Annotated in this window: 46 protein-coding genes (1 of these 46 cut by a window edge); 22 read left to right on the top strand and 24 right to left on the bottom strand. The window is 71.1% G+C overall.

Going from position 1 to position 53,730, the window contains the following annotated elements:
- Positions 1-226: 226 nt before the first annotated feature.
- The gene (locus ACYVD5_RS20230; RefSeq protein WP_461002664.1) at positions 227-409 is read left to right on the top strand and encodes a DUF397 domain-containing protein; all 183 of its coding nucleotides are present in this window, start codon (positions 227-229) and stop codon (positions 407-409) included.
- Positions 410-660: 251 nt separating this feature from the next.
- Here the strand turns inward: ACYVD5_RS20230 and ACYVD5_RS20225 are convergent, their stop codons facing one another.
- From ACYVD5_RS20225 to ACYVD5_RS20215, 3 genes are all read right to left on the bottom strand, one after another.
- On the bottom strand, positions 661-2,013 hold the full coding sequence (locus ACYVD5_RS20225) for a fatty acid desaturase family protein (protein ID WP_461002666.1): 1,353 nt from the start codon (positions 2,011-2,013) through the stop codon (positions 661-663).
- 479 nt (positions 2,014-2,492) lie between these two features.
- A complete protein-coding gene (locus ACYVD5_RS20220; RefSeq protein ID WP_461002663.1) occupies positions 2,493-3,623 on the bottom strand; it encodes a methyltransferase domain-containing protein in 1,131 nt (376 codons plus the stop codon).
- Between the two features lie 254 nt (positions 3,624-3,877).
- Positions 3,878-4,795, bottom strand: coding sequence for a CPBP family glutamic-type intramembrane protease (locus ACYVD5_RS20215; protein WP_461002662.1), 918 nt, complete (start codon positions 4,793-4,795; stop codon positions 3,878-3,880).
- Positions 4,796-5,091: 296 nt separating this feature from the next.
- Here ACYVD5_RS20215 and ACYVD5_RS20210 point away from each other — a divergent pair, with 296 nt between their 5' ends.
- Positions 5,092-5,709 (top strand): stage II sporulation protein M, encoded by a 618-nt coding sequence (locus ACYVD5_RS20210; protein WP_461002661.1) that lies wholly within the window; start codon positions 5,092-5,094, stop codon positions 5,707-5,709.
- 28 nt (positions 5,710-5,737) lie between these two features.
- Here the strand turns inward: ACYVD5_RS20210 and ACYVD5_RS20205 are convergent, their stop codons facing one another.
- A complete protein-coding gene (locus tag ACYVD5_RS20205; RefSeq protein ID WP_461002660.1) occupies positions 5,738-6,415 on the bottom strand; it encodes a hypothetical protein in 678 nt (225 codons plus the stop codon).
- Positions 6,416-6,660: 245 nt separating this feature from the next.
- Between ACYVD5_RS20205 and ACYVD5_RS20200 the strand changes: the two genes are divergently transcribed.
- The 4 genes from ACYVD5_RS20200 (at position 6,661) to ACYVD5_RS20185 (ending at position 10,819) form a co-directional block, all read left to right on the top strand.
- Complete coding sequence (locus tag ACYVD5_RS20200; RefSeq protein ID WP_461002659.1) at positions 6,661-7,404, top strand: helix-turn-helix domain-containing protein; 744 nt, start codon at positions 6,661-6,663, stop codon at positions 7,402-7,404.
- A 400-nt stretch (positions 7,405-7,804) separates the two neighbouring features.
- A complete protein-coding gene (locus ACYVD5_RS20195) occupies positions 7,805-8,770 on the top strand; it encodes a DUF368 domain-containing protein (protein WP_461002658.1) in 966 nt (321 codons plus the stop codon).
- A 148-nt stretch (positions 8,771-8,918) separates the two neighbouring features.
- Entirely contained in the window at positions 8,919-10,184 is a 1,266-nt protein-coding gene (locus tag ACYVD5_RS20190) for a sensor histidine kinase (protein WP_461002657.1), read from the top strand.
- Positions 10,175-10,819 carry a response regulator gene (locus ACYVD5_RS20185; protein ID WP_461002656.1) on the top strand — a complete coding sequence of 215 codons (645 nt, stop codon included), beginning with the start codon at positions 10,175-10,177 and terminating at the stop codon, positions 10,817-10,819. The genes ACYVD5_RS20190 and ACYVD5_RS20185 overlap by 10 nt, the downstream gene beginning before the upstream one ends.
- A gap of 9 nt (positions 10,820-10,828) precedes the next feature.
- Here ACYVD5_RS20185 and ACYVD5_RS20180 read toward each other — a convergent pair whose 3' ends face one another.
- Positions 10,829-12,316, bottom strand: a complete 1,488-nt coding sequence (locus tag ACYVD5_RS20180; RefSeq protein WP_461002655.1) for an aldehyde dehydrogenase family protein — start codon at positions 12,314-12,316, stop codon at positions 10,829-10,831.
- Between the two features lie 133 nt (positions 12,317-12,449).
- Between ACYVD5_RS20180 and ACYVD5_RS20175 the strand changes: the two genes are divergently transcribed.
- Both ACYVD5_RS20175 and ACYVD5_RS20170 read left to right on the top strand, forming a co-directional pair.
- Positions 12,450-13,346, top strand: coding sequence for a helix-turn-helix transcriptional regulator (locus ACYVD5_RS20175; RefSeq protein ID WP_461002654.1), 897 nt, complete (start codon positions 12,450-12,452; stop codon positions 13,344-13,346).
- A 518-nt stretch (positions 13,347-13,864) separates the two neighbouring features.
- Positions 13,865-14,395, top strand: a complete 531-nt coding sequence (locus ACYVD5_RS20170; protein WP_461002653.1) for an RICIN domain-containing protein — start codon at positions 13,865-13,867, stop codon at positions 14,393-14,395.
- An 86-nt stretch (positions 14,396-14,481) separates the two neighbouring features.
- On the opposite strand, the gene ACYVD5_RS20165 is transcribed toward ACYVD5_RS20170, so the two are convergent.
- From ACYVD5_RS20165 to ACYVD5_RS20155, 3 genes are all read right to left on the bottom strand, one after another.
- Positions 14,482-15,186, bottom strand: a complete 705-nt coding sequence (locus ACYVD5_RS20165) for a TetR-like C-terminal domain-containing protein (RefSeq protein ID WP_461002652.1) — start codon at positions 15,184-15,186, stop codon at positions 14,482-14,484.
- Positions 15,187-15,286: 100 nt separating this feature from the next.
- Positions 15,287-16,738 carry an MFS transporter gene (locus tag ACYVD5_RS20160; RefSeq protein WP_461002651.1) on the bottom strand — a complete coding sequence of 484 codons (1,452 nt, stop codon included), beginning with the start codon at positions 16,736-16,738 and terminating at the stop codon, positions 15,287-15,289.
- Between the two features lie 62 nt (positions 16,739-16,800).
- Entirely contained in the window at positions 16,801-17,211 is a 411-nt protein-coding gene (locus tag ACYVD5_RS20155) for a Dabb family protein (RefSeq protein WP_461002650.1), read from the bottom strand.
- A gap of 283 nt (positions 17,212-17,494) precedes the next feature.
- On the opposite strand from ACYVD5_RS20155, the gene ACYVD5_RS20150 reads away from it, so the two are divergent.
- Positions 17,495-18,133, top strand: coding sequence for a TetR/AcrR family transcriptional regulator (locus ACYVD5_RS20150; protein ID WP_461002649.1), 639 nt, complete (start codon positions 17,495-17,497; stop codon positions 18,131-18,133).
- A 50-nt stretch (positions 18,134-18,183) separates the two neighbouring features.
- Here the strand turns inward: ACYVD5_RS20150 and ACYVD5_RS20145 are convergent, their stop codons facing one another.
- Together ACYVD5_RS20145 and murQ are read right to left on the bottom strand one after the other, a co-directional pair.
- Positions 18,184-19,749: a PTS transporter subunit EIIC gene (locus tag ACYVD5_RS20145; RefSeq protein WP_461002648.1), complete on the bottom strand. Its 1,566-nt coding sequence runs from the start codon at positions 19,747-19,749 to the stop codon at positions 18,184-18,186.
- Positions 19,750-19,801: 52 nt separating this feature from the next.
- Positions 19,802-20,761 carry an N-acetylmuramic acid 6-phosphate etherase gene (gene murQ / locus ACYVD5_RS20140; protein ID WP_461002647.1) on the bottom strand — a complete coding sequence of 320 codons (960 nt, stop codon included), beginning with the start codon at positions 20,759-20,761 and terminating at the stop codon, positions 19,802-19,804.
- 274 nt (positions 20,762-21,035) lie between these two features.
- On the opposite strand from murQ, the gene ACYVD5_RS20135 reads away from it, so the two are divergent.
- From ACYVD5_RS20135 to ACYVD5_RS20120, 4 genes are all read left to right on the top strand, one after another.
- Complete coding sequence (locus ACYVD5_RS20135; protein ID WP_461002646.1) at positions 21,036-21,956, top strand: SDR family NAD(P)-dependent oxidoreductase; 921 nt, start codon at positions 21,036-21,038, stop codon at positions 21,954-21,956.
- A gap of 43 nt (positions 21,957-21,999) precedes the next feature.
- The gene (locus ACYVD5_RS20130) at positions 22,000-22,908 is read left to right on the top strand and encodes a patatin-like phospholipase family protein (protein ID WP_461002645.1); all 909 of its coding nucleotides are present in this window, start codon (positions 22,000-22,002) and stop codon (positions 22,906-22,908) included.
- Between the two features lie 65 nt (positions 22,909-22,973).
- A complete protein-coding gene (locus ACYVD5_RS20125; RefSeq protein WP_461002644.1) occupies positions 22,974-23,630 on the top strand; it encodes a TetR family transcriptional regulator in 657 nt (218 codons plus the stop codon).
- A 67-nt stretch (positions 23,631-23,697) separates the two neighbouring features.
- A complete protein-coding gene (locus ACYVD5_RS20120; protein ID WP_461002643.1) occupies positions 23,698-24,366 on the top strand; it encodes a response regulator in 669 nt (222 codons plus the stop codon).
- A 176-nt stretch (positions 24,367-24,542) separates the two neighbouring features.
- On the opposite strand, the gene ACYVD5_RS20115 is transcribed toward ACYVD5_RS20120, so the two are convergent.
- Positions 24,543-25,463 carry an AraC family transcriptional regulator gene (locus ACYVD5_RS20115; RefSeq protein ID WP_461002642.1) on the bottom strand — a complete coding sequence of 307 codons (921 nt, stop codon included), beginning with the start codon at positions 25,461-25,463 and terminating at the stop codon, positions 24,543-24,545.
- Between the two features lie 167 nt (positions 25,464-25,630).
- On the opposite strand from ACYVD5_RS20115, the gene ACYVD5_RS20110 reads away from it, so the two are divergent.
- Positions 25,631-26,632 carry an aldo/keto reductase gene (locus ACYVD5_RS20110; protein ID WP_461002641.1) on the top strand — a complete coding sequence of 334 codons (1,002 nt, stop codon included), beginning with the start codon at positions 25,631-25,633 and terminating at the stop codon, positions 26,630-26,632.
- 106 nt (positions 26,633-26,738) lie between these two features.
- Here the strand turns inward: ACYVD5_RS20110 and ACYVD5_RS20105 are convergent, their stop codons facing one another.
- A complete protein-coding gene (locus tag ACYVD5_RS20105; protein WP_461002640.1) occupies positions 26,739-29,291 on the bottom strand; it encodes a sensor histidine kinase in 2,553 nt (850 codons plus the stop codon).
- 433 nt (positions 29,292-29,724) lie between these two features.
- Between ACYVD5_RS20105 and ACYVD5_RS20100 the strand changes: the two genes are divergently transcribed.
- The 7 genes from ACYVD5_RS20100 (at position 29,725) to ACYVD5_RS20070 (ending at position 36,086) form a co-directional block, all read left to right on the top strand.
- The gene (locus ACYVD5_RS20100; RefSeq protein WP_461002639.1) at positions 29,725-29,862 is read left to right on the top strand and encodes a hypothetical protein; all 138 of its coding nucleotides are present in this window, start codon (positions 29,725-29,727) and stop codon (positions 29,860-29,862) included.
- Positions 29,859-29,948 carry a K(+)-transporting ATPase subunit F gene (gene kdpF / locus ACYVD5_RS20095; protein ID WP_461002638.1) on the top strand — a complete coding sequence of 30 codons (90 nt, stop codon included), beginning with the start codon at positions 29,859-29,861 and terminating at the stop codon, positions 29,946-29,948. Before ACYVD5_RS20100 ends, kdpF begins: the two co-directional genes overlap by 4 nt.
- A complete protein-coding gene (gene kdpA, locus ACYVD5_RS20090; protein ID WP_461002637.1) occupies positions 29,948-31,642 on the top strand; it encodes a potassium-transporting ATPase subunit KdpA in 1,695 nt (564 codons plus the stop codon). Before kdpF ends, kdpA begins: the two co-directional genes overlap by 1 nt.
- Positions 31,643-31,652: 10 nt before the next feature.
- Entirely contained in the window at positions 31,653-33,854 is a 2,202-nt protein-coding gene (kdpB, locus tag ACYVD5_RS20085; RefSeq protein ID WP_461002636.1) for a potassium-transporting ATPase subunit KdpB, read from the top strand.
- A 1-nt stretch (position 33,855) separates the two neighbouring features.
- A complete protein-coding gene (gene kdpC / locus ACYVD5_RS20080) occupies positions 33,856-34,434 on the top strand; it encodes a K(+)-transporting ATPase subunit C (protein WP_461002635.1) in 579 nt (192 codons plus the stop codon).
- On the top strand, positions 34,431-35,153 hold the full coding sequence (locus ACYVD5_RS20075; RefSeq protein ID WP_461002634.1) for a response regulator transcription factor: 723 nt from the start codon (positions 34,431-34,433) through the stop codon (positions 35,151-35,153). The genes kdpC and ACYVD5_RS20075 overlap by 4 nt, the downstream gene beginning before the upstream one ends.
- Positions 35,154-35,258: 105 nt before the next feature.
- Complete coding sequence (locus ACYVD5_RS20070) at positions 35,259-36,086, top strand: SAM-dependent methyltransferase (protein WP_461002633.1); 828 nt, start codon at positions 35,259-35,261, stop codon at positions 36,084-36,086.
- Between the two features lie 202 nt (positions 36,087-36,288).
- Here ACYVD5_RS20070 and ACYVD5_RS20065 read toward each other — a convergent pair whose 3' ends face one another.
- The 4 genes from ACYVD5_RS20065 to ACYVD5_RS20050 form a co-directional block, all read right to left on the bottom strand.
- Positions 36,289-36,903 (bottom strand): GTP-binding protein, encoded by a 615-nt coding sequence (locus ACYVD5_RS20065; RefSeq protein ID WP_461002632.1) that lies wholly within the window; start codon positions 36,901-36,903, stop codon positions 36,289-36,291.
- Entirely contained in the window at positions 36,878-37,237 is a 360-nt protein-coding gene (locus ACYVD5_RS20060; protein ID WP_461002631.1) for a DUF742 domain-containing protein, read from the bottom strand. The genes ACYVD5_RS20065 and ACYVD5_RS20060 overlap by 26 nt, the downstream gene beginning before the upstream one ends.
- Positions 37,238-37,301: 64 nt before the next feature.
- Positions 37,302-37,733 (bottom strand): roadblock/LC7 domain-containing protein, encoded by a 432-nt coding sequence (locus ACYVD5_RS20055; protein ID WP_461002630.1) that lies wholly within the window; start codon positions 37,731-37,733, stop codon positions 37,302-37,304.
- 57 nt (positions 37,734-37,790) lie between these two features.
- Positions 37,791-39,230, bottom strand: coding sequence for a sensor histidine kinase (locus ACYVD5_RS20050; RefSeq protein ID WP_461002629.1), 1,440 nt, complete (start codon positions 39,228-39,230; stop codon positions 37,791-37,793).
- Between the two features lie 1,351 nt (positions 39,231-40,581).
- Here ACYVD5_RS20050 and ACYVD5_RS20045 point away from each other — a divergent pair.
- Complete coding sequence (locus tag ACYVD5_RS20045; RefSeq protein ID WP_461002628.1) at positions 40,582-40,878, top strand: DUF397 domain-containing protein; 297 nt, start codon at positions 40,582-40,584, stop codon at positions 40,876-40,878.
- A 46-nt stretch (positions 40,879-40,924) separates the two neighbouring features.
- Here the strand turns inward: ACYVD5_RS20045 and fxsT are convergent, their stop codons facing one another.
- From fxsT to ACYVD5_RS20005, 8 genes are all read right to left on the bottom strand, one after another.
- Entirely contained in the window at positions 40,925-45,433 is a 4,509-nt protein-coding gene (gene fxsT, locus ACYVD5_RS20040; RefSeq protein ID WP_461002627.1) for an FxSxx-COOH system tetratricopeptide repeat protein, read from the bottom strand.
- Positions 45,434-45,452: 19 nt separating this feature from the next.
- Positions 45,453-46,592 carry an AAA family ATPase gene (locus ACYVD5_RS20035; protein WP_461002626.1) on the bottom strand — a complete coding sequence of 380 codons (1,140 nt, stop codon included), beginning with the start codon at positions 46,590-46,592 and terminating at the stop codon, positions 45,453-45,455.
- Between the two features lie 30 nt (positions 46,593-46,622).
- Positions 46,623-48,113: a VMAP-C domain-containing protein gene (locus ACYVD5_RS20030; RefSeq protein WP_461002625.1), complete on the bottom strand. Its 1,491-nt coding sequence runs from the start codon at positions 48,111-48,113 to the stop codon at positions 46,623-46,625.
- Positions 48,110-49,129 carry a S1 family peptidase gene (locus tag ACYVD5_RS20025; RefSeq protein ID WP_461002624.1) on the bottom strand — a complete coding sequence of 340 codons (1,020 nt, stop codon included), beginning with the start codon at positions 49,127-49,129 and terminating at the stop codon, positions 48,110-48,112. Before ACYVD5_RS20025 ends, ACYVD5_RS20030 begins: the two co-directional genes overlap by 4 nt.
- 482 nt (positions 49,130-49,611) lie before the next feature.
- Positions 49,612-50,466 carry an SAM-dependent methyltransferase gene (locus ACYVD5_RS20020; RefSeq protein ID WP_461002623.1) on the bottom strand — a complete coding sequence of 285 codons (855 nt, stop codon included), beginning with the start codon at positions 50,464-50,466 and terminating at the stop codon, positions 49,612-49,614.
- A gap of 149 nt (positions 50,467-50,615) precedes the next feature.
- Entirely contained in the window at positions 50,616-51,872 is a 1,257-nt protein-coding gene (locus ACYVD5_RS20015; protein WP_461002622.1) for an Nramp family divalent metal transporter, read from the bottom strand.
- A 308-nt stretch (positions 51,873-52,180) separates the two neighbouring features.
- On the bottom strand, positions 52,181-53,101 hold the full coding sequence (locus ACYVD5_RS20010; protein WP_461002621.1) for a serine hydrolase: 921 nt from the start codon (positions 53,099-53,101) through the stop codon (positions 52,181-52,183).
- On the bottom strand, positions 53,098-53,730 hold the 3' portion of the coding sequence (locus ACYVD5_RS20005) for a LysR family transcriptional regulator (protein WP_461002620.1). 264 nt of this gene lie beyond the right edge of the window; only the last 633 of its 897 coding nucleotides appear in the window; its start codon lies off the right edge, out of view; it ends in the stop codon at positions 53,098-53,100. Before ACYVD5_RS20005 ends, ACYVD5_RS20010 begins: the two co-directional genes overlap by 4 nt.

The raw sequence follows: 53,730 nt of genomic DNA, 5'->3' as shown, positions 1-53,730 counted from the left end.
TGATCTTCGGCGCCCTTCGCCATGCCCGCAGCCGGTTCGGGAAACTCCCATCAACGATCTAGCAGGGGTGAACTCGGCTCGCGCTCGTGATGCCGTGTCGGATATGCGCGTCCAGCTTCGCACGTTCCGTCATCGCGGGTCATCGGTCGCTCAAGTCTTCGACACGAAGGCAAGGCACTGGCAAGCCGTGAACGCACCGACTGGCAAGAAGGTGTGAGATAGGACTATGAACGCACATAGCGACTGGCGCACCTCTAGCTACTCCCCTAACGGCTCCAACTGCGTAGAGGTCCGGGAGTCTGAGTTCGTCGACGTCCGGGACGCTCAGAACCGCGAGGCCGGTTCCCTCACTATGTCGCCCACTGAGTGGGCGGCGTTCCTAGCGGCGGTGAAGTCGGCGGAGCTGTAACCCTCCCGTTCCCCTCACACATATACCCCTGTGGCCTGCGGCTGCGGGGGTTTTGCTGTGCCCGGGCCGGTGGTCAGAGCCCGCGGGTTGGCTCCACTCCCCCGGGAGGCACAAGAACGCGCCACCGGGACCGGCCCGCAATGGGCGCGGTCCCGATGGCGCGCGGTGCTGCAACGGGGATCAGGTGCGAGCGGCGGGGCCGGGTGGCCGGTTCGGCCGGCTCTGGTACCTCGTCCGCCGCCGCGGCGCGATCAGTACTCCAGTTCGGGGCGCAGCCCGCCGCCGACGGTGTGCAGGTGGCGGAGCACTTGGACGTAGGAGTCGACCAGGCTGGTCTCGTAGTAAGCGATGCCGTGCCGGGCGCAGAAGTCGCGTACAAAGGGCTGGACCCGGCTCAGCAAGTGGCGGGGCATCGACGGGAACAGGTGGTGCTCGACCTGGTAGTTCAGCCCGCCTAGGGCGAGGTCGGTGAACCGACCGCCGCGGATGTTGCGCGAGGTCAGGACCTGGCGGCGCAGGAAGTCGATCTTGTCGCCCTTGGCGAAGATCGGCATGCCCTTGTGGTTCGGCGCGAAGGAGCAGCCCATGTACAGGCCGAACACGCCTTGGTGCACCGCGATGAAGCACAGGGCCTGCAGCGGGGTGAGCACGATGAACAGGGCTCCGAAGTAGACGCCGCCGTGCACGAGCAGCATCGCCGCCTCGCTGAGCTTGGCACTGCGCGGCTTGACGGTGCCGTCGAACAGCGCCCGGACTCCGGAGGCGTGCAGGTTGAGCCCTTCCAGCAGCAGCATGGGAAAGAACAACCAGGCCTGGCTGCGCGCCAGCCATACGCCTGCGCCGGTGCGGGCGCGGGACTGCTCCTCGGTGAACGCGATCGCGCTGCCGCCGATGTCGGGGTCGCGGTCGACCTGGTTGGGGTGGGCGTGGTGGCGGTTGTGCTTGGAGACCCACCAGCCGTAGCTGATCCCCACCAGCAGGTTGCCATGCAGCCGGCCGATGAGGTCATTGATGCGTTTGGAGCCGGAGATCTGCTGGTGGCCGGCGTCGTGCCCGACGAACGCGCTTTGGGTGAAGACCACCCCGAGGAACGCGGCGACGAGTAGCTGCCACCACGAGGGGCCGATCAGTGCGAACGCGGCCCACCCGCCTGCGAGCAGGGCCAGGTTCACCCCGATCCGCACCGCGTAGGAGTACGGCCGCCGTTTCAGCAGCCCGGCGGCCTTGACCTCGCGCGACAGCACTGCGAAGTCGCTGCCTCTGCGCTCGGGCCGCGCCGCACCCGCGGCGCCGCCGCCGGGACCGGTGCCGGCGGCATCCGCGGCCGGGGTTTCGGCGGCCGGGCCCGCTGCGGCTGCGGTCTCGGCGCCTGCTCCCACGAGTACCGGAGCGGCGCCGTCGGCCTGCAGCGCACGGACGTCCTCGGCCCTCCGGGCGCCCGGACCGCCGCTCAGGCGGTAGGCCACCCGTTGGCCGGGTTCGAGCAAAAGATCGGTTTGGTCGTCGCCTCCGGTATAGCCGGAGACGGTGTAGCCGGAGTGGACGGGGATCTCGGCCGTGTGGTCATCGGGGGCGATCCCGCCGGTTCCCCCGGAGCGATCCATCCATTTCACGGTTCCATAGGGCATGCAGTTACTTCTCCTGGTTGAGGGGGAGTGTGTGCGATGGGCCGCGCGGTCGCGCGGTCTCGGCTTGTCCGGAACCTCCGCCGATCCAGGAGCGCCTGGGAAAGTAGAGCACCGCGAAGGTGCCCGCAGGAGTGTCTGCACTCGGAAAATTCAGCCGTATACCTGCTCTTTGCAACATACCTGCAGGCAGAGATGTTCCCCGGTGTCGTCCGCCGCCCGATCAGGCGGGCCGGGCGCAGCTTCGTTGGTTGAGCGTCAACGGATGGGCCCCGTGGGGTGGGGCTGGCGATGATCATGAAGAAACGCCGGTCTCAGCTTTAAAAACTGGGCATTTCTGCGTGATCATCAGTGCGCCGGGCCCCACGCGGATGCGCGGACCAGGCCCGTCGGCGGAGGCACACCAGCGGGCGGCCAGCAGCCGGCACGGACGGGTGCAATCGGGACCGCCGACCGTCTCAGCGGTTCAGGGACCCGAAGCCCACTATGTGGTCCGGCTCTTCCAGCCACACCTGGTGACGCCCACCGGCCGTCGCGGTCAGCCCGAACCGCTCAACACCGGGGCTCCCTTGCGCCACCCACCACCGGTAGGCGGCCTCGACCTCGTCCCACAGCCGGCGCGGCCCGGACTGGTGGACCCGCAGCCGGCCGTGTTCGGCAGTGGCCGCCGCCCACGAGCGGTCGGTCAGCCCGTACAACCAGGCGGTGCCCTCGTGCACCGTGTGCGTGCAGGCGTCCACCACCAGGCCCAGCAGCAGGCCGGTGCCACCGTAGGCGGGATCGAACACCCGCCCCAGGGCGAGGTCGGCGGTGCTGACGGCGCCGGGCCAGGCGGCGGCGGTGACGTAGTCGTCGTGCACAGGCCAGCTCTGCCGGTGGGCACGGGCCTTCATGAACTCGGCCGGTCGGGTGAACCGGCCGGCGGCCACCGCGCCGTCCGAGTCGATGACGAGCCGGGCTATGGCGTCTTGGCGGCTGTAGCCGGTGCCCCACGGGACGACGATCACCCCGCCCGGCCGTGTCTGGGCGATCCAGGCGGGCGGGATCGACCGCACCCCCATGGTGGCGATGATGCGGTCGTAAGGGGCGCTCGGCGGGTGCCCGTGGAGACCGTCGCCGACCACGACCGCGGGTGCGAAGCCTGCAGCCTGCAGCCGGGCCCGGGCTTGACCGGCCAGCACCGGGTCGACCTCGACGGTGGTCACCGCCCGCTCCCCCAGCCGACGGCTGAGCAGCGCGGCGTTCCACCCCGTTCCGGTGCCGACCTCCAGCACCCGCATGCCCGGTTCGGCCCCGAGGTCGCCCAGCATCGCCGCGACGATGTTGGGCATTGATGAGCTGGAGGTGTAGACGCCAGGGCCCGAATCGGCGCCGTCGTCGTGCTGGACGGTGATCGGCACATTCTCCTCGGCCCACCGCGCCCACACCTCGGGATCACTGCGGCGGTCGACGGGAGTGTTCTCCTCCCCGGTGAAGGGCCAGATAACGTCCGGGAGAAAGTCCGCGCGCGGCACGGCGCGGAACGCGCCGCGCCACGCGGGGCTCATCCTGCCCGACTCCAGAAGCAGCTGCTCCAGCTCAGGAGTCACTTCTCATGCCGCCCGGGCGGGGCGTCGCCATCAGGACTCGGCGGCGGCGGGGGCGGCGGCGGTTTCGGCCGGGGCTGGGGAGGACTTTCGTGGCGGGCCAATACGCCTCCTTAAGATCTCGGAATCCCAATAAACGTAACCCGTTGACCACCGGCCATTACAGAGAGTTGACCGGATCCGGACAGCGCGCCCCGGGGACGCCGATGATCGTGTGGAAATCCAGAAACCCCTGGATTAAGCACTGAATTCGGCGATTACTTCAGGAATGCCGCCCCGGAACCCGGCTCGGATCGGGCGGGCCTGCGGGCGACCATGCGCACCAGGGCAAGGATCGCCAGGCCCCATACGGCCCAGGTCACCAGGGCGTAGCCCCAGTAGGGGCCGTCGGCAAGTTCCGCGGTCGGGGTGATCAGGTTGGAGTATGCGAACACGAGCACGGTGTTGAGCATTGCGTGGCCGGCGACGGCGGGCCACACCGAGTGCGACAAGTAGCGGACGGCGGACAGCGCGATCGCGCTCAGCAGCAGGTTCACGCTGGTGACGAGCACCTCGCGGCCGTCCATTGCGCCGTCCAGCCAGTAGGCGGCCGAAACCGGAAGGTGCCACAGCGACCAGTACGCGCCGATCGCCAGCGTCGAGCGCCAGAACCCCAGCGGTGCGAGCGTGGTCTGCAGGTAGCCGCGCCAGGCGGTCTCCTCGCCGAGCGTGGTCACCATCATGACCACGATCATCGGCGCCACCATCAGCGCCGTCACTGCGGCCCCCTCGGACGGCGCGAAGTCCACCAGGCCCAGCAGCGCGGCCGCCGCGATCGTCAGCGCCGGGATCAGCACCATCACCGCCAGCAGCAGCCCGATGACGGCGAACGTGCGGCCGGCGGGCCCGATCCCCAGCGCCGCCCATTGCACGAAGGGCACGGGCCGCCCGAAGCCGAGGTGCACGGCGGCGAGGACGAGCGCGGGCAGCCACATCACCAGCGGAGTGACCGTGTTCAGCACGTCCGAGGACATGGCCCCCATCCAGACGGGCGCACACAGGGCCACCGTGATCGCCGTCTGGACGGCTGCGAACACGCCCAGAAAGCGCGGCGCCCACGGTGCGAGGCGGCCGGCGGGTGCGTAGGGAAGTGCGGGGAGTGGAGGCCGCATGGGGGCGGCGGGCTCGGGGCTCATGGCTCAATACCGTGCGGCCGCCCGTGCGGCCGCGTCCATACCGCCGGCCGGTGTCCAGGGAACAACCGGGGAGACCCCCTGGGGGATCCCCCACCGCCCGAATGGGTCACCGGACAGGCCGCACTGGCCCGGTTGTCCGGGTCGCCGGGGCTTGGGGATCTTATTCGCGCCGGGCGCTTGACCCTGCCCCAAGGGCATGGCCTGGAGTAGTGGCGAGCCGCTGCAAGGCACGGTTCAGCGGTTCCGCCGCCACTTCTCGGCGGCTCTCATTCGCCCTGGCCATGGAGTAACGACACATGCGATTCCTGCGCAAACCCTTCCAGATCATCCGCGCCAACCTCGGCCCCTATCTCGCCATGAACGCGATCGCCTACGGCATGTTCCTGGTCGGTCTGGGGGCGGCGCTGGTCTTTCCCGACCTGACCGACACCCAGGTCGCTTCCATGGAAGAGGACGGGACGGCGGACCTGATCGTGTCGCTGCTGAGCAATGTATGGCTGTTCAGCCTGACCATCCTGGCCGTCAACACGTTCACGGTCGCCGTTCCGATGATCCTGCTGCCGTCGATGGTCGTGCCCTTCGCCGGCATCGCCGCCTACGCCTACAAGGCGTTCACCTTCGGGACGACCCTTGCCCCGCATGACGAGACCACGGCCTTGACACTGATCCCGCACTCCCTGACGCTCCTCATCGAGTTCCAGGCCTATGTCCTGGTCATGTTGGCGGCTTACCTCATCGGGCGGTCCTGGCTGCGCCCCAAGACCGCCGGCGCCGCCAACCGCCGCCAGGGATACGTCCGCGGGCTGCAGCAGGCGGGCTGGGTGTGCCTGCCGGCGGCGGCGCTGTTCATCATCGGCGCGGTCTACGAAGCATTCGAGATCATCTACCTGGTGCCCCCGCTGGTCAACGGTTGATAGCCGCGCGTCGGCGGGACGGCGCCGGTCAGGACGCGGCGGAGTCGATCAGCCAGTGGTATTGCAGCCTCGTGGCGCGTTCCAGACCGGCGCAGAAGGCCGCGACGCCCAGAGCGGCGTCCGCCCAAACGGGCAGGTGGACCGGAGAGGTGAACGTGCCGACGCGCTCCGCGACGGGCGGGATCCCGGTCAGCGCCTCCAAGCCCGTAGGCAGGGCGACGGCGAGCGCCGCCACCAGGACGACGACGGACGCAGCGCCGATCGCGGCGCTCAACCGCGGAAACCGCTCACTCATCCGCGCCCGCAGCCCTTCCTGGGAACGCGGGTGCGGACGCAGCGCGTGCTCGGCGCCGTCGTCGGAGACGTAGCGCATGCGCTTCAGCCCGAAGTCGGTGGCGGCCACCTCGATGACGCCGCCGGGGACCGGGAACGTCGCCGGAAGGTTGGAGCGGTAGACCTGGGCACCGTCCCGATACAGTGCGGCAGGGCTTTTTCCGACCGCGTCATCGTGCTCCTTGCCGGATTTCGGGCTGGTGAGGATCCGGATATCGGCCGCGAAGACGTGCCTGTCTCCCGATGGCTCCGCGATATCGAGGAAGAAGAGCGATCGGGAGAACAACTGCCAGATTCGGTACTCGGCGAGTGCGCTCCCGTCGCCGGGCCTGACCTTGCCGAGTTGCCAACGCCGCCTGAGCTTCTTGACCATGCTGCTTTCCTGCCGATCAGAGAGGTATGCCGTTCACGGCCGGCCCGCACGGCCGGCGCCGCCGCCAGTACAGAGGCTGCCCTTGGGGCAGGGTCAACCCGCGGAAACCCCCGGGCACGCCGGGCCGGCACCGCGTACCGCGAATACGCTGGGGCGCCGCTTGAGTGTGCCCTTGGGGCATGGTGTGGACTGGCTCCGGGCACGTGGACCGCGGGCACGGGCCGACGGCGGACGAGGAGGCGGAAATGGCGTGGAGCACTCGGCAGCTCGCCGAACTCGCGGACACGACGGTGAAGACCGTCCGGCACTACCACGAGATCGGGTTGCTCCAGGTGCCCGCACGCGCCTCGAACGGGTACAAGCAGTACGGGGCGACGCACCTGGTCCGGCTCTTGCAGATCAAGAGGTTGCGTGATCTGGGGGTGCCCCTGGCGCAGATCGCGGCCATGGGGCGGGCCGACGAGGAGCCCGACGAGGCGATCCGCGCGCTCGATTCCGAGCTTGAGGCGACGATCGAACGGCTCACCCGGATACGTGCGGAACTGGCCGTGATCCTGCGCCACCGCGCGCTGCCCGAGGTGCCGCCCGGCTTCGCCCCCGAGTCCGGGACCTTCACCGAGACCCAGCGGTCGCTGCTGACGCTCTACTCCACGGTCTTCAGCGACGAGACCATGGCGGAGTTCCGCCGGCTGCTGGCCGAAGGCGACGAAACCGCCGACGAGTTCGATAGCCTGCCCGCCGATGCCGACGATGCGGCGATCGAGCGTCTCGCCGAACGGATGGCGCCGGTGATCCGCGCACAGCGTGAGAAGTATCCGTGGACGGTGGATCCGACGGCGCATTCGCCGCTGGGTACCAAGCGCGCCCAGACCGTGCTGGCGCAGGCGGTGGCGGAGCTCTACACCCCGGCACAGCACCGCGTCCTGCAGCGCGTGAACGACATTCTCGGCCACAACGGCGGCGCCCCGGCCGACACCCCTGCCGACTGAGCCCGGTGAACGGACCGCCTGACCGGCCGGCTGACCGGCCGCGCGCAACACCGCCGGCCATCCCGCCGGAACTTGGCCGCCGCCCCAGGACATGCCGCGGCGTGCCGGTGTGCGGGGCCGCTGGTGGCCCCGCACACCGCACTGCGGTTTTCCGCAGGTGCGGTTTGCGGGATCCGGGCGCTTCACGGGGGCCATCCCCATTGGATCGAACGCGCCGGGCTCCGTAGTCTCTGCGGGACGGCAAGGCTGCTCCAGCGCGGCCTTGGCCGCGATGACCCGACCCCCTTGCTTCCTCCGCCTCTTGCGCCAGCCCGGTCCTGCGCGTTGCCGGCCGCCTGTGTGCCGGCGGAGGCCGGCCCGGAGCGGGGGCAGCGACGATGAAACAGAGGTTGCGTAACCCATGCCCACATCAATCGGTACCCATCTCCTTAACGGGGTGCGCGGCGCCCTGATAGGTACCGCCGAAGTCATCCCGGGAGTCAGCGGCGGCACGATCGCCCTGATTACCGGTGTCTACGAGCGGCTGATCACCTCGGCCGGACATGTGCTCACCGGCCTCACGCTCGCCGTGCCGGACCTGGCCCGCCGCCGGGGGATGGCCCGCGCCGGCCACGAGTTCCGCAAGGCCCACTGGGCGGTGGTGTTCGCCGTGCTGATCGGCATGGTCCTGGCGGTGGTCATCGCGGCCAAGCTGCTGGAGCCGGTGGTGACCGAGTACCAGCAGCAGTCCTCCGCGGTGTTCTTCGGACTGGTGCTCGCCTCGCTGTGGGTCCCCTACTCCCACTCCGGACGCGGCTGGCGCCCCTGGCACTACCTGGTGGCCGCGGTGGCCGCCGTGGCGGCGTTCCTGCTTACCGGCCTGCCTGCCACCGAGGCCACCCCCAGCCCGGTGGCCGTGGCGGGCGCCGCGTCGCTGGCCATCTCCGCACTGGTGCTGCCCGGGGTGTCCGGAGCGTTCACGCTGCAGGCGTTCGGCCTGTACGAACCCACGCTCACCGCTGTGAACGACCGCGATCTCGGCTACCTCGGCACCTTCGCCGTGGGAGCCGTCATCGGACTGGCCCTGTTCGTGAAGCTGCTGCAGTGGCTGCTGGAGCACCACCGCAAGATCACGCTGGTGGTCATCACCGGTGTCATGGCCGGTGCCCTGCGGGCGCTGTGGCCGTGGCAGCCCTGGGCCGACGAGGCCGACCGTTCGCTGCTGGCACCCACCACGGACGTGGTCCCGACCCTGGCGCTGATGGCCGCCGGTTTCGTCCTCGTGGTCGCCATCCTGCTGGCCGAGCGGTTCTTCCAGCCCTCCGGCGGCCAGGACACCGGATCCGGCGAGTCCGGCCGCACCCACCGGCAGAACTCGCCGACCTGATCGGGCTCCCAGGGCCCGGCCGCAGCAGCGGTCCGCGGGCCCCGGAGCACGGGCGGGGCGGGCGGCAGGCGGTAACAGGCGGGCGATAGCAGGCAGCCGAGCCGGCGCGCGACATGATCCACGGCTCGCGCGGAAGGGAGCAGGCCGGATGGCGATCCACGTACACCGGCCCGGGGCGGACCCGGCGGCGGCCGCGCCGGGCGAAGGGGCCGGTATCGGCGGCAGCGCCCCCGCCGAGCCGGAGGAAGGCTCCGCACGGGCCGTCGGCCGCGCGCTGCTGCGCTGGGTGCGCCTGCCCGCCGATACGGCCGTGGAGGCGGTATGGGCGGGACTGGGCCTGGCGTTGCTGGCCGCCGCCGGGCTGGGCGCGGTCGCCGCCGCGGTGCTGCCGCCGGCCAGGCGGCCGGTCGGCGCCCTGGTCCGCGCCTGCGCCTGGCGCCTGGCGCTGTGCAGGGGCCGCCTGCCCTTCGCCCCCGGCCGGCGCCCGGCACCCCGAGTACCCGGCCGGCCCGGCTCCGGCCGGGTACTCGGCTACCTTGCGGCGCGCCTGCTGCCTGCCGCACTCGGCGCGTTGGCGCTGGCGCTGCTCGCCATCGGTGTCGTCCTGGCCTCCATCGCGCTGCGGTCCGCGGCCACCGGCAACATGGGGCCCGCCGAGTTCCTGATGCAGGTGGTCATCGGAGTCGCCCTGCTGATGCTGGACCTGCAGGCCATGGCCAGCGCGCTGGCGTTGGAGCGCCATCTTGCCCGGGCCCTGCTGGCGCCCAGCGCCCGGGAGCGGCTGGAGCAGCGGGTCAGCGAGCTGACCGAGAGCCGCGCCGGCATCATCGCCGCCGTCGACGCCGAGCGCCAGCGCATCGAGCGGGACCTGCACGACGGGCTGCAGCAGCGGCTCGTCGCGCTCGGCATGCTGCTGGGCCGGGCGCGCCGCAGCGGCGGAACCGACACCGCGAAGGTCGCCGAACTGCTCGGCCAGGCGCACGAGTCGACCCAGCGCGCCGTCGCCGAACTCCGCGAGGTCGCCTGGCGCGTGTACCCCTCGGCGCTGGACCATGCGGGACTGGAGAAGGCCCTCACCCTGGTCGCGCAGCGTTCCGGCCTCCCGGTGCGGCTGACCTGCACCCTGCCGGAGCGGCTCGGCCACCAGGTGGAGGTCGCGCTCTACTTCGTCGCCTGCGAGGCGATCACCAACGCCGCCAAACACTCCGGTGCCGACTGCGTTACCGTCGAGATCACCCGGCACGGCGGCCAGGTGGTGATGCGGGCCCGCGACGACGGCGCCGGCGGCGCCGACCCCGCGGGCACCGGCCTGTCGGGCCTCGCCCGCCGGGTGGCCGCCCTGGACGGGCGTTTCCGTCTCGACAGCCCGCCGGGCGGACCGACCGCACTGATCGTGGAGCTGCCGTGCGAGTGACCGTCGCCGAGGATTCGACGCTGCTGCGGGACGGGTTGCTGCGCCTGCTGGCCGACGAAGGCCACGAGGTCGCCGCCGCTGTCGGCGATGCCGGCGACCTGGTGCCCGCTGTGGAGCGCGACGTTCCCGATGTCGTCATCGCCGACGTCCGCATGCCGCCCACGCACACCGACGACGGTCTGAAGGCGGCGCTGGAAGTGCGGCGCCGCTGGCCCCGGGTCGGGGTCCTCGTCCTGTCGCAGTACGTCGAGACCCGCTACGCCGCCGAACTGCTGGCGGAGCGCGCCGAAGGGGTCGGCTACGTGCTCAAGGACCGCGTGGTGCACGTGGACGACTTCCTCGACGCGCTCACACGCGTCGCGGCCGGGGCGACCGCGCTCGATCCCGAGGTCGTCCGCCAGCTCATGGCGCCGGTCCGGCACACCGACCCGCTGCGCGAGTTGACCGCCCGCGAACGCGATGTGCTGCGCCTCATGGCACAGGGGCACACCAACGCCGCGATCGCCCGGCACCTGCACGTCTCGCAGAGCGCCGTTGAGAAGCACATCAACGCCATCGGCGACAAACTGGACCTCGGCGACACCGCCGGCTACAGCCGCCGCGTCCTGGCGATCCTGCGCTACCTCGGTTCGTGACGGCGGCCGTCAGAGTTCGATCATGGCGGTCGTGGTCTCGGTGTAGGCCAGTAGCGCGTCGGGCCCGTGCTCACGGCCGAGACCCGACTCCTTGTACCCGCCGAACGGGGCGGTGCCGGGCGCCATCTCACCCCAGCTGTTCACCCAGACCGTGCCCGCCCGCAGCGCGGCGGTCATCCGGTGCGCGGTGGACAGGTCCCGGGTCCACACCGAGGCCGCCAGTCCGTACCTGGTGTCGTTGGCCAGCCGCACGGCCTCCGCGGTATCGGTGAAGTCCATCAGCGCCGCGACCGGGCCGAAGATCTCCTCCTGGGCCACGCGCATATCGTTGCGCACCCCCTCCAGCAGCGTCGGCGCGACGAACAGGCCGGGCCGGTCCAGGCGCTGCCCGCCGGTGGCGACCACCGCCCCTTCGGCGCGCGCAATGTCGAAGTAGCCGGTGACGCGGTCCAGGTGCGCGCGGAAGGCCAGCGGTCCCATCGTGGTCGCCGGGTCGAACGGGTCGCCCGGCACGTACTCCGCCATCGCCCGGCGCAGCAGCTCGCCGAACTCGTCGCGGATATCGCGGTGCACGAGGATGCGGGTGCCGGCGACGCATCCTTGGCCGGAACCGGCGCAGAATCCGGCGGCGGCGCCGGCGGCGGCCGCGTTCAGGTCGGCGTCGGGGAACACGATGAGCGGGGACTTGCCGCCCAGCTCCAGCGTGACCCGCTTGAGCGTGTCGGCCGAGGTGCGCAGGATGTGCTTGCCCACCGGCCCCGACCCGGTGAACGAGATCTTGTCCACGCCGGGGTGGCCGATCAGTGCATCGCCGGTGCTTGCGCCGACTCCCGTGATCACGTTGACCACGCCCGCCGGCAGGTCGGTCTCGGCGAGCAGTTGCGCCAGCCGCAGGGCGCTCAGCGAAGCGTGCTCGGACGGCTTGAGAACCACGGTGTTGCCCGCGGCCAGCGCCGGTGCCAGCTTCCACGAGGTCTGCAGCACCGGGCCGTTCCAGGCGATGATGGCCCCGACCACGCCGATCGGCCGGCGCAGCGTGTAGTGGAGTTGCCCGGGGCCTGCGGCGGTGGTGTGCCCGGTGAGCTTGGTCGGCCAGCCCGCATAGTGCCGGTAGACCTCCACCGCGTGGTCGACCATGAAGCCCGCCAGCGCCGACGGCGCTCCCATGTCGAGCGAGTCCAGCGCGGCGAGTTCCTCGCGGTGGGCCTCGACCACGTCGGCGATCTGCCGCAGGATCCGGGCCCTGGCCTGCGGGGAGACCGCGGCCCACCCCTCGAATGCCCGCTGCGCGGCCTGTACCGCGGCGTCGACCTCGGCGGGTCCGGCCACGCCGAGTTGGGTGAGCACCTCCTCGGTGGTGGGGTCGACGGTGGCGAAGGTTTCCGGTGATTGCGGCTGCCGCCATTGCCCGTCGATGGCGAAGCCGAGCACTCCCGCGTCGAGGAGCGCGGGCCGGGGGCGGGCGGCGGATGTGCCGGTGGACGTATTACTGGACAAGACGATGCCTCCTGGCGTGTGGAACCGCTGTTCGGCGCCCAGCTTGGCCGCCCCCGGGCGGGACAGGGGCGTTCTACGCTGCCTGGGAATCGCAGAACCACCCGGATCCGGGCGGATGCGGCAGAATGGCGGCATGGCAGACACACCGTCGCAGCAGCTCGCCGCGTTCCTGCGCACCCGGCGCAGCCGCGTGCGCCCGTCCGACCTCGGCCTGGAGCCCGGCAGCGGACGCAAGGTCGCCGGGCTGCGGCGGGAGGAACTCGCGATGCTGGCCGGGGTCAGCACCGACTACTACCAGCGGATCGAGCAGGGCCGCGACGTCCGCCCCTCGGACCGGGTGCTCGATGCTCTGGCGGGCGCGCTGGAGTTGAACGACGAGGAGACCCGCCACCTGCACCTGCTCGGCCAGGCCACCCGGCGGCCCGCCGAGTCCCCGCAGCGCACGCCCGAAAAGGTGCCCGAAACCACCCGGCGGCTGGTGCAGACCATGACCGGGCCGGCACTGGTGCTGAGCAGCCACCTGGACGTGCTGGCGTGGAACCCGCTGGCCGGAAGCCTGTTCGGCGACCTCGGCACCTGGGCGCCCGGAGAGCGCAACATGCTGCGCGCGGTCTTCCTGCACCCCGACGCCATGCAGGTGTGCCCGGACTGGCGGGCCAGCGCAATCGAGTACGTCGGCATGCTGCGCGCGGCCGCGGCGACCGACCCGGACCATCCGCGGGTCCGCGAAGTGGTCGGCGAGTTGAGTGTGCGCAGCTCGGAATTTGCCGGGCTGTGGGCCCGGCACGACGTGCGCGAGCAAACGCGCGGGCGCAAGCGTTTCCACCACGCCCAGGCCGGGGTTATCACGCTCGACTGGGAGGCCTACCCGCTGCCCGGCCGGCCGGGTCCGGCTCTGGTTGCCTACACCGCCGTCCCCGGCTCCGCAGACGCCGAACGGCTGCAGATGCTGGCCAGCCTGCTGGCCACGGAGGCCGCCGAGGCCCCGCCGCGCACGCGGCAGCAGAGTCCGGCGGGCGGTTCGGCCTGACGGCCTTCCGGCCCCCGAGCCCGCCGCCGCGCGTACCCGCGGCGGCCCGGCGGCCCGGCGGCACGGGCCTCCCGGTCGGCTGCGCGCTCCTGGTGCGGCGCCGGGGCGGCCGTTGGCAGCACCGAGCACTGCCGCGCCGGACCGGCCGCGGCAGGACCGGTAATCGGCGGATTTTGCGACCGTTTCGGCGCCCGGCTCGGCCGTCCGCACCGCTGGGCCCGCCCAAGAAGAGCGACGTTTGCGGCAAGAGCGGCAAAGGCCTTGATCGGCCGTGATTCAGTCAGTCGCCCGTTTACCCCGACAAGACACGCCACCATTTCAAGGAAATCCCTAACCATAATTAGGGGTAGCCGAAAATTCCGGTCGCCACCAGCGGGCACGTAACGGACGGGACGGCGGATCAGCTCCTTCACCGGGAGATCCGGTGCTGCTTACGCTGTTTTCGTCCACTGCAAGCCCAGATTTTTCTGTCGCCGCAAATCCAGACGGAAGCTCCCCTGCGAACTGGAGAATTGCAAATGCGCATTCGCAATACGGCCGCGATGGCCGCGGCCGCAGGCATCGGCCTGGTGGCGTTCAACCCGGCTCCCGCTCAGGCGGACCCGGCCGCCGACGGCTCGGTCCGCATCGTAAACGTCGCCGAATCGGCCAACGGCCCGCAGGCCATCGACGCCAGCCACTACGGAACCGTTGACAACACCCCTGTGCTCGCCTATTCCGTCAAATCCACCGACCAGGCGAACCAGCGCTGGTACATCGAAGAGGCGGCCGGCGGCACCGTCACCATCCGCGGCAAGCAGAGCAGGGACGCGGGCGTGGAAATGTGCGTCACTCCCACCGGGTCCAACGGCGCGGTCGTACTGCTCACCTGCGCCCCGGAGGAGAACGCCGCCCAGAAGTGGCACAAGTCCGGCACCCCCCAGCGGCACACCTACGAAAACGCCGCCTACGACGGGGAACTGCTCTCCTTCGAGGGCTTCAAAAAGCAACTGGCAATCCGCGACCTGGCGGAAGGCGACGACACCCAGGTCTGGAAGACCATGCAGTAGGGCGGTAAGGCGGTAGGGCCGCTGCCCACCTTTGGTCCTGCGGCAGGTCTCTCGTCCCCCGCCGCGCCGGCGCCGGGTTTTCCGCACTACCGTTCCGGCGCGGCGAGGGCCTCGACCTCGGCGGTGAACAATGCTTCGGGGTCGAACCGCATCCCGGCGAAATTGCCCTGGACCTCCAAGCTGACCAGGCCGTGCAGCCGCGCCCAGGCGGCCACGGCGGCGCGCAGCGCCCAGCCCGGCGAACCGCCGTGCGCGGCCGGGTCGTCCGCGATCCAGGCCGCGAACTGCCGATCCAGCGCGGTGTCGGTGGGCGGCAGCAGGGCCTCGAAGACCCGGACGAACGGGCTCAGGACGCGCCGTGCGGCATCGCGGGTGTGGGCGGGCGCCGTGTATCCGGGCACCGGGGTGCCCACGACCAGCAGGTACAGGTGCGGGTTGTCCAGCGCCCACCGCCGGTAGGCGGCGGCCAGCCGCAGCAGCCGCTCCTTCGGTGTTCCGGTGCCGGCCGCGGCGGCGCCTTCGATGGCGTCGGCCATGCCGCTGTATCCGTCGACGATCAGTTCGGTCAGCAGCTCGTCGCGGCTCGCGAAGTACCGGTAGAGCGCAGGCGTGGTGAACCCTAGCTCGGCGGCGATGGCCGACAGCGACAGCGCCGCCGCGCCGCCGGTGGCCAACTGGTCGACCGCGAGCTGCTTGATCTCGTCGGTGACCTGCTTCCGGTAGCGCTGCCGCGGCCCGGAAGCACCTCCGTGCTTGGCCGTCCCCTGCTTGTCTTCGCCCCGCTTCGGCAATCCGGTGTCCCCTTTCCTGCTCCCCTGCCGACTTTCCGCGCCGACCGCGGCCGCTGTCAGACCGTTGAAGACTTTAACCGGTCGGGTGCATCGGCCGGGCTCACCTCCCCGCCGGGGGCACCGGGGCGGACTGCGGCGCCTGCGCGGCTGCCGGCTCCGCTGCGTGGGCGGCGCGCCGGGGCGCGGGCACGAGCAGCGCTGCGGCGCATGCGGCCGCCGCCAAGCCGGCGAGCAGCAGGAACCCGGTGCCGTAGTGGTCCTCGGGCGGCGCGGCGCCGGGCAGCACCCCGGCGGTGACGATGCTGGAGGTGATCGCGGTGCCGATCGCCCCGCCGATGCTGCGGAAGTTGGCGTTCATGCCGCCCGCGGCTCCGGTGTGGGTGCTGGGGACACTGGACACGATGAGGTTGGCCATCGACGCGATCGCGGCGCCCGCACCGGCGCCGAACACCGCGCCCGCGGCGGCGACCTGCCAGGGCAGCTCGTGAATCAGCGCCAGCGCGAGCAGTCCCGAGGCGCTCAGCGCGGATCCGGCCGCCAGCTGCATCCGCGGGCCCGCGATGTGGGAGATGCGGCCGCTGGCGATCCCGGCGAGGAACATGGCGACCAGCATGGGGAGCATGAGCGGCCCGGTGGCGGTGAGGTCGGCGCCGAATCCGTAGCCGGCGGCCGGGTCCGTTTGGACGAACTGCGGCAGGAACCCGAACACCGAGAACTGGGCGGCTCCGAACAGCAGCGCGGCAAGGTTGGTGGTCCACACCGCCCGCAGCCGCATGATGCGCATGTCGATCAGCGGATGCGCCGCGCGCAGCTCGACCGCCACCCACGCCCCCAGCAGCAGCACCGCCCCACCGAGCAGGCCGAGCACCGGGGCCGCCGTCCAGCCCTGCACCGGGGCCAGGCTGAACCCGAGCAGCAGGCACACCAGCCAACCCGCCAGCAGCGCCGCGGCGGTCCAGTTGATGTGCACGGGGCCGCTCACCGGAGACTCGGGCACGACCGCGATCGCCGCCACTGCTGCGGCGGCAACGGCCAGCGCCGGGGCCAAGAACAGCCACGGGAATCCCAGCCCGGACACGATCGGCCCGGCGAGCACGATGCCCAGCCCGCCGCCGACCCCGACGACCGCCGAGACCGCCGACACGGCCGGGGCGATCTTCGGCCCGGGGAAATGGTCGCGGATGATCCCGTAGGCGAGCGGGAACACCGAGCCGGCGGCACCTTGGATGACACGGGCCGCGATGAGGACGCCGATGTTCGGGGCGAGTGCGGCGAGTACGCAGCCGACCGCGAGGGTGGCCAGCACCGCCACCAGTGTGCGTTTCTTGCCGACCATGTCGCCGATGCGGCCGAGTACCGGCGTGCACACGGCGGCTGAGAGCAGGTTGGCGGTCAGCACCCAGGTAACGGTGTTCTGCGTGGTCTCCAGCCGCGCCTGGATGTCCGGCAGCACCGGCATGACCAGGGATTGCAGGACCGCGAACGCTCCCGCTCCGGCGGCCAGGACCAGTAGGACCGCTCGGGTGGACGAGCGGGAGGGCGTGGCGCTCACAGTTGGGGACCTTTCGATCGGGGCCCGGCGGTGGGACCGCGCGGCCCCACCGCCGGTGCGTTTCATGCGCCGGTGGGACCGCTGCTGCCGGTGTAGGAGTCGAGGCCGTTCAGCAGGTCGACCAGGTCGGGGTCGCCGGCGAACCGCTCGGCGTGGATCTGCCGGATCCGGTCGGCCACCTCCGGGTCGCCGTCGTCGACGAGGTCCAGCGACACCATATTGCTGAGCAGCGGCAGGCCGATCGTGTCGGTCTGCCGGTGCAGCGGGTCGAACATGTACTCGCGGTAGCCGTCGATGTCCTCCACGGCGAACATGGCGCCGTAGTCGAAGTCGCCGCCGACGTCGCGGCCCACCGCCCATTGCTTGACGGCACCGATGGTGCGGCCCATCTCGCGCAGGCTTTCCAGGGCGGTCTCGACCTGCTCGCTCGGCGCATCGGAGCGCACGGCCAGGCGGATGTAGTGGTAGATCACGATTGCTCCTCGGATGTCGCTGTTACCGGCCACCGGTATTAGTGTCCGTGACGATCGTTAAGCGTCTTATTTGAAGTTAAAACCTTTAACTCTTTACGTCAATCGTGACCTGAGGCACTCGCCGCCACCAAGAGAGCGGGCGACCGGCCGGCAACCCCGCCCTACACCGCGGACCTGCGGCCGGAGCGGCCCCCGGAAGCGGCGCGCACTTCTCCAACCGAGGAGAGTGGGGTAGATTTGCACTACACAGTGCAGTGTTAAATGGCGGGAATAGAGTGTGGGCATGGCGCGAGCGACCGAGCAGACGACCACCGGGCTGCGGCAGGGATCCCCGAGCAAGCGGACGGCCATCCTGGATGCCGCCGAGGCACTGTTCGTGTCCGAGGGCTACGAGCTCACCAGCGTCGACACCATCGCGGCGCGGGCCAAGGTGTCCAAGCGCACCGTCTACGACTACTTCGGCGACAAGCAGACCCTCTTCGACAGCGCCCTCGCGCGGGTCGGCGACTCCCTGGTGGCGACCGTGCACGCGGTCGTCGAAGACGAGTTCACCGAGGGGCGCGATCTTCGCGACGCGCTGATGGGTTTTGCGCTGCGGGTCGCGACCGAGGCGTTCCCGTCATCGGAGTTCGTGGCCTACCGCAACCTGAACGCCCAGGGGCGCCAGGCGCCCGCGCTCGGGGCCGGGCAGGAGCAGCCCGAACGGATGCTGGAGGAGCTGTTCCAGAAGCTTGCGGCCGCGGGCGAACTCCGGACGGACAACCCGCGCCGCGCCGTGCAGCACTTCACGGCGCTGACCCTGCTCATCGCGTTGGACGCGCTCCGGGCCGGCCCCACCGGCGCCGCGAGCAAGGGGGGCGAGTCGGAGATCCCCGCCATCATCGCCGACGGCGTCGACGCGTTCCTGCGCGCCTACCGCTGACCGGCGGGTCGGCCATGCCCCGCCGGCCTGCGCGTCCCGGCCGACCCGGCTCAGGTGTCCGGCGCCAGGCTCTCGGCCGCGTTGAGGTCGGCCGCCTCCTGGCGGCTGAATCCGAAGAAGTAGGTCAGCAGGAAGCCGGCGACATAGCCGACCACCAGCCCCAGCCCGTAGACCAGGATCGCGGCGCCGATCCCCTGGCTGCCCTGCACCAGCGGGAACAGTGCCCATCCGGAGGGTCCGATGGCGGTCGAGCCCGCGCTGACCCCCAACTGGTTGGCCAGGCCGAGGAAGCCGCCGCCGGCCGCGCCGCCGGCGCACGCGGTCAGAAAGGGCCGGCCGAGCGGCAGCGTCACTCCGTAGATGAGCGGCTCGCCCACCCCGAGCAGGCCGGCGGGCAGCGCCGAGCGGATCGTGGCGCGGATCCCCGCGTTGTGCTTGAGGCGCGCATAGACCGCCAGCGCGGCGCCCACCTGCCCGGCTCCGGCCATCGCCAGCACCGGCAGCAGCACGGTGTAACCGTCCGCCTCGATCAGGGTGGTGTGGATCGGGATGAGGGCCTGGTGCAGCCCGAGCATCACCAGCGGCAGGAACAGGCCGCCCAGCAGCAGGCCGGCCGGCGCCCCTGCCTGGCCCAGCAGCCAGTCGGCCGCCACTCCGATGGCCGCCGACAGTTCTCCGGCGAGGAACATCAGCCCGTACACCGTGACCAGTCCCGAAACCAGGACGGCGACGGTCGGGGTGATGAGGATGTCCAGGGTGCCGGGCACCCACCGGCGCGTCCAGCGTTCGACGTAGGCGCACAGCACCGCCGCGCCCAGCGCACCCAGCACCCCGCCCTGCCCGGGCGCGAGGTCGGCGCCGAACGCGTCGATGTCGGCGACCCCGGCGAACGGGATGATCGCGGCCACCGCCCCGCCCAGCACCGGGGTGCCGCCGAACTCCTTGGCGGCGTTCATGCCCACGAACACCATGATCAGCGACATGAAGCCCTTGGACACGGCGTCCAGCGCGGGCAGCACGGGAGTCAGCCAACCCAGGTTGGCGAACACACCGGTGACACCGGCCACGATGCCGCACGCGATCAGCGCGGGGATCAGCGGCACGAAGATGTTGGCGATGCGGCGCAGCAGCAGCTTGAACGTGGTGGCGTTGCGCCGCTTGTTCTCCGCCCGGATGGCCGCGCCCTTGGCCGCCAGCGCCGCTGCGTCGGCGGGCGTGCCGCCGGAACCGGAGGGCGGGGCCTCCGCCGGTGCTCCGGTTCCGGTTCCGGTGCCGCCGGCGGCGGCTTGCTCAGCACCGACCTGCTCGGCACCGACCTGCTCGGGCTCGCCCGGCTCGGTGCCGGCCCGTTCGGCTTCGAGGAGCCGGGTGAACTCCGCGGCGACCTTGGAGACCGCCGCGGGGCCCAGCACGATCTGGAACGTCTCGTCTTCGACCACCCCGAGCACCTTGGGGTGGTCGCGGATCCGCTGCTCTTGGACCCGTGCACGATCGGCGACCCCGACCCGGAGCCGGCTGATGCAGTTGGTGGTGGAGATGACGTTGCTTTCGCCGCCGACCAGCGCGAGGAGGTCGCGCGCTGTCGCCGCGTGGCCGGCGGCACCCGAGTCGCTCATTGCCAGCTTCCTTCCGGGCACGGGGGGGTTGGGGGTGTGCCGGGGGCGGGACTCAGCCCCCGGAGGCGGCCGATTCGACCGCGTCGCGGAGCCGGCCGCCGCAGGCGCCGAGGAGGCGGGCCGCCTCGTCGGCGCCCACGCCGCCGAGAATGGTGAGGATGGCGGTTTTGACGTCGCCGCCGGTTGCGGTCAGGGCCCGGGCGACCTCGTCGTCATCGGCGCCGGTGGCCATTTCCACGATCCGGTGGCTGCGGGCGCGGAGCTTGTCGTTGGTGCTGCGCAAGTCGACCATGAGATTGCCGTAGGTCTTGCCCATGCGGATCATGGCGACCGTCGACAGGGTGTTCAGCACCAGTTTCTGGGCGGTGCCGGCTTTCAACCGGGTGGAGCCGGCGATCAACTCGGGGCCGGTGCCGACCTCGATGGGGTGGGTGGCGGCCGCTCCCAGCGGCGAGCCCGGGTTGGCGGAGACGCCGATGGTCAGCGCGCCGCGCTCGGCGGCGTGGCGCACCGCGGCGACGGAGTAGGGGGTTCGTCCGGAAGCGGAGATGCCCACCACCGTGTCCTCGCGGGTGAGCCGCAGCGCGTCCAGGTCGGCCGCTGCGGCCCGGGTGTCGTCCTCGGCGCCCTCGACCGCGTTGCTGATCGCCGACGGGCCGCCGGCGATCAGCCCGACCACCTGTTCCGGATCGGTGTTGAAGGTGGGCGGGCACTCCGAGGCGTCCAGCACGCCGAGCCGGCCCGCTGTGCCGGCGCCGACATAAATGAGCCGCCCACCGCGGGCCATCCGCTCGGCCATGGCGTCGACGGCGGCGGCGATGGCCGGTGCCGCCGCGCCCACCGCCGGAGCCACGGTGGCGTCCTCGGCGTTCATGGTGCGCACGATGGTCTCGGTGTCCATCCGGTCGATGCCGCTGAGGTCGTCCCGGCGGCCTTCGGTGGCCAACCCGTTGAGGTCGGCCCGCAGCTTGCGGACGGAGTCGTCGGTTCCGCTGGTCCCGGTAGTGGCCATGAGGAGGAGCAGTCCCTTCCGCCGTGTGCACCTCTGTGAGATGTTCGCAAATTTCCACCAAGTGCACCAAATGTCAAGTAGGAAACCTTCATTCCAAAGGGTCGGGCGGGCACGCCCGAACACCTCGGAGCCTGTCGCGGCGGCACGGCACAAGCAGCCGCCCCACCCCGGAACACCCCACGACATCTACTGCCCTACTGGCACCGAGTGCCAGAGTGTCGTATAGTGCCAATTGCCGGAGCGGCGTACGACAGGAACAGGAAAAGGACATGCCATGGGTGCAGTGCAGTACAACGGGCAAACAACGCTGATCACCGGTGCCAGTTCCGGTATCGGCGCCGAGTTCGGCCGCCACCTCGCAGCACGCGGATCCGACCTCGTGCTGGTCGCCCGCCGCGAGGACCGGTTGCAGCACCTGGCCGGCGAACTCCGCGCGGCACATGGCGTGCACGTGCACGTGGTCCCGCTCGACCTCGCCGCGGCGAACCCCGGCGCAGCGCTGGTGGAGCGCACGCGGGAACTCGGCATCACGGTGACCAGCGTGGTCAACAACGCCGGATTCGCCGGTTACGGCGGCTTCCACGCGCAGGACCCGCAGCGGCTGCAGCGCGAGATCGCGGTGAACATCGCGGCGGTCACCGACATCAGCAGGGCGTTCATCGGGCAACTGCGCGCCGACGGGCGGGGCGTACTCGTCAACGTCGCGAGCATGGCCGCCTACCAGCCCGATCCGTGGCTGGCCGTCTACGGGGCGACCAAGGCGTTCGTCCTCAGCTTCACCGAGGCCCTGTGGGAGGAGTCGCGCGGCACCGGGCTGCGGGTCATGGCACTGTCGCCCGGGGCCACGCGGACCGAGTTCTTCGACGTCGCCGGTTCGGAGGACGCGGCGGGAGGGGCCCGGCTGCAGCCGCCCGCCGACGTCGTGCGCACGGCCCTGAACGCGCTCGACCGCCGCAACCCGCCGCCGAGCGTGATGCACGGCCGGATGAACCGGGTAGTGGTCACCGTCGGCACCGCCCTGCTGTCCCGGCGCCGGATCGTGCGCATATTCGGGCGCCTGACCGCGTCCGGAGCGCTCGTCTCCACCGACTCGGCCGCCACCCCGGACTCCCCCGGCTCCCACGGCTCCCACGGCTCCCACGGCTCCCACGGCTCCGGCGGCTCCCACGGCTCCGGCGACTCGGTAGCCGCCTGACAGCATCCGCGCCGGCCACCATCCGCGAACAGAGGAGAACCGCATGTCCACCACCCAACCCGCCACCGGCCGCAAGAGCACCGCTGTGGTACTCGGCGGCGGCGGATCCGTCGGCATCGGCTGGCAGACCGGCCTGCTGACCGGCCTGGCCGAAGCCGGGTACGACCTGTCCGGCGCGGACCGCGTGATCGGCACGTCGGCGGGTTCGCTCGTAGGCGCCTTCCTCGCCTCCGGCGCCGACCCCGCCGAAGCGCTGACGCCGATCGCCGGGCTCAGCGCCGCCATGAGCGGGGACGAAATGCGCGATGCCGGCGGCGAACTGCTCGATGCAATGGGCAAGGCGGGGCTGGACGACAACCCCGATGCCGCACTGCGCTCGATCGGCCGACTTGCCAACGAACACGCCACCCGCATCGGCGAGGACTCCCTGGTCGGCTTGTTGGCCGCGCTGAGCGGGCGCGAATGGCCGGCGGCCTTCCGGTGCACCGCGATCGACACGGAGTCGGGCGAGCAGGCGCTGTGGGGCCCGGATTCGGGCGTGGAGCTGGCCCGGGGCGTCGCCTCCAGCTGCGCCGCGCCGGTCCTGCTGCCCACGGTCACCATCGGCGGCCGCCGCTACATGGACGGCGGCGTGCACAGCCACCTCAACGCCTCCGCCGCCGCGGGCGCCGACCGCGTCGTCGCACTGTCGTGCTTCCCGTTCGACCCGCCGCCCGGCGGCATGCACGAGGGCTTCGCCGCCGCTGTTGCGGTGGTCCGCCGCGAGCTCGCGGACCTGGCCGCCGCGGGAACAGCGGTCGTGGCGGTCGAACCCTCGCCGGAGCTGCTGGCGCTGGGAGCCGGCGGCACCGGCATGATGGGCGGCCCTGCGCTGGCCGAGCAGGCCCGCGACCTCGGCAGGGAACAGGCGGGCGAGGTCGGCGGCCGCCTTGCCGCGCTGCTGACCCGCTGAACGGGCGCTGCTGCGGCAGGAACGACGGAGCGGGGCGGCCGGGCATGTGTGGTTACGATCGAGGCGTGGAACCGGATAAAACAAACACCGAGCGCCTATGGACGCGTTCGCGGCGCGCAGCATACGCGGAGATCACCGATGTGGCGATGAACCTGTTCCTGGACAACGGGTTCGACGCCACCACAATCGACGACATCGCCGGCGCCTCCGGTATCTCGCGGCGGTCGTTCTTCCGGTACTTCGGCACCAAGGAGGACATCGTGCTCGGCCGCCTCGCCGAGGACGGCGAAGAGGCCAGACGGGTACTGGAGAGCCGGCCCGGTTCCGAGCCCCCGTGGAGCGCGCTGTGCAACACCCTGTGGGATATCGCCGCCCCGCCCCAGGACCAGGAACGCATGCTGAAGGTCTCGAAGATGATGTACGGGACCCCGTCGCTGCGGGCCCGCAGCATCGAGAAGCACCTGCAGTGGCAGGAGCAGCTGGTACCCGAGGTCAGGCGCCGGCTCGGCGGGGCCGGCAGCGGCGGCACCGCTGAACCCGGCAGCGCCGCCGGCACCCGGCTCGACGTGCAGGCCGGTTCCCTGGTCGCGTGCGCCATAGCCTGCCTGGACTCGGCCGGAGAGGCGTGGACCCGCGAAGACGGGCGCGTGGCGTTGGCCGAGCTGCTGGACGCCGCCTTCTCCGCCGTGGACGGCGCCCGCAGGAACCGGAGTCCCAATTGACCGGTCGGTCTTGCAGCGCACCGGTCGCAACCCCGCGCCGGCCCATGGATCGAGGAGCGCACACCGAATGATCCGCGTCGTACTCGTCGACGACCAGGAGTTCGTACGGGCCGGCTTTCGGATGGTCCTGGACTCCCAACCCGATCTGGAGGTCGTCGGCGAGGCCGGCGACGGCGGCGCCGCGGTGGAGCTGCTGCGCACCGTGGCGGCCGATGTCGTACTCATGGACATCCGGATGCCGCAGATGGACGGTGTCGAGGCAACGCGGCGTATCTGCGCCGTTGGCGGCGGCCCGCGGGTGCTGATTCTGACGACCTTCGACCTGGACGAGTACGCCTACGCGGCGCTGCGGGCCGGCGCGAGCGGTTTCATGCTCAAAGACTCCCGGCCCCCGGACCTGCTGTCGGCGATCCGCTCGGTGCACTCCGGCGATGCGGTGGTCGCGCCCAGCACGACACGGCGGCTGCTCGACCGTTTCGCCGGCCAACTGCCGGGCGGCGCGGACGACCCGCCCGCCCCGCCGTCCCTGGACGCACTGACCCCGCGCGAGCGCGAAGTGCTCGCCGTGGTGGCCAGAGGGCTGTCGAACACCGAGATCGCCGACCGGCTGTCGGTTTCCGAGGCCACGGTCAAGACCCACGTGGGACGCATCCTGATGAAGCTCCAACTGCGCGACCGGGTGCAGGCGGTGGTGCTCGCCTACGAGACCGGCCTGGTCGACGTCCGCGGCGGCTGAACCGGTCCCACCTCGTGGACCCGCCGGACCACACCCGCTACCGGAGCCTGCTGCGGGACGACTCCCCGTTTTTCAGGGTCAAGCGCCTGCCCGTCGAGTGGTGACCGTGGCCCGCACGGCCCATGCGCCGGGCGCCCGCGCAGCGCCGCGGGCCGAGCCCGCGGGCTCCCGCCGCCCTACAACGCGCCGCCCGACAGCGCGGGACCGTTGAGCCGCGCGGCGTCCCGGCCGGGCGGGGTGCCGAACTCGTTGCGGTACTCGCGGCTGAACTGCGACGGGCTTCCGTAGCCGACCAAGTAGCCGACCTCGGCCACCTGCGCCGGCCGTGCCGCGAGCAGCGCCCGCGCCTCCTGGAGCCGGAGCCGCTTCTGGAACCGGACCGGTGTCATCGATGTGGCCGCACGGAAATGCCGGTGGAACGACGATGGGCTCATGCCGGCGATTTCGGCCAGATCGGCGATGAGAACCGGTTCGTTGTAATGCTCGCGGATCCAGCGGATCGCCCGTGAGATATGCGCCAGATTGCCGTCGACCAGACCGATCTGGCGCACGAGCGCGCCCTGTTCACCGGTGATCAGGCGCCACAGGATCTCCCTTTCGATTCCGGGCGCCAGGACGCGCAGGTCGGCGGGACGGTCCCCCAGCCGCAGCAGCCGCACGACGGGATCGAGCAGTTCGGCGGTTGCGTCGCTGACCGCGAGGCCGGAAAAAGCCGGTGGTTTCGCGGCGTCGGCGGCCTCGACCAGCAGCGGCGCGATCAGCGCCGGTTTCAGCGCCATGCTGAAGCAGACGAACGGCGCATCGGGCGCGGCCTCCAGTGCCTGGCCGGTCACCGGGAGATCGAGCGACACGACGACGAACCGGCCGGCCCGGTAGTCGTAGGGCGTGCCGTTGAGCACCGTGCGCTTGACGCCCTGGCCCACGACCGCCAGCGAGGGCTCCGCCATCGCCGCCATCGGCGGGGTGGGCGCGGTGACGCGGGTGATGGCCGCGCCGGGCCGGATGCGCGTCTTGGCCTGGGCGGGGTCGGCGTGCCGCTCGATCAGCGTGCGCAGTTCACCGAGCAGGGCCGCGCACCGTTCGTCGCTGGGGATCACGGACGGAGACTACGCGCAATGTCGGCAGGATCGTGCAAGAACCCGGCACGATCCGACTAACGGCCGCGGCGGGGTGCGTGATGGCATCGGAGGTGACCCCGGGATGGACTCTGAAAGGCGAAAAGCCACCAATGAAAAGCAGAATTATCGGCGCGACCGGAATTTCCGTGAGCGAGTTCACCCTCGGCGCGATGATGTTCGGAAAACTCGGAAACCCCGATCACGACGACTCGGTCCGCATCATCCACCGCGCACTCGACTCCGGTATCAACACGATCGACACCGCCGACGTCTACTCGAAAGGCGAGTCGGAAGAGATCGTCGGAAAGGCGCTCAAGTCGCGCCGCGAAGGCGTCGTCATCGCGACCAAGTTCGGCCGGCCGATGAGTGCGGACCCGAATGAGCGGGGCGGTTCGCGCCGGTGGATCATCCGCGCGGTCGAGAACAGCCTCCGCCGGCTCGGCACCGACCACATCGACCTGTACCAGATGCACCGCCCCGACCATGGGACGGATATCGGCGAGACGCTCGCGGCACTTTCCGACCTCGTGCGCGCCGGCAAGATCCGCGCGTTCGGCTCGTCCATGTTCCCGGCGGAGGCGATCGTCGAAGGGCAGTGGGCGGCCGAGCGCCGCAACACCCACCGGTTTGCGACCGAGCAGCCCATGTACTCCCTCTTCACCCGCAGGCCCGAGGCCGCCGTGTTCCCCACGGCGCAGCGCTACGGCATGGGCGTGCTCACCTTCAGCCCGCTGAACAGCGGCTGGCTGTCGGGGCGCGCAGACCCGGCATCGACCCACCGGGCCGCCCTCATGACGCCCGTGCTGCCGTCGCACTACGATCCCTCGACCCCGACCGGCAGACGCAAGGCCGCGGCCGTCACCGCACTGTCCACCCTCGCCGCCGACGCCGGGATGACCCTGCCGCAGCTCGCAACGGCCTTCGTCCGCGCGCACCCGGCCGTGGCTTCCGTGCTGATCGGGCCGCGCACCGCCGAACAGCTCGACGGGCTGCTCACCGGCGTGGAAACCGAACTGCCGAACGACGTGCTCGACCGCATCGACGAGATCGTGCCGCCCGGGGTCGACCTGGACCCCGCGGACAATTACGCGGCCGCACCGCCCGCACTGGAGAACGCGGACCTGCGCCGCAGGCCGGGGCTCGGGTAAGGCGGCGGCGAACGAGGTGCCGTGCGTGAGCAGGTAAGCCGACGTGGTTGCGGTTGGCCGCCACCTCGGGACTGCGCGCCGCCGGGCGCCCCGCCGCCTGCGGCCGTCACGGCGGTTGCCCGCCCGAGCCTCCCGCCGCCACCAGCGAGACCACGATGGTGAGTCCGCCGCCCGGGGTGGGTTCCGCCGCCACGCCGCCGCCCATGGCCTCGGCCAGGCCGCGCGACAGGGCCAGGCCCAGGCCCACCCCGGTGCTGTTGTCGGTGTCGGACAGCCGCTGGAACGAGGCGAAGATGCTCTCCAGCTCCGCCTCCGCCACGCCGGGACCGTGGTCGATGACGCGCAGGTCGATGCGTTCGGACGTCTGCGCCGCGGTGATCTCCACCGGCGCGCCGGCAGGGTTGAACCGCACGGCGTTGCCGACCACGTTGGCCAGCACCCGCTGCAGCAGCCCGCGGTCGGCGCGCACCGCCCCCAGCCCGTCACGCAGCCCGACCCGCACGGCGCCGGCCGCGGGGCCGAGCTCCTCCAGGGCCGGGACCAGCGCATCGGCGACATCGAAGTCGGTCAGTGTCACCCCGAGCACGCCCGCGCGCAGGCGGCTCATGTCCAGCAGGTTGGCCACCAGCCGGCTGAGCTGGTCGAGCGCCTCGTCGGCGGTGGCGAGCAGCTCGGCCTGGTCGTGCTCGTCCAACCGGACCTCCTGGCTGCGCAGGCTGCTCACGACGGCTTTGGCCGAGGCCAGCGGCCCGCGCAGGTCGTGGCTGACCGCCGCGAGCAGCGCGGTCCGCAGCTTGTCGGCCTCGGCCAGGGGCCGCGCGGCGGCCGCCTCCTCGGCGAGCCGCTGCTGGCGCAGTGCGACGGCGGCCTGGGCGGCGAAGGCCTCCACGACCCGCCGGTCCTCGGCGGCGAGCCGGGTGCCCTGGAGCACCAGCCGCAGCGCACCGTCGATGGCCACCTCCACATCGCCCGCGCCCGGCTCCAGCCGCGGCGGCTCGCCGGCCGACGCGGCCACCGACCAGGCCTCGGGCGCCCACTGCCCGGCGGGGTCCGGCGGCGCGCCGGGCGACCGCTCCAGCAGCGCCACCGCCGTCGAGCCGAAGGTCTCGCGCAGCCGCTCCAGCAGCGCGGCGAGCGGGCGCGAGCCGCGCAGCACGCTGCCGGCGACCGCGGCCAGTGTCTGGGCTTGGGCGTGGGCCCGCGCAGCCTCGCGGGTGCGGCGGGCGGCCCGGTCGACCACGGCGCTGACCGCCACCGCGACGACGGAGAACACGACCAGTGCCAGGACGTTGTGCGGGTGGTCGATGACAAGCGTGTGGTAGGGCCGGGTGAAGAAGAAGTCCAGCATGAGGAAGCCGCCCAGGGCGGCGAGCACCGCGGGGCCCATGCCTCCGGCCAGCGCGGCGGCGGTCACCGATGCGAGCACCAGCAGGATGACGGTGGGCAGCGACGACTCGGTGTGCGGGAGTCCGCTGCCGAGCACCAGCAGCGGCAGCGCGCCCAGCGCCAGCGCGAACCCGGCCAGGCGGCGGTGCCGCGGCAGTGCCGCTGCCGCCGCCGTGGAACGGCGCCTGCCCCGCGCGGCCTCCTCGTGGGTGACCGTGTGCACGTCGATGGAGCCCGACATCGCCGTGGTCGTGATCCCGACCCCCGGTGACAGCGCATGGCCGAGCCTGCTCCGGCGGCTGGCGCCGAGCACAAGCTGGGTCGCGTTGGCGCCCCGCGCGAACTCGATCAGCGCGGTGGGTACGTCATCGCCGAGTACCTGGTGGTAGGTGCCGCCGAGGCTTTCGACCAGCACCCGCTGCCGGGCCAGCAGGGCCGGATCGGCACCCGCCAACCCGTCGGAGCGGGCGACGTGAACCGCCAGGAGGTCGGCGCCCTTGCTGCGCGCGGCGATGCGGGCCGCCCGGCGGATCAGCGTCTCGCCTTCGGCTCCCCCGGTCAGCGCCACCGCGACCCGCTCTCGCGCTTCCCAGGTGGCGGTGACACCGTGCTCGCCCCGGTAGCGGTCGAACTGGTCGTCGACTTTGTCGGCGAGCCAGAGGAGCGCGAGTTCGCGCAGCGCGGTGAGGTTGCCGACCCGGAAGTAGTTCTGCAGCGCCGTATCGGCCGCGGCCGCCGCGTAGACGTTGCCGTGGGCCATGCGCCGGCGCAGCGCTTCGGGGGCCATGTCGATCAGTTCGATCTGTTCGGCCTGGCGCACCCAGGCGTCGGGCACGGTCTCGCGCTGGACCACCCCGGTGATCTGCTTGACGACGTCGTTGAGCGATTCCAGATGCTGGATGTTCACCGTGGAGAGCACGGTGATCCCGGCGTCGAGCAGCGTCTTGACGTCCTGCCACCGCTTGGCGTTGGCCGAGCCCGGGACATTGGTGTGCGCCAGCTCGTCGACCAGGGCGACCTGCGGCCTGCGGGCCAGTACGGCGTCGAGGTCCATCTCGGCAAAGGCCGCCCCGCGGTGGACCGCCGTCTGGGGCGGCACGGTCTCCAGGTCGCCGACCATGGCCGCGGTGCGGCGGCGCCCGTGGGTTTCGACGCAGGCGGCGACCACGTCGGCGCCGCGGGACCTGCGGCGGTGCGCCTCGGCCAGCATGGCGAAGGTCTTGCCGACTCCCGGCGCCGCTCCGAGATATACGCGCAGTTCTCCCCGGGCCATTGGCTCCGCTTCCCTCCACAGGCGCCGAACACGACCTGATCCGTTGTAGCCCGGCGGCGGGCCGCGGCCAACGGTGCTTAGTGCGTTCTTAGCGCCCGGCGACGTGTCGGCCTCGCCACGGCGGGGCGGCAAAGCTGCTCGCGCAGGGCCTGTGCCGTACCGGTGCAGCCCTGTCCCTGTGCGAGGTCGGTGGTGACCATGCGGAAACGCCCACCCGCCTCAGCTGTGGAATCCGGGCGTTCCTGCATGGTCATCGGCGCTCCCGAGCGCCGGCAGGCCGGCAGGGGCCGCCGTCAACGCGCCGCTAAATTCCGGTGCTCGCGGAGCTAAGGAGCCGTTGGCGCACCTGGCCACCGCCCAGCGCGGACGTCGAAGGTCGATTCAGCGCATTTCGCGCCATACCGCCCCATAGACCACGAGAGGAGCCCGAACGATGGCCGACATCGTGTTCGTGCTCACCGCTGCCGCGTTCTTCGCGCTGTGCACGGGCTACATCCGCGGCTGCGAACGGATCATCGGCGAGGGCCCCGCCGGCGCGGGAGACCGAGGCACCCCGGTGGAGACGCCGTGAACTGGGACGACGCCCTCGCACTGATCATCGCCATCCCGCTGGCCGGCTACCTGCTCGCCGCCCTGCTCGCCCCCGAGAGGTTCTGATGCCCGGCTCCGCCTGGCTGCAGTTGGCCGCGCTCGTCACGGTCCTGCTGATCACCGCCCCCGTGCTCGGCCGCTACATGGCCGCGGTCTACGGCGACCGCCCCGCTGCGCCCGGCGACCGCGTGTTCCTGCCCGTGGAAAGGGCCGTGTACCGGCTGTGCCGGGTCGACCCCGCCCGCGAGCAGGGCTGGAGCGGATACGCCCTTTCGCTGCTCGCGTTCAGCCTGGTCTCGTTCGTGCTGCTCTACGCCCTGCTGCGGCTGCAAGGGGTGCTGCCGCTCAACCCGGTCGGGCTGCCCGGGGTCCCGCCGCACGTGGCGTTCAACGTTGCCGTGAGCTTCATGACCAACACCAACTGGCAGGCCTACGGCGGCGAGTACACGATGAGCCACCTCACCCAGATGAGCGGGCTGGCGGTGCAGAACTTCGTGTCGGCGGCAGCGGGCATGGCCGTCATGGCCGCGTTCATCCGCGGGCTGGCCCGCCGGCGCGCCACCGCGATCGGCAACTTCTGGGCCGACCTGGCCCGCGGCACCGTGCGCATCCTGCTGCCGATGTCCTTTGCGCTCGCGCTGCTGCTGGTCGGACAGGGGGTGGTGCAGAACTTCAGCGGCAACACCACCGCAACCACCCTGGAAGGCGCCCGCCAGCTCATCCCCGGCGGCCCCGCCGCCGGGCAGATCGCGATCAAGCAGCTGGGCACCAACGGCGGCGGCTTCTTCGACATGAACTCCGCGCACCCGTTCGAGAACGCGACCGCGCTCAGCAACTTCGCCGAGAACTGGGCGATCCTCATCATCCCCTTCGCCCTGGCGTTTACCTTCGGGCACCTGGTGGGCGACCGCCGCCAGGGCCGCGCGGTGTTCGCGATCATGGCGACCGTCTGGGCGGCCGCCTCGGTGGCCATCATGGCGCTGGAGAACGGCGGCAACCCCCGGCTCGCGCCGCTGGGCGTGGACCAGGCCGCGGGCTACCTGGAGGGCAAGGAGGTGCGCTTCGGATCGGCCGCTTCGGCACTGTGGGCGGCGTCGACGACCGGGACCTCCAACGGGTCGGTCAACGCCATGCACGACAGCTTCACACCGCTGGGCGGCGGCACCGCGCTGCTCCACATGATGTTCGGCGAGGTCAGCCCCGGCGGTGTCGGCGTGGGCCTCAACGGCCTGCTGGTAATGGCGATTCTGGCGGTGTTCGCCGCCGGCCTGATGGTCGGCCGCACCCCCGAGTACCTCGGCAAGAAGATCCAGGCGCCGGAGATGAAGCTGGTGGTGCTGTACCTGCTGGCCATGCCGACCGTGCTGCTCGGGTTCGCCGCCGCCTCGGCCGTACTCGACCCGGCCCTCGCCTCGCGCGGGAACACCGGGGCACACGGGCTGACCGAGATCCTCTACGCCTTTGCCTCGGCCGCCAACAACAACGGTTCGGCGTTTGCCGGACTGGACTCCTCGACCGGCTGGTACACGACCACCCTCGGCCTGGCGATGCTGGCCGGCCGGTTCCTGCTGATCATCCCGGTGCTGGCGATAGCCGGCTCGATGGCGCGCAAGTACCCCGCTCCGGCCACCGCCGGCACCCTGCCCACGCACACGCCCCTGTTCGCGGGGCTGGTCATCGGGGTCGTCGTGATCGTCGCCGGCCTGACGTTCCTGCCGGCGCTCGCGCTGGGTCCCATCCTCGAACACCTCTCCCTGTAGGAGGGACAACGTGTCCACCACCATCCGACAGGCGGCACCCGAACCCGCCGCCGCGACCGGTACCCCGCTCGGCCCGCGCCCGCCGCAGCGGCGCGCACTGCTGGACCCGGCGATCCTGCGCCGCGCGCTCGCCGGAAGCTTCGCCAAGCTGCACCCGCGGGTGCAGGCGCGCAACCCGGTGCTGTTCGTGGTCTTCGCCGGGAGCCTGCTCACTACCGCCCTGTTCCTGCGGGACCTGATCACCGACCCTGCCGCGGACAACATGTTCAACGGCCTGGTCACGGCGTTTCTGTGGTTCACGGTGCTCTTCGCCAACTTCGCCGAGGCGCTCGCCGAGGGCCGCGGCCGGGCCCAGGCCGCGGCGCTGCGCAAGACCCGGTCCGAAACCACCGCACGGCGCCTGGCCCCGGACGGCACCGAGGAGCAGGTGCCGGCCGCCCACCTGAGCGCGGGCGACACGTGCGTGGTCGCCGCGGGCGAGACCATCCCCGGCGACGGCGATGTCATCGAGGGGGCGGCCAGCGTCGACGAGTCGGCCATCACCGGCGAGTCGGCCCCGGTGGTCCGCGAGTCGGGCGGCGACCGCTCGGCCGTCACCGGCGGCACCCGGGTGCTCTCCGACCGGATCACCGTGCGGATCACCGCCGCCGCCGGCCGGACGTTCCTGGACCGGATGATCGCGCTGGTCGAGGGCGCGCAGCGGCAGCGGACGCCCAACGAGGTCGCCTTGAACATCCTGCTGGCCGGCCTGACGATCGTGTTCCTGATCGCCGTGGTGACCCTGCAGCCGTTCGCCGTCTACTCCGCCGCGCGCCAGGACGTGGTGGTCCTGGTCGCCCTGCTGGTCTGCCTGATTCCCACGACGATCGGAGCGCTGCTGTCGGCCATCGGGATCGCCGGGATGGACCGGATGGTGCGCAGCAACGTGCTGGCGGTGTCGGGGCGCGCGGTGGAGGCCGCCGGCGACGTCGACACCCTGCTGCTGGACAAGACCGGAACCGTGACCCTCGGCGACCGGCAGGCGGCGGCGTTCGTCGCGATGCCCGGGGTGTCCGGCCGGGAGCTGGCCGAAGCCGCCTACCGCTCCAGCCTGGCCGACGAGACCCCCGAGGGGCGTTCCATCGTCGCCTTCGCCCAGGGCGGCCCCGACGCGGTCGGCGCGGAGGATGCGGCGGGCGCAGTGGACGGCGGCACCGCCGGCGCGGTGGTTGCGGTGCCCTTCACCGCCCGGACGCGGATGAGCGGCGTCGACTGCAGCGGCTACCGCATCCGCAAGGGCGCGATCGGCGCCGTTGAGCAGTGGGTGCGCCAGAGCGGGGCCGCGGTGCCCGAGGCCGCGCGCGAAGCCGCGGACCGCATCTCCGCCGCCGGCGGCACCCCGCTGGCGGTCGCCCGCGCCGACCGCGGTCCGCGCCCGGACCGGGACGCGGACCGGGACGCGGACCACGAGCAACAACAAGAGCAAGAGACCGCACGGGTGCTCGGCGTGATCCACCTGAAGGACGTCGTCAAACCCGGCATGGGCGAACGGTTCGCCCGGCTGCGCGCCATGGGCATCCGCACGGTCATGGTCACCGGCGACAACCCGCTCACCGCCAAGGCCATTTCCGAGGAAGCGGGCCTGGACGACTTCCTCGCCGAGGCCACCCCGGAGGACAAGCTCGCCGCGATCCGGCGGCACCAGGCCGAGGGCGGCCTGGTCGCCATGACCGGCGACGGCACCAACGACGCGCCGGCCCTGGCCCGAGCCGATGTCGGCGTGGCCATGAACACCGGCACCCAGGCCGCCAAAGAGGCCGCGAACATGGTCGATCTCGACTCCGACCCCGCGAAGCTGGTCAAGGTGGTCGAGGTCGGTAAGCAGCTCCTTGTCACACGGGGCGCACTGACCACGTTCTCCCTGGCCAACGACGTCGCCAAGTACTTCGCCGTCATCCCCGCGATGTTCTCCGGGGTGCTTCCGGCTCTGGAAGGGCTGAACGTCATGGGCCTGGCCTCGCCGCACTCGGCGATCCTCTCGGCGGTCGTCTTCAACGCGCTGATCATCGTCGCGCTGATCCCGCTGGCGCTGCGCGGCGTGCGGTTCCGCGCCGCCTCGGCTGCCGCTGTCCTGCGCCGCAACCTGCTGGTCTACGGGCTGGGCGGCCTCGTCGCGCCCTTCGCCGGCATCAAGCTCATCGATATGGCCCTCACCGCTCTTGGAGTGTCCTGAAATGCGCGTTCTCCTGCGCCGGCTGGCCGCCGCCGGCGGCATGCTGCTGGCCTTCACCGTCCTGACCGGCTTCGCCTACCCCCTGCTGCTCACGGGCGCGGCCCAGGCGCTCCTGGGTGAACGGGCCGACGGCTCGCTCGCCGAACGCGACGGCCAGGTGGTCGGCTCGCGCCTGATCGGCCAGCCGTTCGAAGCCGCCCGGTACTTCCACCCGCGGCCGTCGGCGGTCGGTTACGACGGCTCGCACAGCGGCGGGAACAACCTCGGCCCCACCGACCCGGAGCTACTCGCCGATATCGACGCCCTGGCCAGCGCCTACCGTACAGAGAACGGGCTGGCACCGGACGCCAAGGTCCCGGTGGATGCGGTCACGGCCTCCGCTTCGGGGCTGGACCCGCACATCTCGGTCGCCAACGCGCGGCTGCAGGCGCCCCGTGTCGCCGAGGAGCGGGGCATGGGCACCGCGGCCGTGCTGCGCCTGACCGAGCAGCACACCGCCGGGCGTGCCCTGGGCATCCTCGGGCAGGAGGGAGTCAACGTGCTCGAAGTCAACCTCGCTCTGGATGCGGCGGCCCGATGACCGCCGCCTGGCGCGTCCTGGTCGTCGACGACGACCCGCGGATCCGCAAGACGCTGGAGGTCAACCTGCGGGCCCGCGGCTACGCAGCCGACCTCGCCGCGGGCGGCGACCAGGCGCTGCAGCTCGCCGCCCGGCGCCACCCCGACGGGGTCATCCTCGACCTGGGCCTGCCCGGTACCGACGGCCTGGAGGTCATCGAAGGGCTGCGCGGTTGGAGCCGCGTGCCGATCGTGGTGCTGTCCGGCCGCGACACCGAGCCCGTCAAGGTACGCGCCCTCGACCTCGGCGCCGACGACTATGTCACCAAGCCGTTTGCGATGGACGAGCTGTTCGCCCGGCTGCGCGCCGCAGTGCGCCGCTCGGTGGCGGGCGGCGGCGGCTCGGTGGTCGAAACGCCCGACTTCACCATCGACTTCGCGGCAAAGGAGGTACTGCGCCGCGGCGAGGCCGTCCGGCTGACCCCGCGGCAGTGGAGCATCGTGGAGGTGCTGATCCGCAACGCCGACCGCCTGGTGACCCCCGAGCAGCTGCTGCGCGAGGTGTGGGGGCCGGGCTACGGGACCGAGACCAACTACCTGCGCGTGTACATGACCCAGATCCGCCGGCGCCTGGAGCCCGTGCCGTCGAGCCCCCGCTACTTCACCACCGAACCCGGCATGGGCTTCCGCTTCCGGCCGCCGCAGCAGCAGCGGGAAGAAGCAGGGGACGCACCCATCTGAGTGCCCGGGGGCGGTGGGCGCCTGTGGACGGCGCCGGCTTCCGGCCGCGCGGTGCCGTACGGTAAAACATCCCCCGTCCCCTCACCTAGCTAGCGGAGCTTTCCAATGAGCGAGCATTCCCCCGCCACCGGCCATCCGGGCGGGGCCTCTTCTGGGCTTGATCTGACCGTCCCGCATTCGGCCCGGGTGTGGAACTACTGGTTGGGCGGCAAGGACAACTACGCCGCCGACCGCGCTGCGGGCGACGACGTGCTGGCCCGCCTGCCCGATATCGCCCGCGGGGCGCGCGCCGAACGCGACTTCTTGATCCGGGTAGTGCGCCACCTCGTCGGCGAGGCCGGGATCCGGCAGTTCCTGGATGTCGGCACCGGCCTGCCCACCATGAACAACACCCATGAGGTCGCCCAGGGGCTGCAGCCGCGGTCGCGCGTGGTCTATGTCGACAACGACCCGCTGGTGATGGTGCACGCCCGAGCGCTGCTGAACAGTACCGCCGAAGGCGCTACCGACTACGTCGAAGCCGATCTGCGCGACACCGCCACCATCCTCGCCAAGAGCGCGGAAACCCTCGACTTCAACCGGCCCATCGGGTTGATGCTGCTGGGCGTGGTCAACCACATCGTCGACTCCGCCGAGGCCCGCACCGCCGTGTCGGGGCTCGTCGAGGCGCTGCCCGCGGGCAGCTTTCTGGTGCTCACCCATTCCACGGCCGAGGTCCACGGCGAGCCGATGCTGGCGGCGATGCGCGAGATGAACGAGCGCGGCGGCACCCCTATCACGGCCAGGAGCCGCGAAGAGATCGAGCACCTTTTCGCGGGTACGCAACTGCTTGAACCGGGCGTGGTCTCCTGCTCGCGTTGGCGGCCCGCGCTCTCCGGCGCGGCGCTGCCTGAGCAGGTCTACCTCTTCGGCGGAGTCGGGCGCATCGGCTGAACCGGGCGGCGGCCGCCGCCAGCACCGCTGCCCCGGCAACGGCGGCCGCACGGACACGGCAGTGTCCGCCCGGCGTGCCGCGTGTCCGCAGCAACACGGCACCGGCCGCCGGACCCGTGTGTTCCACGAGTGCGGCGGCCGGTGCCGGTTGTGCAGCGGTTGCGGCGGGCGCTGCGGCCCGCCCTCCCGAAGCGCAGGTACCTCAGCCGACCAGGTCGGCCTCCTGCCGCTGCGGGCGCGAAAGGGTGAACTGGAGGAGGGTCTTGAGCACGTTGCCCGCGGAGTTGCGGTCCCGGGCGTCGAAATCGACGATCGGGATGTCCGCCGGGATCTCCAACGCCTCGCGGATCTGGTCGACCGTGTAGGGCAGATCGCCGTCGAACCGGTTGAGCGCCACGATGTAGGGCACGTTCTGGCCGGTCTCGAAGTAGTCGATCGCGTCGAAGCAGTCGGCGAGCCGGCGCGAGTCGACCACGATGACGGCACCGACCGCACCGCGAACGATGTCGTCCCACATGAACCAGAACCGCGCCTGCCCCGGTGTGCCGAACATGTACATGATCAGCTCTTGTTCGAGGGTCAGCCGGCCGAAGTCCATGGCCACGGTCGTGGTGACCTTCTCCGGGGTCGACGACAGGTCGTCGTGCTGCTCGCTGGCCTCGGTCATCACGGCCTCGGTCGAGACCGGGGGAATCTCCGAGACCGAGCTGACCAGTGTGGTCTTGCCCGCTCCGAAACCGCCCGCCACGACCACCTTGGCGGAGACGAGCGATTCCTTCGAGGCACTTGGGCTACTGGAAGAGACGTTCGAGTCCACGAAGCGCCCTTTCAAGAACTTGGTTTTCCGACGGGCTGTGGCCGGTGATGGTCGGGTGGATGAAGACGAGGCCCTGATCAGCCATATCGCTGAGGAGGACCTGGGCCACACCCAAGGGGATCTTGAGCGCAGCCGATATCTCGGCCACCGAGCGCGTCTCCCGGCACATCTCGTGGATGCGCTGAGCCTCGGGAGGCAGCGTAGAGGGGACCTCGGCCTGCGTATCAGAGGCCGATATCAGTGTCTGCACCAGCAGCGGGTGGCGGGAGCGCGTACGGCCGCCGGTGAACGTGTAGGGGCGGATACGCCCGCGCCGGCTCCTGCGGTTCCTCATGTGAGTGCCACCCTCTTCGTCACTGGGAATGCGCGCCGGCCCTCATCGGCCGGCCATCGTTCGCTCACGGTGCCACAACCCCGCGCAACTGCGAGCGGAGTTGCGGGGTGAGAGCGTGCCCCGCGCTCTCCACCAGCTTGGTCATCTGATAAGCGACGATCTTCATGTCCGCGCTGGGCGAGCTGAGGACCGCCAGGCACGATCCGTCGCTGATCGACATGACGAACAGGTGCCCGCGCTGCATGCGCACGATGACCTGTTCGCAGTCGCCCTTTCCGAACATCTTGGCGCCACCCAGCGCAAGGCTGTGCATGCCACTGGCGATGGCGGCCAATTGCTCGGCGTACTGCTCGGGGAAGTCGCGCGAGGCGGTCAGCAAGAGGCCGTCGGAAGAGACCACAATGGCGTGCTCCACGCCGGGGACGTCATCGACGAAGTTGGAGATCAGCCAGGTGAAGTTCTCCGCGTCAGCACTCTCACTCAAGCGGTTGTCCATTTCAGTCCAGCTTCTTAATGGGGGTCAGAGGGGCCGATCGAACCGGAGCCGACCGTGTCAGGACGGCTCATCGGTGCGGGCGGCTTCCTGCTCGCCTTCAACGAAACCCGCGAGGTCGTCGCGGATGCGCGCGGCCCGGTCCACGGGCGGCGCATCGCCGGAGTCGCCGGTGTGCTCGGATTGGTCGGTGCGCCCGGCGGGATCCTCCGCCGAATCCCACGGTTCCGCGGCCATCATGGGAGAGGCGCCGCGGTGCGCGCTGCGGCGCGGTAGCCCGGCGGGGGTGACCGTCGTGGGTTCCATGGCGCTGCGATCCTCCTGCGTGTCAGAGACAGGAGCCGACGGGCCCCGTCCCGACTCGGGGGCCGGACGGCGAGGGGTCGGTGGCGCCACGGGCCGCGGCGCGGGCTCGGGAGCGGCGGGAGCCGGACCGGTCGTGCTGACCAGTTCGGAGTCCAGCATCACGTGGGCGCTGAGACCGCGGAAAGCACGGGCCTCCAGCTGCACCTCCATCCGGTGGCGGTGCGCGATGTTGCTGACCACGTACAGCCCCATGTGCCGCATGACCTCCTCGTCGAGCACCGGCTCACCGCGGAGGCGCTCGTTGAGGTTGGCAAGCTGGTCGTCGGGGATGCCGATGCCCTCGTCCTGGACGGTCAGCAGCAGCCGCTGGCCGTCGGCCATGTACTGGCCGGTGACGACCACTTGGGCGTGCTCGGGCGACTTGCCGGTCGCGTTGTCCATGAGCTCGGCGAGCAGGTGGCTGAGGTCGTCGGCGGCCGTACCCGCGACATAGATCTGCGGCAGGCGCCCGACCTGGACGCGCTGGTAGTCCTTGATCTCCGAGATCGCGGCGCGTGCGACATCCAGCAGCGGCACCGGCTCGGCGGAAGGGTCTCCGCTGTCCTGGTCGGCCAGCACCAGCAGGTTCTCGCTGTTGCGCCGCATCCGGGTGGCCAGGTTGTCGATCTTGAACAGGCGCTCCAGCAGCTCCGGGTCCTCGCTGCTGTCCTCCAGGTCCTCGACGACCTCGATGAGCGAATCCACCAGGGCGAGGTCGCGCATCGCCAGTCCGGCGAGGGTGCTGGTGACCAGCTCCACGGAGGCCGCCCGCGCAATGGGCGACTGCGGCTGCGGCTGCGGCTGTTCGGATTCGGCGGGGCCGGCCGTATCCGCGGGTTCGGGCTCGGGCGCCGCCGCAGGTGCGGCGGCCGGAACCTGGTCGGGCTGCGCCGCCGGGGCGGCGGGCGCAGCCGGAGCCGGTTCCGGAGCAGGGGAGGGAGCGGGCGGTTGCTGCGGCCAGGCGTACTGCCCGGTCTGCCCCGCAGGCTGCTGGGGAGGTAGCGCCTGGGGGTGCTGCTGGGGCTGAAGCTGAGGGAACTGCTGGGCCTGCTGGGGCTGCTGCGGCCAAGCGCCCGCGTCGGGGGCGGCGGGCTGGTTGTGGAACTGCTGCGCCAGAGCCTGCTGCTGCGCGGCGAACAGTTCGTTGGCGGTCATCCCCTGGTCGGGACGCCTGCGCCTGCCGATGCCGAGGCGTCTCAGCAGACGCTGCCACCGCCCTTCTGGTTGGGGTGCCGACCACATGGGCGGCGGTGGTTGTGGGGTCTGGTGCGTGACCGGCGGCTGCGCAGGGGGTGGGGACCCCTGGCCGGCCGATGACGACGCCTGCGCCACGGCACACCTCCTCGTAAGCGGGAACGGGTGGGGCGGCAGCCGGTTCACCGGGTTCCGGGAGCAGAGCGACGGCTTTAGCGCGCTCTGACCGGGCACCCGGATCCGCGCCGCGGACAGAGCCAGGTGCAGCGCAGCACCGATCGCGGCCGGGTGAACTGCCGACGCACGATCCCATTGCTGCAACCGCCTGGAATCCGACGAATCGGCGGTTACGCTAGCACAGCAAACGCGATCCGGTGCGATATACCGAGGAGGAACGTACCTCCGGAAATCACTACCGTGCCGCACAAGCCCAGCCAATCCACCGCGAATCCGACATTTAGTGTGCACAAATTCGGCGCACCTGCCCGTCCGGAACCTACACGTCCGGCCCACCCCGGCGCCGACCACCGTCGTCCGCCTTGCGGTGCCGCCGGTGCGGCACCATTGGCGGATATTGTGCAATGCGGCGCTGACCTGCCCAATACCGCACCGGAGGGGCAGGTAAATCCTGCCGCAGGTCACTCCCGGCGACCGGAGAACCGGCTTTTTGTGATCAAGGTCACGATGGTTGGCGGGGCATTCCGCAGGCGCCGCTGTTCGGCTGGGCCGGCGGCCCCCGCGGCACCGTACTGCATCGCTCCGCAATCCCGGTCCCACGGCCGCGGCCACACCCGACACCCGACGCGCGACGCGCGAACGCGTGGCACGAGCACCCCGCCGGCTTGCCGGCTTGCCTCCACCTGCCGACTCGGGTCGCGGCCGCCCGGAAGTAGAACGGCCTCTGAATAACAATCGAGTAATGCGGATAGCGGGCCGCGTCTTCCGCCATGCGCTGTACAGGACACGGCCAATCGGCCTGCCGGTGTACAACCGGCCGCGACTTTTCCCTGGCCGGATAGGTTGCCCCGAAATGTCGCCGTCTGCACCGACTCGCATCGCGCAGCACTCCGGTCTGTTCGGCCTGTTCGACCGTTCGGGGCGGCCGCGAAAGCACTGATCCCACCGATCCGGAATCGCACCCATTGCGGCCTGCAACAACTCTTTCAGCCGGGTGGCCGCCGCAGTAAGATCCGCCCCGCTTTCACCCGGTCGCAGCGCATACCACACGGGGTGTACACGCAGCGTGGTTACGACCGAGAATGTTAGTTGACAGGTCACGGTATCGCGTGCGTTCCGCTGACGGAATAATCGAATGCGAAAGAGTCTGATGGTGAATCAGAGCATGGTGTGGCCCGACGATGGAGATGGGGCGGACGACGCGTCGGCCATTCGGGGAGGCTCGCAGCCGAGACGCCATCCAACCGAGGCGGAGTGGCGGAAGTCCCATTTCTCGGACGACCAAGGAGGCTCCTGCGTAGAGATACTGGTCAACGGAATACCTGGCGGCGAAGTATGCGTCCGCGACTCCAAAAACCGGGAGCACGCGCCGCTCTCTTTTCCCCGCACAGAATGGTCGGTTTTCCTAGCGGCGCTCAAGCGGGCCGGTTGACCCCATTGCCCTGCCAGAACCGGTTCAGCGCCGCCGGCCGGCCCCGTCAAATCTGCGCGATGTAGGTGTCGGCCTCGCCCCTGAGGACCTGGCCCAGCGCCAAGGTAGCGGGGTGGTCCGGCCCGAGGATGCGGGCGTACTCCTCGGCGATCTCCTGCTGTTCATCGCCGATGTCCTCGCCCACCGCCACCCGGTCGGCGGCCAGGTTGCGGCGCAGCAGCAGGGTGAGCGGGTGGCGGTCGGTCAGCAGCCGCCGGCAGTTCTCCCACGTCTGGCGGTCGAGTTCGAGCGCCCCGGCTATGTCGCCGGAGGCGAACAGGTCGCCGGCCAGGTTGGCCAAGCAGACCAGGGTCCGGGGGTGGTCGGGGCCGACGTACTCCCGCAGGATGGGCAGGGCGTTTTCGTCGGCGGCCCGGGCCTCCGCGACCCGCCCCAGCCGGCGCAGTACGACGGCGCGGTTGACCGCGGTGCCGGCCGTATGCGGATGCTGATCGCCGAGCAGCCGGCGGTAGCCCTCAAGGGCGGCATCGGCGAACCGCAACGCCTCGCTCAACCGGTCAACGGCCTGCAGGGAGAGCGAATACTGCAGAGCGGCAAGGATGGTCTGGTTGGATTCGGGGCCGAACCGCTCGTTCAAGCGCCGCCAGACGCGTTCGGCCAGTTCGACGGACTCCTGGTGGCGTCCCACCCGGCGCTGCATGACCGTCAGTGTCCGCATGTTGCTGAGCACCGCGGGCACGTGTTCGCCCCATGCGAACCGGATGCGTTCGACCAGCTCCTCCTGCATGCGCCACGCCTGGTGGTAGTCGCCCGCTTCCATCAGCGCATCGGAGTAGCCGTCCGCCGAGGAAACGGTCTGGGCGTTGTCGTGGCCGAGGATGATCTCGCGCCGGTTCAGCACGTCGCGGAACTGTTCGACGGCCTTGAAGACGTCGCCGTTGAGCAGCAGCGCAAAGGAGTAGAAGTGGTTGGCTATGAGCGTCTGCGGGTCGTCCTCGCCGAACCTGCGGGCGCATTTGCGGTAGGACTCGGCGGCCACGTCCAGCGATTCACCGAACCGGCCGGCGAACCGGAGGTCGCGGCTGTACTGGAACTCCGCGGCAGAGGTCTCTTCAGAGTCGGCGCCCTGGGTCTCGCGGAGAGTGGTGAGGGTGCGCCCGCACAGCTCCAGCGCGGTCTCCAGCGCGCCGAGCTGGCGGTAGGCCGGCACCAGTTGCAGCTGAGCCCGGAGCGTGTCGAGGTGCGTACTGCCGAGTTTCTCGCGCCACAGTGCCAGCACGGTCTCGCCGAGCCGCCGCGCCTCGGCGTACTCGCCCCGCTGCACCGAGATGTCGATCTCGGTCAGCACCAGGGTGCGCACCCAGGGGTCGGTGCAGTCCCACGCCTCGGACGCCCAGACGTGCGGCAGCAGCTCCGCATACCGGGTGATGCCCACCGGGGAACTGTCCTGCGGGTCGCTCTTGGCGAGCAGCTGGTGCACGCAGTGCCGGAAGGTCTCGGTTTCCGCATCGTCGAGGGGCGCTTGCACCGCCTGTTTGACGAGCCGGTGCATGGTCAGATTGTTGTGCCGGTGGTCGACCTGGGCCAGGCTGTAGCGAGTGATGTCGCGGATCGCCTTGCCCAGTTTCGCGGGATCCTCGAGTGCCTGCCGGAGCTCCGGCGGCGCGTCGATGTCGCGGGCGAAGTTCAAGACGTAGCGCGGCACCGGCGCGACCGCGAAGAAGGAGAGCACCTGCAGCAGCTGCAGCGCCGCCCGGTTGGTCTGGGCCAGCTGGTCCAGCGAGACGTTCCACGCGGCGGCCACGGCCAGCGGATAGCTGGCGTCGACCGGGGTGAGCAGCCCCAGCATCTCGCTCTTCTTATCGGCGAAGCGCGTGAGGTAGTCGGAGACCGATATGCCGCTCTCGTGCAGCCACACGGCCGCCTGGTTCAGTGCCAGCGGCAGGTCGCCGAGCTCCTCGGCGAGCCCGTCGGCCTCGGTGGCGGTCAGCAGTTCGGGTCCGCGCAACTGGAGCAGTTCGATGCTCTCGTGGCGGTCGAAGATGTTGATTTCCAGGAAGTCGTCGCGGCCCCGCAGCGCCCAGCGCCCATCGCGCGAGGTGACGATCACATGGCCGGGGCCGTCGGTCGGCAGGAAGCGCTCCAGGTATTCCGGGGCGTCCGCGCTGTCGAAGACCAGCAGCCACGCCTGGCGGTGGCGCAATTCCTGGTGCACGCTGTGCACGACGTGGTCGACCGACGAGCCGGCCGGTGAGAGCCCGAGGTTCTCGGCCAGCGAGAAGTAGGACTCGTGGATCTGGTTGATCTGCGACGCAGGGAACCACCAGATCACGTCGTATTCGTCGGAGAACCGGTGCAGGTATTCCTTGGCCAGCTCGGTCTTGCCGACGCCCGACATTCCGTGCAGTGCGACGGTTACCAACTGCGAGTCGGTGTCGACGAATTTGTCGCGCAACCGGCCCAATGAAGCGACACGTCCGGTGAATGCGGGATTACGGCGCGGCACCGGCCCCCAGATGGACGGCGGCCTGCGCCCCGACCGGACCGGCTCCGACCGCCGCTCCGCGGAAGGAGAGAGCGAAACAATACTGTCGGCCGAATCGGGCATCGCGCTTCCATCTGCATGAGACCGGTCAATACCTGCGATATCAGACGCGGGTCCGTACGAAATACCTCGGCCGTCAACGCTGCGTGACGAGGGCGGATCCGCGAAGTCCAATGCTATCCCATTGGCTGGCTCGTGCCACGCATCTCCATCCTCCGGTTGTGCTGCCTGTACCCCCGCGTTGCCCGTGGGGATGGAGAACACCAAATCAAAAAATTCGTTATGCGGCCCTACCAGAGAAACCGCCTCAAGAGCAGGCCTCATCCATTTTGCCCACCAATGGGAAGCTTGCCCGGTTCTGGGGCGAACGTCTTCTTCGCCACGCAGCATCCGGCCGACCGCTTCGAACCACGGATCGAGGTGGGCGAATTCGGCTGCGAGCAGCGACAGCACCCCGCGGATCTGCGAACGCCTGCCGCCCAGCGCGAGCAGGGTCCTGCGCACCTCAGGACGGAAATCCCAGTACACGGCATTGGCCGTGCCGTCTCCGGGATGGTCGTCGATGACGGTCACCAGCCCGCTGAAGAAGATCTCGGTCAGTTCGGAGGGCCGCGACCGGCCGGTCACGCGCTCGCAGACGGCGGTGATCAGCTCGGGTTGCAGCGGCACCACCGCCAGCGCGGTGGCCAGCTCGAAAGCGGTCGACGTCGAGCTGCGGTGGAAACGCCGGACCTGCGCATCCGGGTCGTCCTCCAGTGGCTCGCGCACGGCACCTTCCACCGGCTCGTCGGCGCCGGCGCCGTCGGGCCGCAGTCCCAGTGCCGCGCCCCGGAACGCGGCCGGCCCCCGGCCCATGACGAACCGGGCCCACGCAGCGACCGCCTTGGCACGCAGCGGCAGGACCGGCACGAACAGCGGGCGGCCGCCGCCCGGGGCGTCGCCGGTCCCATCCGGGGATTCGGGCAGCGGCGGGCGCCGTTCGCGGTAGCCAGCATTGGCGCGCGCCGGATCGGCAGGAAACGACCTGCGCAGATCCACGGTTTCGGGACGGATCCCGCTGCGGTGCCACTGGTAGGGCGACAGCAGATGGGCGATGCCCACTGCCCGGCGCCCGGCCAAGGCCGCGAGCCACCGGCGCAGGCCGGCATAACGCCATCCCTCACCCAGGCCGTCGGTCAGGATCAGCACGACCTGCATGGCGCCCGCGCCCCCGGATTCCGGGCCGCCGAATCCGAGAGGGCTGTGGCGGGCGCCGGTGGCGGCGTCGTACGGGGACGGCTCACCAAGGGAGTCGGAGTCGAAGTAGAGCACCCGGACACGGCGGAACACCCCGCTGTTGCGCAGCAGGTCCCGCACCCCGCCGGCGACCTCCTGCTGGAAGAGCATGGCCAGGCTGCTGTCGATGAGCAGGACGAGTTCGACCGCGCGTTCGCGTTCCGGCCGCAGGTGCGGCCATACCGCGGCCTGGTCCGGCCCCGCGCCCTCGCCGCCGCCACGGCGGGCCTCCAGCAGGGCGCAGGCGTAATTGCGCGCGGTCTCGCCGTGGTCGAGCTCCGTTGCCGGTCCGCGGCGCCGGCGCAGGTGGAAGGGGCGCAGCGCCGCGGTCAGGCCCTGGCGGTCGGCCAGTGCGGGAAAGCCGATTCCGGCGCCCAAGGGAGGTGCGGGCCGGGACGGAACCGGCGGCGCGCCGTCGTCGGGCCGCCCGGCGCCGGGCGGCCGGGGTGCACTGCCGCCTTCGGTGTCGGGCCGGGGTGCCTCGGCCTCGGGAGGCCGGGGCGGGGGCTGCGATGCGGGCCCGGTACCGGGCGGTTCGGGGCCGGCGGGGTCGGTGGGGCCGGACCCGCGCAGCCGGGGCGGCGACGGCTCGAACGTGCTGAGCCAGGCCGCCAGGTAGTACGCATCGGCCCATTCCTCGGCGGTGCGGGCGGTGGCCTGGTCGTGCCCATACGCCTGGAGCCGGGCTCCAGTCGGAGTCCCGGCGCCGTCGTCGGAACCGCTAGGGGCGTTCATACCGGTGAGTCCGTCACGTTCATTCCAGTGAATCCGTCAACCTGTGCCAGAGCAGTTCCGACATATCGCGGATATCGTCGGCTCCCTCGGCGCCCGCCGCGGAGGTCAGGTAGAGCGCGTTCAGCAACTGGTCGATGGCCAGGCCGTCCTGCTCGGCGCTGCGTGCGACGAAGCGGTCGATGATGCGCGAGGTCGCGTTGGGCGCGCTCGCGGCGAAGTGCCCGGCGACGATCTCGGCGAGCTGTTCGCGTGAGGGCAGCTCCAAGCGCAGCGGAATGCAGCGGCGCCGAAACGCCGGGGAGAGATCGCGTTCGATGTTGCAGGTGATCACGACGATCGGGAACGCGGCACAGGTGACGCTCCCGTTGGCGACCTCGGCGGAGCGGCCGGGGTCGTCGATGCCGACGGTGATCTCGGGCGCCACCCGCGCCAGGCGTTCGAGTTCGGGGACGCGGTAGCCGCCGGCCTCGAAAAGGTCGAGGAGGTCGCCGGAGAGGTCGAAGTCGCCGCGGTCGAACTCGTCGATGAGCAGCACGCGGGGCAGGCGGTAGGGCAGGAAGGCGGTGCCCAGGGGGCCCAGGCGCAGGTATCGCCCGATCTGCTGCGCGCTGGCCCGCAGCAGGGCGGCGTGTTCGTCGCCGCCGTCGGAGTAGCGGCGGTCGTCGCCGCCGAAGGCCCGGCGGTGGGCGTTCTCGAGGTTGAGGTCGTGGATCTGGGAGATGGGGTCGTAGTCGTAGAGGCCGGAATGCACTGTGGCGCGGCTGTCGATGGTCCACTTCAGCACCCGGCCGAGCCCGAGCTCGCGGGCGATCTGGTGGGCCAGGGTCGACTTGCCCACGCCCGGCGGCCCGGTGACCAGTAACGGGCGGCGCAGGTAGATTGCGGCGTTGATCTTGTCGAGGACCCGGGTGTGTTCGCTGTCGATACCGGCGCCGTGCCGGACCGGCGCCGCATCGGGCCCCAGGGACCGCCGGCCCTCGGAGTCGGGCGGGGGCGGGTCCAGCGGCGGGCCGCCGTCGTAGGTGCGCCACTGCGGCGGCGGCGGCAGTTGCGAGGCGAGGTCCAGGTGGGGACGCGGCCTGCCGGTGCCGTGGAAGATCCACCATTGCGGCGTGGGCGGCCCCGAGCTCGCGGTACCGGTGTCGTGCGCGTTGGTCATGGGTGTGTCCCTTGCCTCGCGGCGGCGTGGCTATCGGATGCGGCCGGTCGAGTAGTCGTCTCCCGCTGCAGCGAGTACGGGCAACCGGTCGTGGTAGACGACCGAGGTACCGATGTTGTCTCCGATGAAACCGTCGTCGGTGTGGCGAATGGGTCCTCTCCGCGTGCCTTCCAGTAGCCGGTGCGGCAGGCTGTGGAGTTCCTGGAGTGACACCCGCCCCTCCCTTCCCGTGAAGAGGGATCCCGTTGCGTGGTCCTGCGTGTGGTCGCTACCGCGCCAAACTATGACGGGAACCCCGGAGTACACGGCTGCCACCACCTCTTTGCGCCATGCCGCTTCCTCAGGGGATCCGGCAACGAACACCACGATACGCTCATCCGCGAACCGCTCGGAAAATCGGACACCAGGCGGGATAGTATCTCTTGCCCGGTCGAAGGCGATACCTTCGCCGTGTTCTTCGAGAATCTCCCAGCGCCGAATACATTTTCCTTGCGAGGCGCCGTACTCGTCCTGCCCGGCGACGAACTCGTAGATCCGCAGGATGACCTCGACCTGCGATCCGATCCGCGGCGGTTCGTCCAAGATCGACGATTCGAGCTCCCATTCCGCGACATGGAATCGGGGCACCAGTGCCATGGGCACCAGCAGTTCCAGGCGGACGCAATCGTGGTTCCGGCGCTGCGGTTGGGACTCCAGCTTGTGCAGCAGGGCGTTCAAATGCGCGCGCACACCGGCCAGCGACACGTCTTCGACGACATCGCGCGAGCTGAACTCCGGCTCTGCGCCGCAAACGGGGCTAAGGACGGTCCAATACGCGAGCTCGAACAGGTCGGGGTCGGCGGGCGACCGGCGCACCTGCATGATCAGTCTGCCCGGTGCTTTCACCCGGGTGCGGCAGGGTCCGGCGGGCGGGCCCGCCGCCGGACCGGGGTCGAGCGGCAGCGACAATCCGGTCCGCAGCAGTTCCACCAGCTCGGGTTCGGCGGTCTCGGCGATGAGCGATGCGAACCGTTCGACGGGGCGGCTGCCATCGAGTCCGGCCGCGAGGTCGTAGATGTCGACCAGCGCCTCCCAGGCCGTGGTCGGGCCGGGGATCGAGTCGTTGGGCAACCGGCCGCCGATGGCCGCCTGGTAGGCGTGCTCGACCCGGTCGTAGGGCATCGCGCTCATCGCCGACCGCAGGGGGGCCAGCCGCCGGCGCGCCGCGTCGCTTTCGGGTAGCCCGAAAAGCCGCGCCTCTTCGAGCGCGAGGAGAGGGTCGGCCGCCAGCAGCGCCCGCCGCATGGATTGGGAGTCGTCCTCCAGGGACCGCACCCAACGGAGGACGCAGCCGAGTTCGCCGGTTTCCACGCTCGCCCGGACGAGGCGGCGCGCGAACACGATGGGATCGGTGCTGGTGTTGACCTTGTTGGCGATCGGCGCCGGCAGGTAACCGTGCAGATCGGTCCGGTAGTCGTCGCGTTGGATGGTCTGCACCGCGCTGAGGGCATGTGCCAGGTCGATCTGCAGGCGAGCGCTCATACGCGGTGCCCGCCGGGGAACGGTGCCGCGGCATCCCACACGCCGCCCATGGCGCGGCTGCCCTCTTCGGCGGCTTCGAGCATGCCCAGTACCTCCCCCAGCAGTTCGTATTCGCGGGCCAGGTTCACCAGTTGGGACGCGAACACCCCGGCCTCGGCGTCGACCTTGAGGCGGTCGCGCAGCCGCCGGTCGAGCGCGAGGTAGAAGTCCTGCCGGCGGTCGGGGATGAGCACCGTGCGGAGCTGCCCGACCGCCCGGCCGAGTTCGGCGGTCCGGCGGGGGCCGGGCTCGGCGGGCGCGGAGCCGACGACCTGCTGCTGCGGCTGTGCGGGAGGCCCTTGCTCCCATACCGGGGGGACCGCCTCGATGGGGATCATCCAGCAGACCCCCGCGGGAGCGGTGCCCTCCAGCCAGGCCTCGCAGAGGATGCCCAGCAGCGCACCGTCGCGCTGGTCGCGGACGCCGCCGCCGCTGAACCCGGCGACGACGCCGAGCCCGCCCGCGGGGCGCACGTCGAGCTGCACGTGCTCGTAGGCGCTGCCGCCGCTGCCGCCGAGGGTTCCGTACACCCACACCCCGGCCGCGGCATCGGAGAACCCGACGATGCCGATCCCGGTGCCCTGTTCGGCCCCGTGTGCCGGGCGCAGCACCGGCGGGGCGGCGGGGGCGGGGCGGTCCAGGCGCAGCACGGCGATGTCCCAGGGCGCGCGGTCGCGGAACCAGCCGTCGTCGACCACGGTTCCCGTGGCCTGCCAGCCGTCTGCGCCGCGGGGGGCGTCGAGCCGGACCGCGGTGCGCGGCCCTGCGGGGTCGGCGGTGCGGCGGTCGGGCGGCAGCGCCGCCTCGACGACGTGGGCGCAGGTGAGGACGTGGAACGGCGAGACGACGACCCCGCTACCGACACTGCCGACGCCGCCCGAATTACCGGAACCGCCGGCGGCCGGACCACCGCCGCCTCGGATAACGCGCAGTTGCCAATCGGGGAGATTCGTTCGCGCCGGAGGCGACTGGGGCACTTTTATCGCTCTCCTCGGCAGTCGGTGGCAGCTGAATGTACCGGCTAACTGAGACACCAATACCATAAACCGGCGAAATGGTATCGGCCACTGGCAGGTTCCGGTGGTCGATGCACGCACCGGCTACCGGCGCGCCGGAAGTGCACCGGTCAGCGAGAGCCATACCCGCTTTTTCCTGTTTCGCAGTTGGCCGCGTGCGGATTCGAGTGACCACAGTCGGCCAATGCGGTTTCAGTGGCGCTGTTTCCACTCCTGCCGCGCCCGCCGCGGGAGTTCGCGGCCGGCGGTGTTTTGCGCAACGCAGCAGGTGAATCGGTTCATCCGTTCGGCGCGGCCGGATTCACCGGATGGAAACGAACACGCGATGAACACCGAACCGGGGATGGCCGCGGCCGGCGCGGGCGGCGGCGGGCCGCGCCCGGCGGTCCCGGGTTGTGCCTCGCCCGCTCGCTGCAATGGGCGAGGCTCCCGTTCCCGGGCGGTCAGCCCCGATCGGGGGCGCCGTCCCAGCGGGCGACTCCGCATAGGCCCGATACCTGCTCGGGGGAGTAGTAGGGCTGGTCAGCGCGCGGGCGCCAGTCGGCGAGGTGCACCACGCCGGGCTCGACCGGTTCGACGTCGGTGAAGAACGCCTTGATCTCCTCCTGGGTGCGGACCCGCAGCCGGGCGCTGGAGGTGCGGTAGGTGTCGCTGGCGAAATCGGCGCGCTCGGGGTGGCTGTCGGACTCGGCGTGGCTGATCGCCACGTAGGAGCCCGGGGCCAGGTGCTCCAGGTGGCGGCGCACCAGCTCGTAGGGGTGCTGGTCGTCGGTCACGAAGTGCAGCAGGGCCAGCATCAGCAGCCCCACGGGGCGCTGGAGGTCGATGTGGCCGGTCAGCTGGGGGTGGGTGTAAAGCGCCTCGGGTTCGCGCATGTCCGCTTGGACCACGCCGGTCAGCTCGGGCTCGTCGGCCAGCAGCGCTTCGGCGTGCACCCGCACGGCTGGGTCGTAGTCGACGTAGACGACCCGGGCGCCGGGGTGGTGGCGGCGGGCGACCTCGTGGACGGATTCCTGGGTGGGCAGCCCGGAGCCGATGTCGATGAACTGGTCGATGCCCTGCTCGCACAGATGGTCCACCGCCCGGCCCAGGAACAGCCGGTTGGCCCGGGCGCTCTGGCGGGTCTCGGGCAGTGTCCGCATGATCCGGTCGCCCATCTCCCGGTCGACGGCGTAATTGTTCTTGCCCCCCAAGTAGTAGTCGTACAGCCGGGCGGGGCTGGGGACGGTGGTGTCGATCCCGGCGGGAGCGGCCGGTTCCGGGGTGGGCGCGTCGGTCATGGCGGTAACCCGTTTCACTCTGTGACTGGACCTGGCAAAGGACGTATGCGGACGTTGCGGGAGGAACCACTGCGATTACGAAACACCGTTACTTTAGGGCGAACCGCTCGGTATCGCGATCTCCTGCAGCTCGGGGGCTTGTGCGCCGCGCCCGGCCGCCGCCGTGCTCACGCTCCGGTGATCTGACTCCAGATCTCGTGGCCGCACAGCACCAAGAAGAGCCCGCCGGCAATGGACAACCCGATGTTGCCCACGATCCCGTTGCGCCATTCCTGCGGCGTCCGCCGCGTGTTCAGCAGCCACATCAGCGTGAAGGCGAGGAAGGGCATGAACGCCGACCCGAGCACGCCGTAGGCGATGATCAGCGCGATCGGCTTGTCCAGCAGCAGCAGAAGCATGGGCGGGAAGGTCAGCCACAGCAGGTAGCCGCGGAACTCCCAACTCGTCTCACGCTCCTCCACCGGCCGCTCGGTGCGTCCGCGGATGTTGCCCACGAAGTCGGCGAACATGACGCTGACGCCGTGCCATACCCCCAGCAGCGAGGAGTAGGCGGCCGCGAAGAACCCGACCAGGAACACGACCGAGATGAAGGTGCCGAACCGCTCCTCCAGCACCTCGGCCAGCGTGAGCAGCCCCCGATCGCCTTCGGCCAGCGCGACCTCGGCCGAGCTCAGCAGCTCGGCGCCCACGATCAGCATCGCCACCACGAATACGCCGGTGGTGATGTAGGCGACCCGGTTGTCCAGCCGCATCATCCGGATCCAGCCGGCGCTGCGCCAGCCTTTGGCGTTGACCCAGAACCCGTAGCAGGCCATGGTGATCGTGCCGCCGACCCCGCCGATGAGGCCGAGGGTGTAGACGAGCGAGCCATCGGGAGCGGTGGGCACCAGCCCCGCGGCCATACCGCCCAGGCTGGGCAGCAGGTAGGCGGCCAGCCCCACGACGGTGACGAACAGGACGCCGATCAGGACGGTCATCACCCGCTCCAGCACCGGGTACCGGCTGAACCAGACGAAGAGCAGGCCGGAGATCCCGGCGATGACCGCGAACACCCACAGCGGCACTGAGGGGAACAGCGCCGCCAGCGGCAGCGCGGTCGCCGACATTGCGGTGGCGCCGTACACGAAGCCCCACAGCACGATGTACGGGGCGAAGAAGACGAACGTCCACACGCCCATGCTGCGCCAGCCGTCGAAGATGGTCCGGCCCGAGGCCAGGTGCCAGCGGCCGGTCGCCTCGGCCAGCGCGATCTTCACAATGCAGCCGAGAACCACCGCCCACAGCAGCGAGTAACCGAACCGCTCCCCCGCGACAAGGCTGGCAACGAGATCCCCCGAGCCGACCCCGGTGGCCGCGGCGACGATTCCGGGGCCGATGTGCTTCCACCGGGCGTTGTACTGCTCGGTTATCTCCTGTTGCGCCACAAGTTTCCCTTCGAGGTCATCGCATTGAGGGGTACGGAGGCCGTACCACCGTGCGATTCCACGCCATATGTATGGTTCTCGGCAACCCCGGTAACCATCCTGTCCAGCACCCCGCGGCCATCGGCCGGTTCGGGGCGCTTCGCCGGCGCGGCACCGGTTGCCGGGAACCGGGCGCCGAGCGCCGGTTCCGCACGATCAGGGCGGCTCGACCGGCCGGCGCGAGCAGGCGCAAGCAAGGCCGGTACGAGCAGGGGGCGCGGCGCCGCCTCGGGCGGGCGGCGCAGGCTCTGCCGGGGTCGGGCAGCCGCCTACATGCCGCGCAGGTGGTCGCGCAGGCGGCGGGCGGAGCGGCCCATCAAGGCCTCGGCACCCGTCTGGACGATGGCGGGCACCTGCGACGCGGTCAAGGCCGCGACGCCGAACGTCTGGCCGTCGGCGTGCTCGACGACGCCGAACTCGTGGCGCAGGTTGAGCAGTGTCCCGGTTTTGGACGACCACGTCGACGCATCGGAGGCGAAGTCCGGGGCCAGCCGGTGGCGGAGCACGTTGGCGCCCATCAGCTCGCGCACCTGGGCTGCGACCTCGGGGTGGATCGCCGACGGCCGCCACAGCGCCTGGAGCAGGTCCACCAGGGCACGCGCCGAACCGGAGTTTGCGCGGGTGACATCGAGCAGGGCGATGCCGTGCCCGCGGCCCGGCGTGCCCGCTTCGATGGCCAGAGTGTGGGCCAGGTGCACTTCGTTGGGGACCATGCGTTCGGCCCGGGTCTCGCTCAGCTCGCCGAGCAGGTGCCGGATGGAGATACCGCGCAGGCCCGCCGACTCCAGCCAGCTCGCGACCTCGGCCGGCGGGGTGAGCCCGAACAGCGCGTCGGCGGCCGCGTTGTCGCTGATCGAGGTGCTGAGGTAGACGAGGTCTGCGAGCGCAATGGCGGCGGGGTGGCGGAACCGGGTCACGCCCATCGGACCGGGGGTGGTCACCCGGCCGGGTTCGACCTCCAAGCGCGCGGCGCCGTCCAGTTCGCCAAGGCGCACCCGGTCCAGGGTCGCGGCGGCCAGCGGCACTTTCACCAGCGACGCCACCGGCAGGGTCGTATCGGGCTCGATGCCCACCTCGTCGCCGGTGTCGAGGTCGCGCACCAGGAACGAGCCGTACAGGCCGCCGTCGGCGAGCTCGCCGCGGATTTCCCGCAGCAGCGCGCCTTCGCTGTCGCCGCCGAATGGTTTCATTGCGTCACCTGTCCGTTTGCGGGCGCACCGAGGCAGCGTGCGATGCCGTCGGCGAGCGCGGTCCCGATGCGCTCGGTTTCGTCCCCGGCTCCCGCGGCGACAGTGTATGTGTAGCCGCGCAATGGCCGGATCTCGCCGATCGGGCGCCAGTACAGGCCCAGCTCCCGCGCCTGCCCGGCCGAGCACAGCAGCAGGTCGGCCGATCCGAGCACCTGCGCGGTAGCCGCGGCGAGCGCGGCCGACACCGCCACCTGCGCAGGCTGCAGGCCGGCGGCGACGCTGTGCCGCCGGATGCGGTCGCGGATGTGCGGAACGTCATCCTCGGGCTGGATCCACAGCCGGCGCCGGGAACCGGTGTCTCCGCGGCCGACGCGCAGTGTCTCCAGGTAGACCGCCGCCGCGCGGGGCTCGGCCGCGCCGGCCACGCCCAGGGGCACCGACCAGATGGCCTCGTCGGGCGGTACCGCGGCGATCGCGGCGCGGACCTGCCGGGTACGCAGCAGCTCGTCGCGCCCCGGCGGCGGGGCCGGTTGCAGGTCGAGGTTGATGCCCTCCCGAAGCGCATCGGCACCGAGCAGGGCGAGGTCGCGGGTGCCGCAAACGTCGGGGACGGCCAGGCGCAGCGGCGC

It is taken from the genome of Streptomonospora sediminis, assembly GCF_054778995.1.
This window is presented reverse-complemented; position numbering and strand designations above follow the sequence as displayed.

Excerpts from the sequence above, each read along its gene's own strand:
- ACYVD5_RS20035 (WP_461002626.1), bottom strand. The coding sequence starts at position 46,592 with ATGACCAACGCGCACGACACCGGTACCGCGAGCTCGGGGCCGCCCACG.
- ACYVD5_RS20170 (WP_461002653.1), top strand. The coding sequence starts at position 13,865 with ATGCGCATTCGCAATACGGCCGCGATGGCCGCGGCCGCAGGCATCGGC.
- ACYVD5_RS20100 (WP_461002639.1), top strand. The coding sequence starts at position 29,725 with ATGGCCGACATCGTGTTCGTGCTCACCGCTGCCGCGTTCTTCGCGCTG.
- ACYVD5_RS20230 (WP_461002664.1), top strand. The coding sequence starts at position 227 with ATGAACGCACATAGCGACTGGCGCACCTCTAGCTACTCCCCTAACGGC.
- fxsT (WP_461002627.1), bottom strand. The coding sequence starts at position 45,433 with ATGAACGCCCCTAGCGGTTCCGACGACGGCGCCGGGACTCCGACTGGA.
- ACYVD5_RS20030 (WP_461002625.1), bottom strand. The coding sequence starts at position 48,113 with ATGAGCGCTCGCCTGCAGATCGACCTGGCACATGCCCTCAGCGCGGTG.
- ACYVD5_RS20010 (WP_461002621.1), bottom strand. The coding sequence starts at position 53,101 with ATGAAACCATTCGGCGGCGACAGCGAAGGCGCGCTGCTGCGGGAAATC.
- ACYVD5_RS20050 (WP_461002629.1), bottom strand. The coding sequence starts at position 39,230 with ATGACCGCCAACGAACTGTTCGCCGCGCAGCAGCAGGCTCTGGCGCAG.
- ACYVD5_RS20120 (WP_461002643.1), top strand. The coding sequence starts at position 23,698 with ATGATCCGCGTCGTACTCGTCGACGACCAGGAGTTCGTACGGGCCGGC.
- ACYVD5_RS20105 (WP_461002640.1), bottom strand. The coding sequence starts at position 29,291 with ATGGCCCGGGGAGAACTGCGCGTATATCTCGGAGCGGCGCCGGGAGTC.
- ACYVD5_RS20135 (WP_461002646.1), top strand. The coding sequence starts at position 21,036 with ATGGGTGCAGTGCAGTACAACGGGCAAACAACGCTGATCACCGGTGCC.
- kdpA (WP_461002637.1), top strand. The coding sequence starts at position 29,948 with ATGCCCGGCTCCGCCTGGCTGCAGTTGGCCGCGCTCGTCACGGTCCTG.
- ACYVD5_RS20205 (WP_461002660.1), bottom strand. The coding sequence starts at position 6,415 with ATGGTCAAGAAGCTCAGGCGGCGTTGGCAACTCGGCAAGGTCAGGCCC.
- ACYVD5_RS20225 (WP_461002666.1), bottom strand. The coding sequence starts at position 2,013 with ATGGATCGCTCCGGGGGAACCGGCGGGATCGCCCCCGATGACCACACG.
- ACYVD5_RS20130 (WP_461002645.1), top strand. The coding sequence starts at position 22,000 with ATGTCCACCACCCAACCCGCCACCGGCCGCAAGAGCACCGCTGTGGTA.
- ACYVD5_RS20195 (WP_461002658.1), top strand. The coding sequence starts at position 7,805 with ATGCCCACATCAATCGGTACCCATCTCCTTAACGGGGTGCGCGGCGCC.
- ACYVD5_RS20045 (WP_461002628.1), top strand. The coding sequence starts at position 40,582 with ATGCGAAAGAGTCTGATGGTGAATCAGAGCATGGTGTGGCCCGACGAT.
- ACYVD5_RS20210 (WP_461002661.1), top strand. The coding sequence starts at position 5,092 with ATGCGATTCCTGCGCAAACCCTTCCAGATCATCCGCGCCAACCTCGGC.
- ACYVD5_RS20060 (WP_461002631.1), bottom strand. The coding sequence starts at position 37,237 with ATGAGGAACCGCAGGAGCCGGCGCGGGCGTATCCGCCCCTACACGTTC.
- kdpC (WP_461002635.1), top strand. The coding sequence starts at position 33,856 with ATGCGCGTTCTCCTGCGCCGGCTGGCCGCCGCCGGCGGCATGCTGCTG.
- ACYVD5_RS20200 (WP_461002659.1), top strand. The coding sequence starts at position 6,661 with ATGGCGTGGAGCACTCGGCAGCTCGCCGAACTCGCGGACACGACGGTG.
- ACYVD5_RS20175 (WP_461002654.1), top strand. The coding sequence starts at position 12,450 with ATGGCAGACACACCGTCGCAGCAGCTCGCCGCGTTCCTGCGCACCCGG.
- ACYVD5_RS20190 (WP_461002657.1), top strand. The coding sequence starts at position 8,919 with ATGGCGATCCACGTACACCGGCCCGGGGCGGACCCGGCGGCGGCCGCG.
- ACYVD5_RS20145 (WP_461002648.1), bottom strand. The coding sequence starts at position 19,749 with ATGAGCGACTCGGGTGCCGCCGGCCACGCGGCGACAGCGCGCGACCTC.
- ACYVD5_RS20075 (WP_461002634.1), top strand. The coding sequence starts at position 34,431 with ATGACCGCCGCCTGGCGCGTCCTGGTCGTCGACGACGACCCGCGGATC.
- murQ (WP_461002647.1), bottom strand. The coding sequence starts at position 20,761 with ATGGCCACTACCGGGACCAGCGGAACCGACGACTCCGTCCGCAAGCTG.
- ACYVD5_RS20215 (WP_461002662.1), bottom strand. The coding sequence starts at position 4,795 with ATGAGCCCCGAGCCCGCCGCCCCCATGCGGCCTCCACTCCCCGCACTT.
- ACYVD5_RS20070 (WP_461002633.1), top strand. The coding sequence starts at position 35,259 with ATGAGCGAGCATTCCCCCGCCACCGGCCATCCGGGCGGGGCCTCTTCT.
- ACYVD5_RS20150 (WP_461002649.1), top strand. The coding sequence starts at position 17,495 with ATGGCGCGAGCGACCGAGCAGACGACCACCGGGCTGCGGCAGGGATCC.
- ACYVD5_RS20055 (WP_461002630.1), bottom strand. The coding sequence starts at position 37,733 with ATGGACAACCGCTTGAGTGAGAGTGCTGACGCGGAGAACTTCACCTGG.